This window comes from Rhodococcus sp. NPDC056960 (assembly GCF_042674125.1).
In the GTDB taxonomy this organism is placed as follows: Bacteria; Actinomycetota; Actinomycetes; order Mycobacteriales; family Mycobacteriaceae; genus Rhodococcus_F.
This window is the reverse complement of sequence record NZ_JBHURF010000016.1, coordinates 170,478-223,331: the sequence shown is the minus strand read 5'-3', so window position 1 is coordinate 223,331 and position 52,854 is coordinate 170,478. Positions and strand designations below refer to the sequence as shown.

Sequence of the window (52,854 nt, the reverse complement as noted above, 5' to 3'; positions counted from 1 at the left end):
CTCGGAGTATTCCGGGCCCATCTTCGCTCTCGTCTTGATCCAGTTCGGTTTGCGTTCGATCGGGGTCTCCGCATTTCGGATCTCGAGGCGGAGCAATTTGCGTCCTTCTGGGGCCACAGTCACGCGAACGATGCTACGCCCGGCCCGGCGCGCCCGACGGGCCGGGGAGTGCTCGTCAGCCGTACTGAACAGTAGTGAAGGTGGGGGCGGAGGACGGCGTCTCGGCCGCGGCGGAGTCGAAAGTGACCCGCTCGATGTCGTGTTCGGTCACCGGGAGGGTGCCGTCGAGTGCTGCGACGACCGCCGCCGTGACGGCGGGGGTGACCTCCTCGATCGTCACGTCCCTGCCCAGTTCCCGCGACAGCGACGTGACACCGGCGTCACGGATGCCGCACGGGACGATGGCGTCGAACCCCGTCAGGACGGAATTGCAGTTGAGGGCGAAACCGTGCAGGGCGACACCGCGCTGCACCCGCACCCCGATGGCCGCCACCTTGCGCTCGGGCAGCCAGTGCCCGTTCTCGAGGGACGCGGGCAGCCACACCCCGGAGCGGCCGTCGACCCGGCCACACTCGATGCCGAGGTCGGTGCACACGGCGATCAGCGCCTGCTCCAGCCTGCGGACGTACCGCACGACGTCGACCGGTTCGGCCAGCTTGACGATCGGGTATCCCACCAGTTGTCCCGGGCCGTGCCAGGTGATTTTCCCGCCGCGGTCGACGTCGATGACGGGCGTGCCGTCGGTGGGGCGGTCACCGGGTTCGGTCCGTCGTCCCGCCGTGTACACAGCAGGGTGTTCGAGCAGCAGCAGCGTGTCGGTGCCCACGTTGTCCGCACGTTCGGCCGCCAGCTCGCGCTGTCGGTCCCAGGCGTCGACATACCCGATCCGGCCGAGGTGTTCGACGGAGATCGGTAGGGGGCTGAAACGGGCGGATTGTGTCGCGCTGCTCATGCGGTAGAGGTTACGCCGGGACCGTCGCCCCACCGCCGCGACCTGGGTTCACCGCACGAGGGCGGCGTCGAGGGCCTCACCGATCGTGTTGTGCCGGAACCGGAATCCCGCATTTTCGAGCACCGTGGGGATGGCGCGCTGCCCGGCCAGGATGCCTTCCTGCGCGAACTCGCCCACCAGCGCGGTCAGCGCGAACCCGGGAACGATCCACGGTGCGGGGCGGTGCAGCGTGCGCGCGACCGCATCGTTGAACTGCGCGTTGGTGACCGGCGCCGGGCCGGTGAGGTTCACGGGTCCGGCCACGTCCTCGCGGGTGAGGACGAACTTGATCGCATCGATCTCGTCTTCCAACGAGATCCACGACAGGTACTGGCGGCCGTTGCCGAGCCGCCCTCCCAGCCCGAACGAGTACAGGGTCTTCAGCCGGCCGAGCAGACCGCCGTGCGGGGACAGGACGATGCCGCTCCGCAACAACACGGTGCGGACCTTCGAGTCGCCTGCGGGGGCGGTCGCGGCCTCCCAGTCACGACAGGTGTCCGCGAGGAAACCCTCACCCGCCGGGGAGGACTCGTCGACGACGTGGTTGCCGGTGTCACCGTAGTAGCCGACGGCGCTCGCGTTGACGAACACGGGAACCGCGGCCTCGGCGACGGCCTCCGCCAGTACGTCTGTCGCGGCGATGCGGCTGTCCCGGATCAACTGCTTGTACGCCCCGGTCCAGCGCTTGTCACCGATCCCGACGCCGCACAGATTCACGACGGCGTCGGCGTCCGACAGGATCTCCGTGTCGAGCCGGTCCTTCTGCGGATCCCAGCGCGACTCGTCGGGACCGGCGGACGAGCGACGGACGAGACGCACGACGTCGTGGCCGTCGCCGCGGAGAGACGAGACGAGAGCGGTGCCGATCAGCCCGGAGGATCCGGCGATGACCACTCGCATGTGCAACAGCCTCCTTCACAGCGCAGGGGCACCATCCCGTGTGGAAATGGTGCCCCTGCGAAACTACGTTCGGCTCGAAGTCGGTGACGAATCAGAGACCCAGGTCGGCCTCGAACGCTCCCTGCTCCAGACGCTGCTTGATCGTGGTCAGGAAGCGGCCTGCGTCGGCACCGTCGACGAGACGGTGATCGTAGGTGAGCGGCAGGTAGCACATCGAGCGGACGCCGATGGATTCGCTGCCGGACTCGTCGGTCACGACCACGGGACGCTTGACGATCGCGCCGGTGCCGAGCATCGCGGCCTGCGGCGGCACGAGGATCGGCGTGTCGAACAGGGCGCCCTGGCTGCCGATGTTCGTGATCGTGAACGTGCCCCCGGACAGCTCGTCCGGCTTGAGTCCACCGGAGCGGGCGCGCTTGGCGATGTCCGCGATGGCGCGGGCCAGGCCGGCCAGCGACAGGTCGCCGGCGTTGTGGACGACGGGAGACAGCAGGCCCTGCTCGGTGTCGACCGCGAAGCCCAGGTGCTCGGCGTCGTAGTACGTGATCTGCTTGTTCGCCTCGTCGTAGCTGGCGTTGATGTTCGGGTGCGACTTCAGCGCCTCGACGACGGCCTTCGCGAAGAACGGGAGGAACGTCAGCTTGACGCCCTCGCGCTCGAGGAAGGTGTTCTTGGCCCGCGCCCGCAGGGCCGCGATCCGGGTGACGTCGACCTCGAAGGTCTGGGTGAGCTGCGCAGTGGTCTGCAGCGACTCCCGCGTCTTGGTGGCGGTGATCTGACGAATCCGGTTGGCCTTCTGCGTGGTTCCGCGCAGGTGTGCCAGCTCGGGGCGGACCCCGGCGGATGCTGCTGCGGGGGCAGCGGCGGCGGCCGGTGCGGCAGCGGGCGCGGCAGCAGCCGGTGCCTTCTTCGCGTCGGCGGCGGCCAGGACGTCCTGCTTGCGGATGCGGCCACCGACGCCGGTGCCCGTCACCGCCGACAGGTCGACGTTGTTGTCCGCGGCGAGCTTACGCACGAGCGGGGTGACGTACGGGGTGCTGTCCCCGGAGGTGGCAGCGGGTGCGGGGGCCGCGGCTGCGGGAGCCGGGGCGGATGCGGCCGGAGCCGCTGCGGGAGCCGGGGCGCGCTTGGCGGGCTCGGGCTTCGCCGGCTCCGGAGCCGGTGCGGGCTTCGCGGGCTCGGGGGTGGGCTCGGGCTTCGGCGCCGCGGCCGGCTTGGCGGCGGGTGCGCCGGAACCGATGACGGCGAGCTGACCGCCGATGGAGACGGTGTCGTCTTCCTCGGCGCTGATCTCGAGGAGGGTACCGGCGACCGGCGACGGGATCTCCGTGTCGACCTTGTCGGTGGAGACCTCGACGAGCGGCTCGTCCACGGCGACCTCGTCGCCGACGGCCTTCAGCCAGCGGGTGACGGTGCCCTCGGTGACGGACTCGCCGAGTTCCGGCATCTTCACCGCGGTGCCCTCGGCGGAACCGTTGCCGGACGCGGCGGGCGCAGACTCGGCGGCCGGGGCCTCGGCGGCGGGAGCCGGCTCCGCGGCGGACTCTTCGGCGGCGGGAGCGGGAGCGGAGTCGGAGGCAGGAGCCTCACCGGCGTCGCCGATCACGGCAAGCTCGCCACCGATTTCCACGGTGTCGTCTTCCTGAGCAACGATCTTGCTGAGAACGCCGGCCACGGGAGACGGGATTTCCGTGTCCACCTTGTCCGTGGAGACTTCGAGCAAGGGTTCGTCAACTTCGACCGCGTCTCCTTCCTGCTTGAGCCACCGCGTGACAGTTCCCTCGGTGACACTCTCACCAAGCGCTGGCATCTGGACGGAGAAGGCCATGTCTTTTGACTCCTCGACAGTTGTGTTCGGGTTGTGGAATTTTGTCGACTTGTGGTCGTGAACCATTGTGCTCGAGATGCACGTGTCTTGCGGGTTACTTGCAGGTAATTCCGATTCGTCGTCACCCACTCGCTGTGTCGGCGCTCCACATCTTTCCATTGATCCGATGGGCGTGTCCGCCGAGGGGCACCCGCCGCGACTTCGGGTGCGCCCGGACGTTATGCCTACCGGCCAGTAGTTTTCGTGTGCGGCGGTGACCGGACGTTCGCTGGCAAACTTGGAGGACAGTTGCCGGCGCGGTCCGGCGCACGCACTCGAGGAGGCTCGACGTGGGGTTGTTCGACCGTTTCTCGCGACCTCGGTCCGGCCGATCGCAGGCGTCCCCGGAGGATGCCGCCCATCTCGCGAACTGGACTCGCACGCACCTCGGAGTGGAGGCGTACGTCGAACCGCAGACGACGGTGACCGAAGTCACCGTCGTCCTCGTCGCGGCCGACGGCGAGTGGACCCGGCGCCGGGTGGGCGGAGAGCGCGGCGCCCGCAAACTCGGCGAGGATCTCCGCATTCCCGTGTACGACGTCCGCAAGACCGGTTACCCGCAGCGGATGCGCGACTTCGACGCACGCCGCCGGATCGAGCGGAAGCGCGAGCGCGAGCGGGACCTGTAGGCCCTTCGTGCTCGTGCGCCTTTCTGGTAGCTGGAACAACCAGAAAGGCGCACAGGCGCGGAGCGCCTAGCCGTTGGCGGCGATGTCCTCGATCACCGAGATCATCGTGCGCACGGGCACGCCGGTGCCGCCGCGACCGGTGTATCCCCACGGTCCCGACGAGTTGTAGGCCGGGCCTGCGACGTCGATGTGCGCCCACTGGACGCCGTCGGCGACGAACTCCTTCAGGTACAGGGCCGCGGCAAGCATGCCGCCCCAGCGGTGGTTGGTGACGTTCGCGAGGTCGGCGATCTTCGAGTCGAGGTCCGAGCGAAGTTCGGCGGGCATCGGCATGGCCCACGCGTTCTCGCCGATCTTCTGGGAGATGGCGGCGACCCGGTCGCGGAACTCGTCGGTGCCCATGACGCCGGGCGTGCGGTTGCCGAGCGCCACCATCTGTGCGCCGGTGAGCGTCGCGGTGTCGATGAGGTAGTCGGGGTCGTCCTCGCAGGCGCGGACGATGGCGTCGGCGAGGACGAGGCGTCCCTCGGCGTCGGTGTTGATGACCTCGACCGTGATTCCGCCGTACTGGGTGAGGACGTCGCCGGGACGCTGCGCGGTGGACGACGGCATGTTCTCGGCCATCGGCACGGTGGCGGTGACGTCGACGGGCAGTCCGAGCTTCGCGGCGAGGACGACGGTGGCGACAACGGCTGCGGCGCCGCCCATGTCGGACGTCATGTTCTCCATGCCGGCGGCGGGCTTGATGGAGATGCCGCCGGTGTCGAAGGTGATGCCCTTGCCGACGAGCGCGACCTTGGGTGCGTTGCGCTTCTTCGCGGAGTAGCTCAGGCGCACCAGCCGCGGCAGGCGGGACGAGCCCTTGCCCACTCCGAGGATGCCGCCGTAGCCGTTCTTCTCGAGCGCATTCTCGTCGAGGACCTCGACCTTCAGTCCGGCGTCCGTGCCGAGAGCCTTTGCACGGTCGGCGAATTCGGCGGGGAAGAGGTGGCTCGGGGGAGTGTTGACGAATTCGCGGGCGGTGGCCACGGCCTCGGCGATCGCCGCCGAGCGGGCGAGGGTGTCCTTCGACTCCTTCGCGCGCGGGGACGACACGAGGAGCTCCACCCGGGCGATGGGCTGCGCGTCGGGGCCGGGCGCGGACTTCGCGGACTTGAACTCGGTGAACCGGTACGCGCCGAGGGCGAAACCTTCTGCCGCCGCACCGAGATCGAGCACGGACAGGGTGGTCGCGACGGTGCCGACGCCGCTGAGCGAGCGTGCGGCCGCGCCTGCGGACTTACGGATCTGCTCGGCGTCCAGCTTCTCCGCCGAACCGAGTCCGACGGCCAGCACGCTGTCGACCGGGAGCGCGCCGGGGGCCGGGACGCGGGTGGTTTCCTCGGCTTTTCCCGACGCGCCGACCGCGACCAGCGTGTCGAGCAGATCGGTCAGCACCGCTTCGTCGACGATGCCGTCGCCGAGCGCGATTTCGGGTCCGTCCGAGGTCGACGTCAGCCCGATCACCAGCACGTCCACGCGCTTGCCGACGGTGCCGGCGAGGGCGAGTTGTGGTCCGAGGGGTCGGGCTGTGTGGGTGCTCACGGTGTCTCTCCTGCAGCAGTTCGGGGGCGGGTGGTGTCGGGTGGCCGACGTCCGTCCCGATGGTAGTGCTCCGCCGCCGTCGTCTACCCGGTGCGCCCGACGGTCCGATAGGTTGAGGCGCATGACCGAGGAGCAGTTGTCGCAGGGGCCCGTCCACGCCGTTCACGTCGAACTCGGGGCAACGTTCGCTCCCTTCGGCGGCTGGGAGATGCCCGTGTCGTACGCCGGCACCGTGGTCGAGCACACCGCTGTGCGCGAGTCCGTGGGGGTGTTCGACGTCAGCCACCTCGGCAAGGCGCTCGTGCGGGGCGACGGTGCCGCCGCCTTCGTCAATTCCGCACTCACCAACGACCTCGACAAGATCGGTCCCGGCAAGGCGCAGTACACGCTGTGCTGCACCCCGTCGGGCGGGGTCGTCGACGATCTGATCGCGTATTACGTGAGTCCCGACGAGGTGTTCCTCGTCCCCAACGCCGCCAATACCGCGGACGTGGTCGCGGCACTGGCCGCCGCGGCGCCTGCCGGCGTCACGGTCGAGAACCAGCATCGGGACTTCGGTGTGATCGCGGTGCAGGGGCCGAAGTCGGTGGAGGTGCTCACCGCGCTCGGCCTGCCCACCGACATCGACTACATGGCCTTCGCCGACGCCACCTGGGACGGCGTCCCCGTCCGCGTGTGCCGCAGCGGGTACACCGGCGAGGTCGGTTTCGAACTGCTGCCCCGCTGGGAGGACAGCGAGAAGCTGTTCCGGGCGGCGGTGGACCAGGTTCGCGCGCACGGGGGGCAGGTCGCCGGTCTCGGTGCCCGGGACACCCTCCGCACCGAGATGGGCTACCCCCTGCACGGGCACGAACTGTCGCTGGAGATCTCTCCGCTCGAGGCGCGCTGCGGGTGGGCGATCGGATGGAAGAAGCCGAAGTTCTGGGGCAAGGAGACGCTCACCGACGAGAAGGCGTCCGGTCCGCTGCGCAGGCTGTGGGGCATCAAGGCGCTGGACCGCGGGGTGCTGCGCGCAGGCCAGAGCGTGCTGCGTGACGGCGAGTCGATCGGCGAGACCACGTCGGGCACGTTCTCTCCGACGCTGAAGGTCGGGATCGCGTTGGCGCTGCTCGATTCCGGTGCCGGGGTGTCGGCCGGCGACGAGATCGCGGTGGACGTCCGGGGACGCTCGCTGCGCGCCGTAGTGGTGTCTCCGCCGTTCGTGGAGATCAACACCAAGTAAGCGCCTGTCCCGGACGACCTGTCGGCGGCGGGGCGGCGGAAGGCGTTCGATAAGATCACGGGCATGACAGGTGTCACCGAATTCGTCCGAGTCCCGCATCCCGCCCTCACCTCCGACGAGGTACGGCGAGAGATACTGGCGGCGCCCGGATTCGGTCGGTACTTCACGGACCACATGGTGTCGATCACCTACTCCGCGGAGCTCGGCTGGCACGATGCCAAGGTGGAGCCGTACGGTCCGCTCCAGCTCGACCCGGCGGCGATGGTGCTCCACTACGGGCAGGCCATCTTCGAGGGCTTGAAGGCGTACCGGCAACCCGACGGCGGCATCTCGACGTTCCGCATCGAGGCGAACGCCGAACGACTCGCGACGTCGGCCCGTCGCCTCGCGATGCCCGAGCTGCCGGAGGAGCTGTTCGTCAAGTCGATCACCGAACTGCTCGAGCTCGATCACGAATGGGTTCCCGCCGCCGGTGGGGAGGACGCGCTGTACCTCCGCCCGTTCATGTTCTCCACCGAGGCCGGTCTGGGGGTGCGACCGGCCGACGAGTACCGCTACCTGCTGATCGCGTCGCCGGCCGGCGCGTACTTCCCGCGCGGGGTGAAGCCGGTCAGCGTGTGGCTGTCGACGGAATACGTGCGCGCCGCCCCCGGCGGCACCGGTGCCGCCAAGTTCGCGGGCAATTACGCGGCGTCGCTTCTCGCCCAGGCGCAGGCCGCCGACGAGGGATGCGACCAGGTGGTCTGGCTCGACGCCATCGAGCGGTCGTACGTCGAGGAGATGGGCGGCATGAACCTCTTCTTCGTGTTCGGCTCCGGGTCCGACGCCCGCCTCGTGACCCCGTCGCTGTCCGGTTCGCTGCTGCCGGGAATCACCCGCAACTCGCTGCTGGCCCTCGCGACGGACGCCGGTTTCGCGGTGGAGGAACGGCGGATCAGCACCGACGAATGGCGCACCAAGACCAAGTCGGGTGAGATCACCGAGGTGTTCGCGTGCGGCACGGCGGCGGTCATCACACCCGTCGGCCGGGTCAAGTCGGCCGAGGGTGAATTCACCATCGCGGACGGAGAGCCCGGTGAGGTCACGATGGCCCTGCGCGACACGTTGACCGGGATCCAGCGGGGAACGTTCGCCGACACCCACGGCTGGATGACGAAACTGCGCTGACCGCGGTCGCGGCGGTCGCTCAGAATGCGAGTCCGACTGCCGCGACGGTGACGGTGATCTCGAGTGCGGCGCCGAGCACGTCGCCGTTCAGGCCGGCGAACCGCCGGACGCAGTGGGCCACCAGTAGGGCGGTGAGCGTCAGCGCGACCGCCATGACGACCGGTCCCTGCCACCACGGCGAGGTGCACCACGCGGCCGCCGCGAGGAGCGGAACGGTCCAGGCGATACCCGTCCACAGCGGTTGGGTTCCGGCGACCAGCGCGCCGAATCCTTCCGTCGACGACGCGGGAATTCCGCGCCGGCAGGCGAACACGACCGCCACCCGCCCGGCCGCCACGGCGACCGCCACGCACGCGAATTGTCCTGCAGCGGCGAGGGATCCGAACGCCAGCCCCTGCGCGCCCAGGTAGATCACCAGGGCGCACACCCCGAACGGGCCCGCGCCGCCGCTGTGCATCACGGCCCGCGCCCGCTCCGGCGGCCCGTAGCAGCCGAGCCCGTCGACGGTGTCGGACAGGCCGTCGATGTGCATGCCGCGGGTGGCGAGGGCGTGCGCGCCGACGGTCAGCAGGCCGGCAAGGGCGGGGTCGAGACCGGCGGACACCAGGGCCCACAGCAGTCCCGCGGCCAGGCCGCCCAGCGCGATCCCGGTCAGCGGCGCCGCCCGGATGGCGCGGCCCCCCGCCGCGCGGTCGACGGAATCCGGCCCGCGCAGGGGAAACACCGTCAGCCAGGAGAACGCGAGCAGCACGCCCGACATGGTCAGCCCGCGGTGGGAGCGGTGGGGTCGGTCTCGGTGCCCTCGCTGTCGTCGTCGGCGTCGCGGTTGCTGACTCCCGCCTCCGCGAACGTCGCCATCTCCGCGAGCGTGGCGACGGCGCCCTGCAGGATCGGCAGCGCGGTCACGGCACCCGACCCCTCGCCGAGACGCATGTCCAGTTCGAGGAGCGGTTCGAGTTGCAGGTGTTTCAGCGCAATCGTGTGCGCCGGTTCGGTGGAGCGGTGGCCGGCCAGCCACCAGGCGCGGGCACCGTGGGCGAGTTCCTCCGCGACCATGGCGGCGGCGGTGACGACGACTCCGTCGAGGATCACCGGAGTCTTGCGCGCGGAGGCCTGGGCGAGGAATCCGGCCATCGCCGCGAGGTCCGCACCCGACACCGTCCGCAGCAGTGCCACCGTGTCCCGGACCACCGGCCGGGCCCGGCGCATCGCGTCGCGGATGGCGGCCGTCTTCCGGATCCAGCCGGCGTCGTCGACCCCCGTGCCCCGGCCGACCGCCGCCACCGGTTCGGTATCGGTCAGTGCGGCAATGAGGACGGTGGCCGGTGTGGTGTTGCCGATACCCATGTCGCCGGCGATCAACAGGTCTGCGCCGGAGTCGATTTCGGAATCGGCGATCGACCGGCCCGCCTCGATGGCCCGCAGCGTCTCTTCGTGCGTGAGCGCGTCCTCACGATCGATCGCTCCCGACGAGCGGCGAATCTTGAACGCGGACAACGACGGATCCGTGTCGCCGTCCACCGACAGGTCGACGACCCGCACGCTCGCGCCGGCATGGTTCGCGAGAGCGTTGACGGCCGCGCCACCCCCGACGAAGTTGGCGACCATCTGCGCCGTCACCTCCGGCGGGTAGGCGGAGACACCGGTCCGCGCGATCCCGTGGTCACCGGCGAACACCACCACCCGCGCCTGCGCGAACGGTGCGGGCGGGCACACGCCCTGACAGGACGCCGCCCAGCAGGCGAGTGTCTCGAGCCGGCCGAGAGAGCCGGCGGGTTTGGTGAGCAGCAACTGACGGGCCTCGGCCTGTGCGCGCACCCCCTCGTCGGGCGGGGTGACGGGGTCGAACCGACCCTGGTCGGTGCTCACGGACTCGCTGGTCACGCTTGGCCTCTCGTTCGAGTGGACACTACTGCACCGCACGAGTGTTGTGCGGGAACATCTTTCAAGGTCACGGTCAGCCCGGCCACGACGAGGAGGACGCGATCGCAGACCTGGGCGAGCCGGGCGTTGAGGGCGCCGATCTCGTCGCGGAACAGGCGGCCGGACCGAGTCTCCGGGATGATGCCGAGACCGACCTCGGGGGTGACCAGGACGAGTGCGCCGCGGTAGTCGCGCACGGCCGCGACGAGTTCGTCGGTCCGGTCGGTGATCGTGCCGCGGGGCGATTCCCACGCCGCGGCGCCGTCGAGTTCGACGGTGAGCCAGGTGCCGAGATCGTCGACGAGGGTGGCCGCCGCGTCGGTGGGAGACCGCAGTTGTTCGGCGAGGTCGAGCCGGTGTGCGGTTTCCACGGTGAGCCAGCTGTCGGGACGCCGGTCGCGGTGCTGTGCGACGCGCTGTTCCCAGTCGTGATCGGCGGGGTCGCGGTGACTGGTGGCGACGTAGCGGACCGGGCCGGATCCGGCCAGAGTCTGGGCCAGTTCCTCGGCGTGAGCGGATTTTCCGGAGCGGGCACCACCGAGCACCAGCGTTCGCGAGGTCGCATCGGGGCGACTCGGACGGTCCGGGCGGTCGGCGGTGGGCACGGAGGGAAACGCTACCAACCCGGTGTGGTGGCAGTATTTTGACGAATATCGTCAATTCCGCCACTGTTGGCGGGAAGTGAATGGGCGGAAAATTTCAGCCATGACCGAATTCCTCGTCCTCGTTGCACTTCTCCTCGTGCTGCATGCGGCTGTGGTGTACGCAGGCCGGCACCTGGGTCCACTCCACCCACGGCTGCGGAACGGCTTCCGCGACAACTTCTTCCGGCCGGCCGATCCCATGACGGACCTGTCGCACGACCGGGACGCTGCCCTGGGGCGGCTGCTCGCCGAGACGCACCGCGCCCCCCACAATTGAGCGTCAGATGGCGTCGCCGGGACGCACTCGCGGCTTGGGGGCGCGCAGCTTGCGGATCTGTGACGCCCGCACGAACGCGTACCACCCGAGCTTGAATCCGCCGTCGGGAGTGTCCGGGAAACGCTCGCGAACCTGGTTGTTGATCTTGCGGCCCAGCCAGACGCCTTCGATGGCCATGAACAGCATCATGATGAGCATGGCGAGCGTCACGATGGCCTGCAGCGCCGGGCTGACGAACATCGCCATGATCAGGACCAGGGCCAGGGGCATGAACAGGCCGACCAGGTTGCGCCGGGCATCGACGATGTCCCGGACGTAGGCGCGGACGGGGCCCTTGTCGCGGGGGAGGAGGTACTTGTCCTCGCCGGCGAGCATGCGGGCGCGACGGTCGGCCGCGGTTGTGCGACGCTCGGCCGCCGCAACCTTGCGCTCTTCCTTGGTGCCGCGGTTGGCCTTCTTGCGGGCCCGGGCTTCTTTCGCCGTCAGGGGTGCGGGCGCGACCGGGCCGCGACGCTTCGATTCGGCGTCGCGCCGCTTGGGCGTGGGGCGGCCCTTGCCTGCCTGTTCGACGGACTCCGCCTCCGAGGCCGTGGACGACTCGGCGACCTCGACGTCCCGCTTGTCTGAATTGTCCGAATCACCGCGGCGTAGCAATTTCACCCTTCCAGAGTATGGGAAGACGGCACCGGGAGGAAAACCGACCTCGCATCGAAATGCCGGGTCGCGCCCACCGCCCTACACTTCGCCGATGCGAGTGTTGATCGCACCGGACTCCTTCGGTGACACGCTGACCGCCGTGGAGGCGACCGCGGCCATCGCGGCGGGATGGTCGGCCGTGCGTCCCGACGACCAGCTGATCGAGGCACCGCAGTCGGACGGCGGCCCCGGGTTCGTCGACGTCGTCGCCGCGGCGGGAGGCAACGTCCGGACCGCGGTCGTGGAAGGTCCCCTCAGCGCCGACGTCACGGCCCGCTGGCTCCTCGACGGCACCGACGCCTACCTCGAATCGGCGCAAGCCTGCGGGCTCGGACTTCTCGGCGGGCCGCCGACGCCCCGCACCGCCCGCGAGGCCCGCAGTCGAGGCGTCGGACAACTCGTGGTGGCGGCTCTCGATGCGGGAGCCCGGAGGATCGTCGTCGGTCTCGGCGGGAGCAGCTGCACCGACGGCGGCCGCGGCCTCGTCGAGGCCCTGGCGGAGGGGTTCGAGAGTGCCGACGCCGCCGTCGCCCGCCTGCGCACCGTGGAACTGGTGGCCGCGACCGACGTCGAACATCCGTTGCTGGGCGAACACGGCGCCGCCCACGTGTTCGGGCCGCAGAAGGGCGCCGACCCCGACACCGTCGCGTTTCTCGAGGACCGGAACACCGCGTGGGCGGCCCAACTGCGCCGGGTCACGGGCAGGGACGTCGCCGCCGAACCGGGCGCCGGCGCCGCAGGCGGGATCGGGGCCGCACTGCTCGCGCTCGGCGCGACCCGCGAATCCGGCGCCCACGTGGTGGCGCAGCGCACCCGGCAGGACCGGCAACTCGCCTCCGCCCAGCTCGTCGTCACCGGTGAAGGTCGTCTCGACCAGCAGTCGCTGCGCGGAAAACTCGTGATCGCGCTCGCCGCGGCCGCGCGCAGGCGGTCCATCGCGACGCTCGTCCTGGCCGGGCAGGTCCTCCTCGACACCGCGGACCTCGACCGCGCGGGCATCGACCGCGCCCTGTCCCTCGTGGACCACGCCGGATCCGTCGAACTCGCCATGACGGACGCATACGCACAGCTCCGGGACCTCGCGGCCGCGGCCGCCCGCGGGTGGGACGGTGCGGCCGCCGGGTAGTAACCCGAGATCGCGACGTCGGATACCATGGACGTGGACCGATCTGCGGACGCCGCAGGGAATGGAACCCGGGAATAAGTCGGGCGCGGAGTACCGTTGAAGCGTTCACGGGTTTGTTACGAACTACAGGGAGAGCCCATGACTGTGCAGAACGAGACCGCCGTCCACGGCGTCAAGATGACCGAAGCCGCGTCCGCCAAGGCGAAGGCGCTGCTCGATCAGGAAGGTCGCGACGACCTCGCACTGCGTATCGCCGTGCAACCCGGCGGCTGCGCGGGACTGCGCTACCAGCTGTTCTTCGACGACCGCAACCTGGACGGCGACCTGATCGTGGACTTCGGTGGCGTGTCCCTCGCTGTGGACCGGATGAGCGCACCGTACGTCGAGGGTGCATCGATCGACTTCGTCGACACCATCGAGAAGCAGGGGTTCACCATCGACAACCCCAACGCGACCGGCTCGTGCGCCTGCGGCGACTCCTTCAACTGAGTCCCAGGCCGACGAACAACTGAATCGACAAGTCTGACGCGGCGCCGAGCGGCTGCCGCGTCAGACTTTTTTCGTGCCCGATCTCCCCGTCTCCACGTCCTCGTGCTGCCGCCCGACCAGGGTGGTACTCCGGGTACGGTGAGAAATCCCGACCGAACTCATCGAAAGGCATCCGCCCGTGACAATTGCGGTAACCGGTTCCATCGCCACCGACCACCTGATGCGGTTTCCGGGCCGGTTCGCCGAGCAACTGCTCGCCGATCAGCTCAGCCACATCTCGTTGAGCTTCCTGGTCGACGACCTCGTGGTCCGGCGCGGGGGAGTGGGCGGCAACATCGCCTACGCCATGGGCGTCCTCGGCGGTTCGCCGCTGCTGGTCGGGGCTGTCGGGGCCGACTTCGCGGACTACCGCCAGTGGCTCGAGAGCAACGGCGTCGACTGCACAGCCGTCCGGATCTCCACCACCGCGCACACCGCCCGTTTCGTGTGCACCACCGACGAGGACATGGCGCAGATCGCGTCGTTCTACCCCGGCGCGATGAGTGAGGCCCGCGAGATCGAGCTGTCCGGCCTCTCGCAGGACGCGGCGCCGCTGGAACTCGTCCTGATCGGGGCCAACGATCCGGAGGCGATGATCCGGCACACCGAGGAATGCCGTCGCCAGGACATCCCGTTCGCCGCCGACCCGTCGCAACAGCTCGCCCGACTCAACGGCGAGGAGGCGTCGGCGCTGATCCGCGGCGCCAAGTACCTCTTCACGAACGAGTACGAGTGGGGACTGCTGCAGCAGAAGACCGGACTGTCCGAAGAGGAGATCCGCGCGCAGGTCGGGGTCCGCGTGACGACACTCGGCTCCAAGGGAGTCGAGATCGTCGACTCCGAGGGCAACTGGACCCGCGTCGCCGTCGTCCCCGAGAAGGCCAAGGTCGACCCGACCGGTGTCGGTGACGGATTCCGGGCCGGATTCCTCCTCGCACACAGCGCGGGCCTCAGCTTCGAGCGTTCCGCGCAGCTGGGCTCGCTCGTCGCCGTGCTGGTGCTCGAGACCGTCGGCACCCAGGAGTGGACATTCGACCGTGACGAGGCGGTCAAGCGGCTCGCGGACGCGTACGGCACCGCTGCCGCCGACGAGATCGCCGCCGTCCTGCCGTAGCAGGCGGCTCCGCCGCCCGTGCGTGGTTGACGAGTCTCTGGACTCCTCAACCACGCACGGGCGCGGAGCGCCTAGAGCGAAACCGGGTACGCCGGCTCGGCGATCTCCGGAACGATGCGGTTCTCCACGAAGATGCCGTGCCACACCATGAAGATCAGCACCGTCCACAGGCGGCGGCTGTGGTCGGACACACCGTCCCGATGGTCGTTGAGCATCTTCGCGATCGCGGCCTTGTCGAGCAGGTGATCGGTGCCGGAGGCCGCGATCTGCTCGTGCGCCCAGTCGAACAGTTCGGTGCCGCGCAGCCAGTGTCGCAGCGGCACCGGGAAACCGAGCTTCGCCCGATGCAGCACGTGCCCGGGCACGATGCCCTCCAGCGCCTGACGCAATGCGTACTTGGTGGTGCTCTTCGTGATCTTCTGGTCCAGCGGCACCTGCGACGCCACCTTGAAGACCTCGGGATCGAGGAACGGCACCCGCAGTTCGAGCGAATTGGCCATCGTCATCTTGTCGGCCTTGACGAGGATGTCGCCGCGCAACCACGTGAACAGGTCGAGATGCTGCATCCGGGCCACCGGATCCCATCCCTGCGACTGTGCGTAGATCGGGTCGGTCACGTCGCGGTGCGTCCACTCCGGCCGGAAGTCGCGCAGGACGGCACGCAACTGTGCGTCGTTGAAGCTGCGCGCGTTGCCGTAGTAACGCTCCTCCAGGGTGAGTGAACCGCGATTGAGCAGGCTCTTTCCGCGAGTCCCTTCGGGGATGCGCTCGGACAGCTTCCCGGCTGCCCTCCGCAGGCCCTTCGGCAGATACTCGAACGGTTTCAGCGAAATCGGCTCGCGGTAAATGGTGTAGCCGCCGAACAGTTCGTCGGCGCCCTCCCCCGACAGCACGACCTTCACGTGCTTGCGCGCTTCCTTCGCGACGAACCACAGCGGAACAAGCGCCGGATCGGCGACCGGGTCGTCGAGGTACCACACGATCTCGGGGATGGCGGCCGCGAACTCGGACGGGCTCACCACCTTCACTACGTGGCGCGCGCCGATCGCTTCGGCCGACTCGGCCGCGACGTCGACCTCGGAATAGCCCTCGCGCTCGAAACCGGTGGTGAACGTGATCAGGTTCGGGTTGTGGCGCATCGCGAGCGCCGCGATGGCCGTCGAGTCGATGCCGCCGGACAGGAAGGAACCGACGGTGACGTCGGCGCGCATGTGCTTGGCGACCGAATCCTCGAGCGCCTCCGCGATCTCGCGGTACCGTGCCTGCTCCGTGCCGGCGACGAACGGCCGCACCGGGAACGTGGGAGCGAAATAGCGGGTGATCACGGGTTCTTCACCGGGGCGCACCCGGGCGAAGCAACCGGACTCGAGCCTGCGGATCTGCTTGTGCAGGGTCTCCGGTTCCGGCACGTACTGCAGGACGGTGTAGTGCTCGACGGCGCGCGGATCGAGTTCCGTGCCGATGCCGATCAGGCTCGCCAGTTCCAGCAGGCTCTTCTTCTCGCTGCCGAAGGCGGTGCCGCCGATCCCGGTCGCCAGGAAGAGCGGCTTGATGCCGAAGGGATCGCGGGCGAGGAACAACTCGCGCGTCTGCGTGTCCCAGATCGCGAACGCGAACATGCCTCGCAGACGACGGACCGCGTCCTCACCCCAGTAGTGGAATGCGGCGACGATGGCCTCGCTGTCGCCCTCGGTGGCGAACTGGGCGCCGAACTGTTCCGAGAGTTCGGCGCGCACTTCGAGATAGTTGTAGATCTCACCGTTGAACGTCAGCGCGTACCGCTCCGGATTCTCTTCCGGACCCCACCGCAGAGGCTGATGGGAGTGTTCGATGTCGATGATCGACAGCCGATTGAACCCGAAGACCACATGGTCGTCGTGCCAGGTCCCGTGCTCGTCCGGCCCACGGTGCCGCAGGCAGTGCATCGCCTGGTCGACCTGTGAGACGGCGTTGTCGCTGGTTTCTCCAGAGGTCAGTAGCCCGAGCAGTCCGCACACAGCGTCCGGTACCTCAATTCAGAATCTTGGAAGGCTCCACGAGGTGGAGGGGTCATGGATCTCTGCCGGAAAGTATGCCGCAGATTCGCGGCGCGTCCGGTTCGGGCCGCAAGGGAGTGGCCCGGTCCGGCAAGCGACACCGCCGCGGCGCCACCGCCGGAGACACGTCGCCCGACCCGAGGAGGGAGAGCCGCCGCCTTTGGTCTACGCTGCGTAGTAATTGGGCCTTCCCATCGGGTGTGCCCTAGTGGAATTTGCGGCGATCAGGAAGGCGTGAACGTGGCGCAAGGTCGGATCCTTCGGCGGGCAGGGTTGGCAGTATCTTTGGGCATTGCTGCCTTGCTGCTGTCGGGTTGTTCAATCGACAACGAGGTGCTTCGTTTCGGGTGGCCTTCGGGCGTAACCCCGCAGGCGCACCGCATGCGTGAACTGTGGACCTGGTCGGTCATCGCCGCCCTCGTCATGGGCGTCCTGGTGTGGGGACTCACCTTCTGGGCGGTGATCTTCCACCGCAAGAAGAAGGACTCACCCGAGTTCCCGCGACAGACGGCATACAACGTGCCGCTCGAGCTGGCGTACACGGCAGTTCCGTTCGTCATCATCGCCGTGCTGTTCTACTTCACGGTGATCGTGCAGAACCACGTCCTCGAGAAGGAGGACAACCCCAACGTAGTGGTGGATGTCACTGCGTACCAGTGGAACTGGAAGTTCGGTTACCGCTCGATCGACCTCGGCGAGGGCGGCGGCCTGTACGACGGCGTCGACCAGGAGGCTCAGGCCGCAGTCGCATCCAAGCCGGAGGAAGAGGGTGCTCTCCCCGGTCCGATCCACGGCAAGGTCCCCCAGGACCTGTCGTACCTGCATTACGACAAGATCGAGACCATCGGTTCGAGCAACGAGATCCCGATCCTTGTGCTGCCGACCGGCAAGCGGATCCAGTTCGAACTGGCCTCGGCCGACGTCATCCACGCGTTCTGGGTTCCGGAGTTCCTGTTCAAGCGCGACGTGAACCCGAACCCCAAGGAGAACCACTCCGACAACGTCTTCCAGATCAGTGAGATCGAGAAGGAAGGTGCCTTCGTCGGGCGCTGCGCCGAGATGTGCGGCACGTTCCACGCGATGATGAACTTCGAGGTTCGCGCTGTGAGCCCCGACAAGTTCGCGCAGTACATCGAGTTGCGCAAGCCCGCGAGCGAGGGCGGCCGGGATCTGACGACGGCGGAAGCTCTGCAGGCCATCGGCGAGTCCCCTGTCGCGACGTCGACGTCTCCCTTCACCACCGATCGCGGCTACAAGCAGGCGAGCGGTGTCGAAGGTAACTGAACCTGCTGCTGATACCTCACTGACCAAGGACAAGTGCTGATATGAAGATCGAAGCCAAGCTCTTCGAGATCCTGACGGTATTCTTCATTCTCGTCGCGATCGTCTACGGCGTCTTCACCGCCGTTTCACGGACCGGTATCGAGTGGGCGGGTCTGACCGGCATCTGCCTGTCGGCGGGACTGACGCTGATCATCGGAACGTACTTCCGGTTCGTCGCCCGTCGTCTCGACACCCGCCCCGAGGACTACGAGGACGCGGAGATCGCCGACGGCGCCGGCGACCTGGGCTTCTTCAGCCCCGGCAGCTACTGGCCGATCCTGCTCGCCGCAGCCGCTGCGTTCGTGGCCGTCTCGATGGCGTTCTTCCAGCCGTGGATGCTCGTGATCGCCGTCATCGCCGTCCTCGCGGCCGCTGCCGGCCTCGTCTTCGAGTACTACGTCGGGCCTGAGAAGCACTAGTTCCACACAGTCTGACGGCGGAGGCGCCGAATCCCTCAGGGGTTCGGCGCCTCCGCTTTGTCATGGGCGCAAGCCGATGGAACCTGGTGGGGCGGGGTCGCGGGTCCCGTGCGCCCGTTCGTCGGATGACGGTCGGAGTGCCGTCGCCGACCAATGGGTCGACGCAACATCCCTGATGTGAAGGGGTGTCGCGGATGCTGTTCAAGGGTCGGCCGCCGATCGGTCGGGACGTGCGGGACCGGTTCTGGGAGTGTCTGCGGGCGGTACCTGTCGCTGTTCGAGCGGGAGCAGATCGACGAGTTCCGCCGGGGTGGGTGGACGGTCAGGGCGATCGCCCTGGCACTCTGTCGCAGCCCGTCCACGATCAGCCGGGAATTGCGGCGGGCGTTGTCCTACCGCGGGCAGTATCGGGCCTTCCGGGCGCAGCGTGACGCCGAAGCCCGTGCCCGACGCCCAAGACCGCCACGCTCGCCGCTCACGATCGTTGACCGCCGCGATCGCGGGCAGCGGTGTACGGGCCGCGGTCAGGCCGCCGCCGAAGCGTTCTACTCGTCTCGTCGACGCTGCCTGTGAGCGCCGTAGCCGGGCGCGGGGTGATGCCGGTGATCTGAGCCGGTGCGGGAGATCTGCTGTCCGCACACGGGGCACCGGCCTCGGCACGGTCGCGTGTGCCGCGCGCGACCGTGGGGGAGGGGAGCAGGGTGCCCGCGAACGAACAGAGCCCCGAACCGGAAGTGGTTCGGGGCTCTGCTCGTGGTGAAGAGGTGAGGCTAGTGCGCCTCGCCGTTGCCGGACGATCCGTTGCCGGAGGCCGACGAACCGTTGCCGTGGGCGCGGTCCTGGTACTCCCGCAGCATCGTGAGCTGCTCGTGCTCGCCGTGGTGCAGGGCGTGCTCGAGGGCCAGGCTCTCCTCGACCGGGTCGGCCGTGACGAGGCTGCCGGAGCCGGGCTTGCCGGCGGAGCCGAGCTTGTTCATCTTCTTCGGGACGGTCGCACCCTGGTACTCGAGCGGGATCGGGTGACCGTGGCCGTCGACCGGGCCGAGCGGCTGGTGGATCTCGATGTACTGACCGTTCGGCATCCGCTTGATGATGCCCGTCTCGATGCCGTGCTCGAGGACCTCACGGTCGCTGCGCTGGAGACCCAGGCAGAATCGGTAGGCCACGAAGAACGCGATCGGAGGCAGGAGCACCATGCCGATCCGGCCGATCCAGGTCATCGCGTTCAGGGAGATGCTGAGGTGGTACGCGATGATGTCGTTGATGCACGAGATCGTGAGGACGGCGTAGAACGCGAGGGCCATCGCACCGATCGCGGTCCGCACCGGCACGTCACGCGGACGCTGCAGCAGGTTGTGGTGAGCATCGTCCTTGGTCAGACGCTTCTCGATCCACGGGTAGGCGATCAGGACGGTGAACACGAGACCCATGATCAGTGCAACAGCGAACACCGACGGAATGGTGTAGCGGTTGAACAGGTACACGTCCCAGGCCGGCCACAGACGGGCCAGGCCGTCCGTCCACATCATGTAGATGTCGGGCTGAGAACCTGCCGACACCTGCGAGGGGTTGTAGGGGCCGATGGTCCAGACCGGGTTGATCTGCAGGACGCCACCCATCACGGCGAGAACACCGAACGTGATGGCGAAGAACGCACCCGACTTGACGGCGAAGACCGGGAGGATTCGCACGCCCACCACGTTGTTCTCGGTGCGGCCGGGGCCGGGGAACTGCGTGTGCTTCTGGTACCAGACGAGCGCGAGGTGACCGGCGATCAGGGCGAGGATGATGCCCGGGAACAGCAGGACGTGCGCAACATACAGGCGGGGGATGATCAGGTCGCCGGGGAAGTCGCCGCCGAAGATCAGCCAGTGCATCCAGGTGCCGGCGATCGGGATGCTCAGGGTGATGCCGGAGAACGCGGCGCGCAGGCCGGTGCCGGACAGCAGGTCGTCGGGGATGGTGTAGCCGAAGAATCCCTCGAACATCGCGAGGATCAGCAGCAGGCAGCCGATGACCCAGTTGGCCTCACGCGGACGCCGGAAGGCGCCGGTGAAGAAGATTCGCAGCAGGTGCACGACGATCGAGGCGGCGAACATCAGAGCAGCCCAGTGGTGGATCTGACGGACGAACAGGCCGCCACGGACCTCGAACGAAATGTTCAGGGTGGTCTCGTACGCGCGGGACATGGTGACGCCGCGCAGGGGCTCGTACGCACCGTTGTAGACGACGTGCGCCATCGACGGGTCGAAGAAAAAGGTCAGGTAGACACCGGAGATCAGCAGAATGACGAAGCTGTACAGCGCGATCTCGCCGAGCAGGAACGACCAGTGGGTGGGGAAGACCTTGTTGATCTGCCGCCGCATTCCCGCTGCGAGGTGGTAGCGCGAGTCCATCGCCTCTGCCTGGCCTGCGGCCATCGCGCTCAGTTTGGACGGTGTGTTGTCGGTCACGGTCGACGCTCCCAAAATGCCGGGCCGAGAGCTTCGATGTAGTCACCCGTTGTGACTAGGAAACCCTCTTCGTTCACTGTAATAGGCAACTGCGGAAGTGCACGAGCGGCCGGACCGAAAATCGGCTTTCCGTAGGTCAGCGCGTCGAACTGCGACTGGTGGCACGGGCAGAGGATTCGGTTGGTCTGCTGTTCGTACAGGGACGTGGGGCAGCCGAGGTGCGTGCAGATCTTCGAGAAGGCGAAGTAGTCGCCGTAGTTGAAGCTCTCCTGGCCCTGACGCTTGGTGACCCGTGCCGCGTCCTCCGTGCGGAGCCGGATGAGCATGGTCGCGTTACGGATGCCGCGCAGCGCCTCGAGCAGCGCGTCGTGGTCGCCGCGATCGGACTCGCGGAAGGGGAACACGGTCTCCATGGCGCCGGCGTCCAGATCTTCCGGGCGAACGAGGACGACGTCCTCGGGGCGACCGGTGTCGCGGCGCAGGTAGATGGTCTCGCCCTCGTAGCGGGGAGTCCATCCGGACACCCACAGCGGGGAGTCGTCGCGCTTGGCCCACGGGTTCTTGATCAGGCCGCCGAGGGGCATGACGGCCATGATGCCGAGCGCCCCACCACCGAAGAGGAGGGTGCGGGTGAGGAGCTTGCGGCGCCCCAGCGTCGACGTCTCGAACGAGTCGCCGAGTTCCGCGACGATCGTCTTGCGATCGACCTCGGACGATCCACCGTCGTGGCGGTCCTGGATGGACACCTCTTCGGGGATGAACTTCTTGGTGAACTGCACCGCGCCGACACCGAGGCCCAGGATGGCCAGACCCATGGTGAGGCCGATCAGCGGCGTGTACAGGCTGTAGGCGGAGTAGTGCTCTTCACCGGACCCGGCGTACTCCCAGGGCCAGAACAGGTAGATCGCGATGAACGCGATCGCGGAGACACCCGACAGGGCGAACCAGAACGCGACCGACCGCTCGGCGCGCTTCTCGGCCTTCGTTCCCGGAACCGCCCAGCGGTTGCGGCGGAACGCGACGTCGACGTGGTCGAGGTTGGTTCCGAGCTCGACCAGTTCGTCGCGGCTCAGGTTCTCGAGTTCTGCGTCCGTGTACTTCTTTGGCGTAGCGCCGCCCGGCTGGCCAGCGTCGCTCATGACCTTGCTCCGATCCACAGTGCTGCACCGACGACAGCGATGATTCCGATGACCCACATGGCCAACCCTTCGGAGGCGGGACCGATGCCGCCGAGTCCGTAGCCACCGGGCTGCTTCGTCTCGCCCGACGACTTGATGTAGGCGATGACGTCCTTCTTCTCCTCGAGGGTCAGCTGACGGTCCGAGAACTTGGGCATGTTCTGCGGGCCGGTGACCATCGCGGCGTAGATCTGCTGCTCGCTCGCCGGGTCGAGGACCGGGGCGTACTTGCCGGACGACAGCGCGCCGCCGCGACCGGTGAAGTTGTGGCAGGACGCGCAGTTGAGGCGGAACAGCTCGCTGCCGCGTCCGATGTCGCCGCCGCGCAGCGAAGACTGGGCGATTTCGCCGTTCTCGTCACGAATGACCGTGGGGCCGCCGCCGTTGGCCTGGACGTACGCGCCGATGGCGTCCGTCTGCTCGGCGTCGAACTTGACGGGCTTGCGCTCGACCTGGGCCTCGTTGCGCGAAGCCGGCATACGTCCCGACGACACCTGGAAGTACACAGCGGCCTCGCCGACACCGATCAGGCTGGGACCGCGGTCCTGCACACCCTGCAGGTTCGCGCCGTGGCAGGTGATGCACGACGTGTCGTACAACTGCTTGCCTTCGCGGATCAGCGCCGCCTGATCATCGGTGGCGGTGGCCACCTGCGGGGTTGGCGTCAACGCGGACGCGAGGAAACCGGCGCTGACCAGTCCCATCATCAGGACCAGGGCGCCCGTGACGCGCCTGCGGAGCTTCCGCTGGCGGCGTGCCTTGGCGGCGGACGCTGTGGTATCGGATGCGGGAGGGGGGGATGAACTCATCTGTATCCCTTTGGTATGTCGGGACGGACTGGACGTCAGGGGGCTGCCTGTGGCGTTCAGCTGATCAACGGATGAAATAGATCGTGGCAAACAGGCCGATCCACACGATGTCGACGAAGTGCCAGTAGTACGAGACGACGATGGCGGCGGTGGCCTGGGCGGGCGTGAACTTGCTGACCTTGGTACGGGCGATCAGGAAGACGAACGCGATGAGGCCGCCGATCACGTGCATGCCGTGGAAACCGGTGGTCATGTAGAACACCGAGCCGTACACGCTGCTCGAGATGCTCGTGCCTTCCTCGACCAGGTGGATGTACTCGTATCCCTGCCCGAGGACGAAGAAGGTGCCCATCGCCAAGGTCAGGAGGTACCACCGGCGGAGACCGAAGACGTCGCCGCGCTCGGCCGCGAACACACCCATCTGGCAGGTGAACGACGAGGCGATCAGCACCAGCGTCACCGGTACGGCGAGGAACAGATTCAGCTCGGTCGGCTCCGGCGGCCAGTTCCCATTCGCCTGTGCTCGCGCCACGAAGTACATGGCGAAGAGCCCTGCGAAGAACATGAGCTCACTTGACAACCACACGATGGTGCCAACGCTGACCATGTTTGGTCGGTTCAGCGAGTGCACGCGTTGGGTGATTGCTGATCCTGAAGTCCCTACTGCGCTCGTCACAGACAGAAGTATGACGCTTCGTCGTAAGAGACGACTACCCGGGTCCACCCTCGGCGCGTCCGGACGCCGCGCTTGTCCGATTCTCCCTGCTGACGGCCCTGGTGGCGGGCCGTGACAGGGTGGAGTCATGCGCTCTCGTGACAACAGTACGGGGTGGCTGCGGCGGCTGTTCGGCAGTCGGCAACCGGCCCCTCTCGATCAGGATCGCCCCGACCTCGTGGTCGTCGCCTCGAGCTTCGACGACGTGGAGGCGTGCTCGGCCGCACTCGACCGCGCCGCCGCCGAGGAACCGCGGTGGGAGGCAGAGGCGGAAGCGGTGCTGCGGCACCATCTGCGGCTGCCCGCGCCCGCGGTGGCCGACGCCGTGTCGATCGCCGCCCAGGACGGCTATCGGCCCCAGAATTCGGACGAGGCCGCCACCTCCGCCGGGGACGGTGCGCCGGTGACCTTGGTGCTGCAGCGCGTCCAGGTTCTCGACGCCCTGCACTGTTCCCAGGAACGGTCGAGAATGGCCGGGCTGGCGCAGCGGCTCGGTGGCTCGGTGGACGGCTGGGATGCGATGCAACCGGCGCGCGAGTCCGATCCGGCCGGTGACTAGGCTGCCAGGATCGGATCCGCCACTAGTACAAGGGGACACGACGATGCAGAGCCCGACTGCTCAGGGGACGAACGACGGTGTGCTGCCGGCACGCACGTGGCCGTCGGTCCTCGGCGCGCTCACCGACGGACGTGACCTCGCGGTAGACGATGCGAAATGGGCGATGGACGAGATCATGTCCGACAACGCCACGTCCGCGCAGATCGCCGCGTTCGGCGTCGCCCTGAAGATGAAGGGTGAGACACCGGACGAATTGCGCGGCCTGGCTGAGTCGATGCTCGGGCACGCACGCAAGGTCCCCGTCGACGACGACGTCGTCGACATCGTCGGCACCGGGGGTGACCGATCCAACACGGTGAACATCTCCACGATGGCGTCACTGGTGGTCGCGGCGTCCGGCATTCGCGTCGTCAAGCACGGAAACCGGGCCGCGTCGTCCAAGAGCGGCGGCGCGGACGTGCTCGAGGCGCTCGGGGTGAAGATCAATCTCGGGCCCGACGAGGTGGCCCGATGCGTCCGGGAGGTTGGCATCGGCTTCTGCTTCGCGCCGGTGTTCCATCCCGCCCTGCGGTTCGCGGGTGCGCCCCGCAAGGAGATCGGCATCCCGACCGTTTTCAACGTGCTCGGACCGCTCACCAACCCGGCCCGCCCCCGGGCCGGCCTCATCGGCTGTGCGTTTCCGGGCCTGATCTCGGTGGTGGCCGGTGTGCTCGCGCAGCGCGGCAACTCGGCCCTGGTGGTGCGCGGCGACGACGGCCTCGACGAGTTGACGACATCGACCACGTCGACCGTGCACGTCGTCGCGGACGGGGCGGTGACCACCCGTCAACTCGACCCCCGCGACATCGGGATCGCGCGGGTGCCGCTCGACGCACTCCGCGGCGGCGACGCCGACGTGAACGCGGCGGTGGCGCAGCGACTCCTCGCCGGTGAGACCGGGCCGGTCCGCGACGCGGTGCTGCTCAACGCGGCGGCGGCGATCACGGCGTTCCGCGGGCTCGGCGGCCGCACGCTCGAAGAGGGGCTGTCGGACGGGCTCTCGACGGCGGCGCAGTCCATCGACAGTGGAGCGGCCGCGACGCTGCTCGCGCGGTGGGCCGAACTCACGTCGGGTCTGGCCACCAGCAAGTAGCCGGCGGACCTATTCGCCGATCGAGAAGCCCGCTTCCACATCGGCGCTGGAGTAGGACTGGAAGGCGATGTGCGTCGCCGTCCGCGAGACGCCGTCCACCTTGTTGATTCCCTCGGTGACGACCTCCGCGATCTTCGCGTGGTCGCGCACCCGCACGATCGCGATCAGGTCGACGTCGCCCGCGCAGGAATAGACCTTGTCGACGCCCTCGATGTCGGCGACGGCCTGAGCGGTCTCCGGGATGCGGTGGGCTTCGGCGTGGATCAGGACGATGGCGTTGATCATGATCGCCAGCCTAGGCGGTGATCGACGGAATCCGGCGCGGGAGGTCGGGTCTCGTCGTCCCGTGTCGATGAGCTGCCTGCCCGTGCAAGCGCACACCACGCGGACCACGATCCGGCGCCCCGCGCGGGTTCGCACCACCCGGACGAGGCGCTGACGATCCGGGTGTCCTCCTGCTCGAGCCAGCGTGCGAGCAGCCCGGCCTCCTCGGGCGACGCGCCCCGGAGGGGAGTCGCGTCGGGGACCACGGTTTCGGCGGTCAGGACCAGCGCGTCGACCACCGGCATCGGATGGATCCCGCGCCGCGCACAGCCCGCGGACGCGAGGCGTCCGGAACGGATCACCGCGAACTCCCAGCCGCCGGTCGCGGCCGGGCGAGCCGCCACGAGCTGATCGAGGGCGGTGAGGGCCGCCAGACGCTGCATTCTCCGCAGAGCGAGGACTACCTCCGCGGTGCGGTCGCGCAGTCGCGCGGCGTTCTCGAACAGTTCGGCGGCGGCGAGTTCCTCCACCCGTGCACGCATGCCGTGCAGTGGCGCGTCGCCGTCTCCGCGCAGGAACCGGCGGAAGAGTTCCGGTCCGGGACGGTACGCATCCTCCGTGTCGCGGGCGTGGACGGACGCGGGACAGCGTCCCAGCTCACGGGGTGGGCACTGCGCACCGTGCTCCCTGCCCTTCGGTATGCGACTCGTGCAGGTCCGGAGAATGCAGTACTCGGCGAGGACGTCGGCGACGTCGACGGCTGTCGAGCGGGACCGGAACGGGCCGAGCGAGTCGGCGGTCGGGGTCCGCACCACCGACAATCGGGGGAAGGCCTCGGCGGTGAGCGTGATCCACCAGCCGCGTTTCGGGTACTTGGACCTTCGGTTGTACGGCGGAGTGTGGGCGGCCAGAAGCCGCAGTTCGCGCACGCCCGCCTCGAGAGCGTGCGCGCATTCGACGTGGTCTATGCGGGTGGTCAGAGCCACCATCTCCTTCATCCGGCCGCGGGTCTCGGAACCGGTGAAGTAGTTGCGCACCCGCCGGCGCAGGTCGGTCGCGGTGCCGACGTAGAGGACCTCGTCGGACGGTCCACGGAACAGATAGACGCCGGGAGCGTGCGGGAGGTGGCTGGCCAGTGTCCGCTTCGCCCTCTGGTGCGAGGAGACGTCGGGGAGGTAGTCGACCAGCTCGGTGAGGCTGTGCACGCCTTGATTGCCGACGCGGTCGATGAGGGCGTGCAGGACGTCGACGGTGGCGCGGGCGTCGTCGAGGGCGCGGTGCGTCGGGGTGGTCCCGACATCGAACAGCCGGGCCAGCGACGACAGCTTGACCGACGGCGCCTCGTCGCGGGTGAGGACCCGCCGGGCCAGTTTGACGGTGCACAGCACCGTGAACTTGGGCCAGGGAGTGTCGGTGGCCGACGCGGCGGCCTTGAGGAATCCGGTGTCGAAGGGAGCGTTGTGCGCGACGAGCACGGATCCGCGCGCGAATTCGAGGAACGCGGGCAGCACCCGCTCGATCCGCGGGGCGTCGATGACCATGGCGGTGGTGATGCCCGTGATCTCCACGATGTGCGGCGGGATGGACCGGCCCGGGTCGACGAGCGTGGCCATCTCGCCGATCACCTCGCCGCCGCGGATCTTGACGGCACCGATCTCGGTGATGGCGTCCTCGCCCGGCCGGGCGCCGGTGGTCTCGAGGTCGACCACCACGAACGTGGTGTCCCGCAGTGGGGTGTCGAGCTCGTCGAATCTCAGCTGTTCGGGTACACCGGGGACACTCACGGCTCAGAGCGTATGGACGGGCACCGACACAACCGCCCGGACCGCCCGGAGAGACGAGGATCACACCTCACTGCGCAGGCGTCGATCGGGGGCCGCGCGACGAGTGGCGACGCGGCCCCGGGGAGTGCCGTGCCGGTCGCGCCGGGACGGTCGGCAGCGGTCGTGGCCGCCGCGCCGGGTCTCGTCGGTGGACCCCGGTTGAACAGCGGGAATGCGGAACTGGAAAGGCGTCGGGCAGTCGTGCGCCGCGCGAAATGCCCACTCCCGCTATCGAAAAGAGTTGGGAAACATACCGCTTGTTATCTAGCCGTTACCGAATGCGGGTATCGCGCGCCCGCAAACCGGGAAACGGCCCAAACGGACACTTTCCGCGTGTTCCGGTCGACATCGGGGTATTCCATTTCGTAACCTTCCTGAGACCTAGCGGAGTCTCGCCGCCCCACACCGGGGCGGCATCGCTAGTCACCGCCTAATCGGCCACTCGCGAGAGCGGTCGTACCGGGAACCCAAGTTTCTACTGGGGTGAATCCCGCCGGGACGTCCTCACGGACCGGTGGGTAGGGCTGATCTTCCCAGCCCGAACCCGTCAGCTAACTCGGTCGGCGGATGAACGGAAGAAACGGAGTACCCCTTTCGTGGCGTCACAAGTTTCCAAGCGGAATGTGCGACGGGCAGTCGTCGCCGGCGCGCTCGCCATCGGAGCGCTCACCGCTACCGCGGCCCCCGCGGCCGCAGACCCCGTCACCATCCCCGGTGTCGGAACGTTCGAGATCCCCGGTGTGGTCATCCCGCAGATCCCGGGCATCCCGAACCTGCCCGCCCCCGCGGTGCCGGGCAGCACCGCAGGTGAGAAGGCCGTGCAGGCCGCACAGACCAAGCTCGGCTCGCCGTACGTCTACGGCGCCGCAGGTCCCAACTCGTTCGACTGCTCCGGCCTGGTGCAGTGGGCGTTCAAGCAGGCCGGACTGAACCTGCCGCGCACCAGCTACGCGCAGGCGGCGGCCGGTACTCCCGTGTCGCAGTCCGATCTCCGCCCCGGTGACGTGATCTCCTTCTACGGCGGCTCGCACTCGGGCATCTACGCCGGCAACGGCAACGTGATCCACGCATCGACCGAGGGCCAGCCCGTCAAGTTGGCGCCCATCGCGTCGATGCCGTTCGACGGCGCACGCCGCTACTGATCCACTCGCGAAACGATGCATCCGCCGAGTCGAGGGCGGGGATGCACGGGGTAACTTCGTAGGATCCCGCACGACCACCGAGGGTGGGTTCGAATTCCGATTCGAACCCACCCTCGATGTCGTTGTGCCCCAGGTAGACACCCGTTGTCGACCCACCGGTGGCCCTCGCCACGCGAACCGTGACATGGGTGGACACAAACGTATGCCATTCCGTAACCTATCCGAGACCTTGCGAAGTCTTGTCGCGCCATCCGGGCGGCATCGCGGGTCACCACCACTTCGGCATTCCGCACACTTTCGCGCCGCACGACGGACGACCGGGTCGGCTGGTGGAGATCGACGATCGGAGAACTGCATTTCCGTGGCCTCACACAAGATGAAGCGCTCCCTGGGCAGCGTGCTGACAGCCGGAGCGCTGTCGGTGGCACTCGTGTCGCTGCCGTCGATCCAGGCGGGCGCAGACCCGGTCACCACCAACCCCACGGACGCACTGACCAAGCTCGGTGATCTGTCCCGGCAGTCCGAGCAGACGTCCGAGGCACTCCACAACGCGCAGATCGATCTCGAGACCAAGCAGGCGGCGCAGCGCGACGCCGACGCGAAGCTCGCCGCGGACCAGGGCGTCCTCGACGCGGCAAACGCGCGCGTCGCCGTGTTCCAGCCGGTGGTGAACAAACTCGCCACCGCCAATTACCAGGGCGCCCGGACCAATCGCCTGTTCGCCGTGATGGTGAGCGATTCACCGCAGCAGCTCCTGGACCAGATGTCCGCACTCGACGTCATCTCCAACGACACCCGCAACCAGGTCGCGCAATTCCAGTCGGCCACAGCGGACGCCACGAAGGCGGCCTCGGAATCGAAGCAGTCCGCGGATGCCGCGCGGTCCGCGACGGAACAGGCCAAGGCGGTCAGCGACGATCTGCAACGCAAGCAGAGCGACCTGCAGGCGCAGATCGCCGACGTTATCAAGGCGTTCGGAGATCTCAGCGGCGCGGAGCGCGACCAATTGGTGGGGACCCCGTTCCCGCCCGGCTTCGATCCGAACACGATCCTCGCGCACCTCACGCCCGGCTCGGGCACCAGCGCACTGCAGGCGGCCATGACCCGCATCGGCGACCCGTACGTGTGGGGCGCCACCGGTCCCGACGAATTCGACTGCTCCGGACTCGTCGTCTGGGCCTACAAGCAGATCGGCAAGACGCTGCCGAGGTCGAGTCAGGCGCAGGCCGGCGGCGGTACCCCGGTGTCCCGCGACGACCTCCAGCCCGGCGACGTCGTCCTCTTCTACAACGACGCATCGCACGTCGGTCTGTACGCCGGAAACGGCAACATCCTGCACGCCTCGACGTTCGGCGTCCCGGTGAGGATCGAATCGATGGCGAAGTTCCCGTTCTACGGCGCGCGCCGCTACTGACGGCGACCGTCCGACAGCGGCGCGGCGGGGAGCTCATACACTCACCGGCGTGCCCGCATCAGACCCGTCGTCCGCAACGGATCCGACCCCACGCCGCCCGGCGCGCCCGTGGGAGCGGGCGGCGCTGGCCGGACTCGGCCTCGCCGTGGTCGTCGTCCTCGCGCTCACCGGGTTCTCGCACACCGACCGCGGCGCCGACGGGACCGCGGGCGCCGCACCGGCCGACGAAGCGTCGCGGACCGCGCAGGTGCAGGCACTCCTCGACACCTGGGCGTCGGCGGTGCGCACTAACGACGAGGCCGCTCTGCCGGGTCTGATGGACAAGGCCGCGGCGCCGGGTTTCCTGGCGGCGGAGACGCGGCGCGCTGCACACGTCGCCGGGGTGGAATTCTCGGATTGGGGTTACGAGATCGCGGGTGGTTCCGAGACGGTGGTTCCCGCCGGTCTCGTGGACGCGCTCGGCGCCGACGAGGTGTGGGCGCCTGTCGTGCAACTCCGCTACGCGATCGCGGGTGCCGACGAGAGTCCCACCCGCAAACCGGTGGCGCTCGTCGTCGCGCGGCGCGGCGACCGCTGGGCGCTCGTCAGTGACAGCGCCACCGCGGACGACGAGCGCCGGACATGGCGCGGACCGTGGGATTTCGGGCCCGTCGTGTCCCGTCGCGTCGACACCGGCGACGGGAAGACATCGGTGGTCCTCGGACATCCGGAGAATGCCACGATGGTCGATCGGCTGGCCGCCGAACTCCCGGCCGCCGTCGTCAACGCCACTCAGCTGTGGGGCTCCCGGTGGGCGGGCCGCGCGCTCGTCTGGGTCGCCGGATCCCAGGACGAGTTCACGGCGCTCGTCGGGCCGAATCACGACGGCCGCGACATCGCCGCCGTCGCGATCTCGGACGCCGTCGACCCGGACGCCGCCACGGTCTCCGGACAACGGATCGTGTTCAGCCCGGCGTCGGCGGAACGGTTGACCGACGTCACCCGGCGGGCGATCCTGCGGCACGAACTGACTCACGTGGCGGCGCGTGCCGAGACGGTGGACCGTTCACCGATGTGGGTTCTGGAGGGTTACGCCGAGTACGCGGCATACCGGGGGACGGGCGAGCCCGTTCGGCAGATCGCACCCGCGCTGACCGCGCAGGTGGGGGCCGAGGGCGCGCCGACCGAGTTTCCCGACGACACCGACTTCTCCGGATACGGCGCACGCGGCTCCGTCGCCTACGAGACGGCCTGGTCGATCAACGCGTTCGTCGCCGAGGAGTACGGCGAATCGAGGCTGACGGAGCTGTACCGGACGCTGGCGGTCGGGGAGGCCGACCCGGAGACCGTGGACGGGCGCCTGTCCGACGTCCTGGGCGTCGACGCGGAACAGTTCCGGGACCGCTGGACCGACTGGGTGCGCGCCCGGCTGGGGTGACCCTGCGTCCGCAACCGCACCGCGAACCGCCTACGGTGATCACATGCGCCGAACCCTGTTGGTGACGAACGATTTTCCACCGCGACCCGGCGGAATTCAGTCGTACCTCCACACCTTCGCCAAGCACCTGCCCGCCGACGATCTCGTCGTCTACGCTCCGCGCTGGCGTGGCGACTCGCACATCAAGTTCGATGCGCGGCAACCGTTTCAGGTCGTCCGGCACCCCACCACGCTGATGGTGCCCACACCGTTCGTCGCGCGCCGCGCGGCCAAGCTGCTCGCCGAACACGACTGCACCGGCGTCTGGTTCGGCGCAGCAGCCCCGCTCGCGCTGCTCAGCCCCACGCTGCGGCGTGCCGGGGCGGAACGGGTGATCGCCAGCACCCACGGCCACGAGGTCGGCTGGTCGATGCTGCCCGCTGCCCGCCAGGCACTCGGTCGCATCGGCGCCCGGACCGACGTCGTCACGTACGTGAGCCGCTACACCCGTGGCCGATTCGCCTCCGCATTCGGCGCGGGTGCCGCGCTCGAACACCTGCCGCCCGGAGTGGACACCGACCGGTTCACCCCGGACAGCGGGGCGCGGACGGAACTGCGGGCCCGCTACCGGCTGGGAGAGCGGCCGACGGTCCTGTGCCTGTCGCGTCTCGTGCCGCGCAAGGGGCAGGACATCCTGATCCGGGCGCTCCCGGGTATTCGCGAACACATCGACGGCGCGGTGCTGGTGATCGTCGGCGGCGGACCCTACGAGGACCGCTTGCGGTCGCTCGCGCGGTCGGTGGGGGTCGAGGAGCACGTCGTGTTCACGGGAACGGTGCCGTCGGCCGAATTGGCGGCCCATCACACGATCGCCGACGTGTTCGCGATGCCCTGCCGCACGCGGGGCGCCGGACTCGACGTGGAGGGCCTCGGCATCGTCTTCCTCGAGGCGTCGGCGACCGGTGTCCCCGTCATCGCCGGGCAGTCCGGGGGCGCTCCGGAAACGGTGCGGCAGAACGAGACCGGGATGGTGGTCGACGGCACCTCGGTGGCGGAGGTGGCGCGGTCGGTGATCTCGGTGCTGTCGGATCGTGATCGCGCGGCCGCGATGGGCGCCGCAGGCAGGGACTGGGTCAAGGCGGAGTGGCGGTGGGACGTGCTCGCCGCCAAACTCCAGCATCTGCTCGGCCCGTGAGTACGTGTCAACCGCCCGCGGTTGACACGTACTCACGAGCCCGAAGGGCACTTATTTTGCGTAGATGGCCGCGATGTCGTCTGCGAAGGTGTCGTGCACCACGTTGCGCTTGAGCTTCATCGTCGGCGTGAGCTCGCCGGTCTCCTCGGTGAAGTCGACGGGCAGGACCCGGAACTTCTTGATGGCCTCGGCGTGCGACACGAGCTTGTTCGCCTCCGCGACGGCCTCGTCGATCTCGGCCGTGAGGTCGGCGTCCGCGAGCAGATCCGCGACCTTCGTGCCCGCGGGCTTGCCGTTGCGTTCGTTCCACGCGGGCAGGGCGTCGGCGTCGATGGTGATGAGCGCGCCGATGAACGGCTGCTGGTCGCCGACGACGATGGCCTGGCTGATCAGTGGGTGCGCGCGCAGGTGATCCTCGAGCTGGGCGGGGGAGACGTTCTTGCCGCCCGCTGTGACGATGATCTCTTTCTTGCGGCCGGTGATGGTGATGTACCCGTCGGCGTCGACCGATCCGAGGTCACCGGTGTGGAACCAGCCGTTGTCGATCGCGTCGGCGGTGGCGTTCTCGTTGCGCCAGTAGCCGCTGAAGACCACCGGTCCCGACAGCAGGATCTCGCCGTCGTCGGCGATGCGAACGGAGTTCCCCGCCAGGGGCTTGCCGACCGACCCGACCTTCTGTGCGCCGATCGTGTTGACCGCGAACGCCGCGGACGTCTCGGTGAGGCCGTAGCCCTCGTAGATGGTGATGCCGATGCCGCGGAAGAAGTGGCCGAGGCGCGCGCCGAGCGGGGCGCCGCCGGAGATCGCCAGCTGGCACTTGCCTCCGAGGGCCGTCCGCAGCTTGGAGAACACGAGCTTGTCGAACAGTGCGTGCTTGGCCTTGAGTACGATCCCGGGCCCGCCCTGGTCCTGAGCCTCGCTCCACGCGACGGCAGTCTCGGCGGCGGCGTCGAAGATCTTGCCCTTGCCCTCGCCGTGCGCCTTCGCGCGGGCGCTGTTGTAGACCTTCTCGAACACGCGTGGCACCGACAGGATGAAGTCGGGGCGGAATTCGCCGAATGTGGGAACGAGGTTCGGGATGTCGCTGGTGTGGCCGAGCGCGGCGCCGGCGTCGAACGACGCGATGCTGACGGCGCGGGCGAGGACGTGCGCCATCGGCAGGAACATGAGGGTGCTGACGCCCGGTGTCTTCAGCAGGGTGCCGAGGCTGGAATCGAGGATGCCCTTGGACTCGGCGATGAGGTTGGAGTGGGTGAGCTGGCAGCCTTTGGGCCTGCCGGTGGTGCCGGAGGTGTAGATGAGCGTAGCCGGATCGCTCGACTTCAGCGCGGAGACGCGGGCCTCGACATCGGAGTCGGAAACACCCGCGCCCAGTTCGGTCAGTTCCTCGACCACGCCGCGGCCGCCGTCCGAGGCCTCGATCTGGTAGACGCCCCGCAGCGCGGTCGCGTCGGCGGCCACGGCCTTCACGGTGGCCGCATGGGTCGCGTTCTCGACGACGAGATCGATCGCGCCGGAGTCCTCGAGGATCCAGCGGACCTGCTCGGCGGAGGACGTCTCGTAGATCGGGACGGTGACGCCGCCGGCCGCCCAGATGGCGAAGTCGACGAGCGGCCACTCGTACCGCGTGGCCGACATCAGTGCCACCCGGTCACCCTGCCGGACGCCGAGGGCGATGAGTCCCTTGGCGACGGCGGTGACCTGAGCCGCGAAGTCGGCGGCCGTGACGTCGGTCCACCGGCCGCCGATCTTGCGCTTGTACACGACCAGCGTCGGGTCGGCCGCGGCGTGGGCGAACACCGAGTCGACCGCGGACGCGTCCTCCGCGATCGTGAACGACTGGGGCGCGCTGAACTCGGGCACGAAAACCTCCGACACTGAAGATACTGGCGAGTAGGATTGTCTGGCCCAACTTTAGACCTTCGCCTGGGGTGTCCGCGTCCTGGCCGAAGTAGCGTGGTTGTGGCCACGTCCGACGGGGCGCCGCGGAACCCCGCGACCGGCGGGTGTGCCGGTATGTGAAGCTAGTCGCCGTGAGCAGCATCCAGGTCGCAGACCAGACGTTCATCGCGGCCCCGCCGCAGCAGGTCGCGGCGGCGATCGCGTCCCCGTCCCGCTGGCGCCGGTGGTGGCCCGACCTCACCCTCGCCGTCCGCGAGGACCGGGCCGAGAAGGGGATCCGCTGGACCGTGGCCGGTCCCCTCACCGGAACGATGGAAGTGTGGCTCGAACCGGTGCTGGACGGGGCCATCGTCCACTACTTCCTCCACGCCGAACCCGCCCGCGGCGAGGGCAGCCCGGATCTGGCCGCGCTGAACCGCCGCAGGCGCGTCGAGGGCAAGGTGATGTCCTTCGAGGTGAAGAAGGAACTCGAGGCGGGGCGCGCCGCCGGAGAACCCCCGTCCTGATGCCGTTCGGGTCGTCGGTGAGGTCCGGCATTGTGTCCGGGCGCCGGAATCGTGTGTGATAGTCGGGCACAACCCAGACATACGTAATCGGTAACGGTGTGGCCCCGCGATCGACGAGCGGGTCGGCCAGGCGAAAGGAAGCGTTCACTCCATGCCCGAGAGGACCAAGAGGTCGATCAGTATCGAGGCGCCGCCCGCCCGGGTGATGGATGTGATCGCCGACTTCGACGCCTACCCCGCGTGGGTGGCGGCCGCGAAATCCGTCGAGATCATCGAACCCGGTGAGAACGGCCGGGCCGACCGGGTTCGTTTCGTGCTCGACGCGGGCATGGTCAAGGACACCTACGTACTCCGGTACGACTGGGCGCCCGACGGCAAATCCGTCAGCTGGGAACTCGAGTCCGGTGAGATCCAGAAGTCGCAGTTCGGTTCGTACGTGCTCGAGGACGACCCGGACGGCGGCACCATCGTGACGTACGAGCTCACCGTGGATCTGACCATTCCGATGATCGGCCTGTTCAAGCGCAAGGCGGAGAAGGCGATCACCGATACCGCGCTGAAGGAACTCAAGAAGCGGGTGGAAGGCTGAGTAGCGAGGGTGGTGCCGGACCTGCGCGGGTCCAGTTCTTCGTAGGGAAGGGGGGCGTCGGAAAGACGACGCTCGCGGCTGCGACGGCACAGGCGGCAGCGGAGGCGGGACACCGGACTCTCCTCGTCTCGCTCGACCAGGCACATTCTCTCGCCGACGTGCTCGGGATCGGCTCCGCCCGCGACGTGGTGTCGGTCACCGGCGACCTCGACGTGCTCGAACTCGACACCCTCGCCCTGCTCGAAGACAGATTCCGGAGCCTGGCAGCGGTTCTCGCGGCCGCGGGCACGCACGACCACGGTGCCCAGCTGTCCGCACTCGAACCGGAGGAACTGACCGGGTTGCCCGGCGTGCAGGACGTACTGGGGCTGCGTGAGATCGTCCGGTTCGCCGCCGAGGGTCGGTACGACGCGGTGGTGGTCGACTGCCCGCCCACCGCGGACAGTCTTCGGACGCTCGCGGCGCCGGCGATGACTCTCGAGTACGTCGAACGGGTGTGGCCGCAGCATCGCCGGATCGCGGCGCTCCTCGGTTCCGATCCCCGCCTCGTCATGCTGGTGACGCTGATCGAACAGGTGGTGTCCGCTGTCGGCGAGGTGCGGGACATGCTCGCGGACCGCGCGAAAACCACTGTGCGACTGGTGACGACGCCGGAGCGGGTGGTGCTGACGGAGACGCGGCGGACCGTGGCGGCGGCCGCGCTGTCGGGCCTGCGCATCGACGCGATCCTCGTGAACAACCTACTGCCACAATTCGATTCGCCGACAGGACACGACGACCCCGGTGTGGCATGGTTGATCCGGCGGCGAGCCCTGCAGCAGCGGGTGCTCGCCGAGCTGACCGCCTCCGCGGGCGCCACGGTGATCCTCACGGTGACCCGGTCGGTGACGGAGCCGGTAGGGTTGGCCGATCTCGGCGGTATCGCGCGGGAGTTGTATGCCGACGACACGGACGCGGTGGCGGTGTTGGGGAAGAACCCACCTGCGGTGCGGGTGGGGCTGGAATCGGGGGCCGGTGTGAATTCTGTGTACACGATGCGGATGTATCTTCCGCTCGTGAACCCGTCGACTCTCACGTTGGGCCGGGTGGACGACGACCTGGTAGTGGGCGCCGAAGGGGTGCGCCGGCGGGTGCGCCTCGCCTCGGTCCTGCGCCGGTGCGTCGTCGCGGGCGCGGAACTCGACGGCAGCGATCTCGTCGTGCGCTTCACACCCGACCCAGAGGTGTGGCCGGTATGAACGACGACCACGCGCAGCTGATCGCGGAGCTGCGGGCGCTGGCCGACACCGCCCTGGACCGTCTGGAGCCGATACTGCAGCGCGCCGCGGCACCGCACGCCCAGGCGGAGGCGGCAGGTGCGCCCCCCGGGACCGGGCAGTGGTCGGGATGCACGTGGTGCCCCGTGTGCGCGCTCGCCGCGCTGATCCGCGGCGAGCAGCACGATCTCGTGACCCTCGTCGCCGGCCAGGCGTCCGTTCTGATCGCGGTTCTGCGGCAGATCCTCGACGAGCACCGCGTGCACGACACCCCGGGCCCCGGCGGTCCCGAGTCGCCGGAACCCGGCCCGGGCGGTGGGGGCGGCACGTCCGGACCCGACGGCGGTTCGGCGTTCGAGCCGATCACGGTCACGTTCAAGCACTGAGCGCCCCGACGCGGGCCGGATCGCCCGACTCGTGCACGGCAGCGATCCGGCATGGGCACAATCATCTTCATGGGTACAGGCGCGGGCAGCGAACGCAACGGCAGTTCGGCGCTGACCATCGGCATCGACGTGGGGGGAACCAGCATCCGTGCGTCCGTCGTCGATTCGGCCGGTGACGTGCTCGATTCTCTGCAGTCGCCGACCCCGGCGTCGGCGCAGGCCCTCGAGAACGGACTGGACCGCGCGGTCCGCGAGCTGTCTGCCCGGCACGACGTCGCCGCGGTGGGGCTCGCCGTCGCCGGGTTCATCACCCCCGACCGGACGACGGTGCGATTCGCGCCGCACCTGCCGTGGGTGGGTGCGCCGGTCGGCAGGGACCTCGGGCAGCGTCTCGGACTGCCCGTCATCCTCGAACACGACGTGAACGCGGCGGCCTGGGCCGAACACCGGTTCGGTGCGGCGGCGGGCGGGCGGAACGTGGTGATGCTCGCGATCGGCACGGGCATCGGCGCGGCGCTGCTCGCGGACGGCCGGCTGTACCGCGGCAGCCACGGCGTCGCCCCCGAGCTGGGGCACATCCAGGTGGTCCCGGGCGGTCGTCCCTGCGCGTGCGGCAAGCACGGCTGCTGGGAGCGGTACTGCAGCGGGACGGCCCTCGTCGACACCGCGATCGAACGTCTGGCCGCGGATCCGGCCACGTCGACCGTCCTCGCACGGGAGGTCGCCGTCGATCCCGGTGTCCTCACCGGCAGGCGGATCGCGGGCGCCGCCCAGGACGGTGATCCGCTGGCGCTCGAGACCATGCGGGATTTCGCCCACTGGCTGGGGGTGGGCCTGGCGCTGATCGGTGACGTGTACGACCCGGATCTCGTCGTGATCGCGGGCGGAGTCGCGACGTCCTCGCCGTTGTTCATCGACGACGCCCGCGAGAACTACGCCGCCCTGACGACGGGGGCAGGGCACCGCCCGCTGGCCCGAATCCGGCCGACCCAGCTGGGGGAGGCGGCGGGCATGATCGGAGCGGCGGAACTCGCGAGAGCCGTCCTACCCGATCGGGTAGGTTGACGCGCGGCCGATCGCTGTAAACCCGCAGATGTGATGCTGTGCGGGCTCTCAGGCCGTGTGTAGCGGCCCTCACCCACCCGAAGTAGAGTCGACCCGAACGAAGCTTGGGTTGTGAACGGGAGGGACGCCATGTGGTACTGGCTCTTCAAGTACGTGTTTTTGGGGCCGGTTCTCTGGGGGCTGGGTAGGCCGACCGTGGAGGGTACGGAGAACATTCCGGCCGAGGGCGGAGCCATCTTGGCGAGTAACCATCAGGCGGTGCTGGATTCCTTCTTCCTGCCGTTGCGGGTTCCGCGGAGAATCACCTTCCTCGCCAAGAGTGAGTATTTCACCGGGACTGGACTCAAGGGCGCTTTTCAGCGCTGGTTCTTCTCGGTGGTCGGGCAGGTGCCGATCGACCGGACCGGCGCCGACGCCGCACAGGACGCACTGAACGCCGGATTGCGTGTCCTCTCGCAGGGCAAGCTGCTCGGCATCTACCCGGAGGGCACCCGGTCGCCCGACGGACGCCTGTACAAGGGCAAGACCGGCCTCGCGCGGATGGCCCTCGAATCCGGTGTGAAGGTCATCCCGGTGGCGATGATCGGAACGGAGAAGGTCAACCCGATCGGCTCCCGGGTGTGGCGTCCCGCGAAGGTCACCATCCGGGTCGGCGAGCCGATCGACTTCTCGCGCTTCGAGGGGATGGGCGGCAACCGTTTCGTCGAGCGGGCCGTCACCGACGAGGTGATGTACAAGCTGATGAAGCTGTCGGGGCAGGAATACGTCGACATCTACGCGGCCACGCTGAAGAAGAAGGCACCTACCGCCGACGCCCCGGCACCGACTGCGGTGGCCGACGTCACACCGGCGACCGATGTCACACGACTGCCGGACACCCGGGCGAGCTGACGCAGCGGAACTCTCAGCCGACGGGGACGGTGAGATCGTCGGAGGTTTCCGACCGATCGCCGTCCTCGTCGGTCTGTGCGGGGCGGGTGCGGAACGCGACGATCGCGACCAGCACCACGGACAGTCCCCACCACACGTACGACGACGCGAGGAACTGGTCCCACAGGCTCCAGTGGGTGCCGCTCCAGCGCCCCACTCCGAGTTTCCAGTGTGCGGCGAGTTTGACGATCACGACGCCGGCCACGGCGGTGACCGCCAGCAGGGCGCTCCGGCGCCGGTAGGCGAGGATCCCGAGCACGAGGACGACCGGCACCGCCCACACCCAGTGGTGCGACCAGGACACGGGTGAGACGAGCAGTCCGAGAACGGCATTGAGGCCCAGCGCGAGCGCGGTCTCGCCGGCGCGCAGTGCCCGCACCATCGCGAGCACCACGAGCGCGAGCACCAGGACGCTCAGCAGCAACCAGATCGGCGTCCGCGCCGCATCGCTCACACCGAGCCGGGCCAGCACTCCGGTGATGCTCTGGTTCGCGGGATAGGCGGGCGTGCCGATCCGATCGGAGTCGAAGAGGGTCTGCGTCCAGTAGGTGACGGAGTCCTTCCACGTCGCGAGTGCGCCCACCGCGCTGAACGCGGCGAAGCCGGCCGCGGTCACGACGGCGGAGCGGAAGTCCTTGCGCACCAGGAAGAACAGAATGAACACTGCCGGCGTCAGCTTGACCGCCGCCGCCAGGCCGATCAGCACACCACGGGGCCACGGCGTCTTCTTCGGAAGGCAGTCCGCCGTGACCAGCAGCATGAGCAGGATGTTGATCTGCCCGTAGTCCAGGGTCGACGAGACGGGTTCGAGGGCAAGCGCCACCGCGAGCGCACCGAGTACCGTCCACACCAGCGTGGTGCGGGGGGAGATGCCCAGCGAGTCGAGAGTGACCACCAGCACACCGAACAGGGCGATCAGCGACAACGCCGTCACGACGGTCCCGGCCGTCGCCAGCGACACCGTCGACAGCGGGCTGAAGACGACGGCGGCGAGCGGCGGATACGTGAACGGCAGGAAGTTGCCCATCTGAGTGGCCGGCATCGACCCGTACAGGGTCGGACCGTGCAGGAACACCGCACCGCCGAGGCGATAGACGTCGAGATCGAGCCGGTAGTAGCTGCCGAACGGCCGCAGACCCGGCAGTCCGAGCAGGTTGTACGCGAATCCGACGGCGAGACCGGCCAGCACGAGGAGGCGGATCGCCCATCCTCCGGCACGCAGATGCAGGGGCGTCCGCGGGGCGTCGAGCGGGTCCGCGTCGGGGACGGCGGACTGTCGACCGTCGGAGGGTGCGCTCACCAAGGCCTCCTTCACGAGGTAGGGGTGGATCCGGTTGACGCCAACGGGTGAGGCATAGTTTGCGGGCGTGCGTTACTTCTACGACTGCGAGTTCATCGAGGATGGTCGCACGATCGACCTGGTGTCGATCGGGGTGGTCGCGGAGGACGGACGTGAATTCTACGCGGTGTCCACCGAGTTCGATCCCGAGCGCGCGGGCAAGTGGGTGCGCAGGAACGTGCTGCCGAAGCTGCCGCAGCCGTCGTCGCCACTCTGGAAGAGCCGGGCGCGGATCCGTGACGACCTCTACTCGTTCCTGATTCCCCGGCCCGGCATCGTCCCCGAGTTGTGGGCCTGGGTGGCCGCCTACGATCACGTCGCCCTGTGCCAGCTGTGGGGAGACATGACCGAGCTCCCGCAGTCGCTGCCCCGGTACACGCGGGAACTGCGCCAGTACTGGGAGGAGCACGGTAGCCCGGCGCTGCCACCTGCACCGGGCGACGCTCACGACGCCCTCGCGGACGCCCGGCACAACCTGGCGAAGTTCGAGGCAGTTCGGGCGGCGCGGTCACTCCGGTGACCTGACTCGCCAACGCTCGTGTCGAGCGAATATCCTGTATGGGTGAACTGGACTGTCGACGTGCCGATCGACCGCTTGCCCGAACTCCCGCCGCTGCCCAACGAGATGCGTGAGCAACTCGACGCGGCGCTGGCCAAGCCCGCTGCGCAGCAGCCGCAGTGGCCCGAGGGTCAGGCCGCCGCCATGCGGACCGTCCTCGAGAGCGTGCCGCCGATCACGGTGGCCAGCGAGGTCGTGGCCCTGCAGGCGAAGCTGGCCCAGGTTGCCCGGGGCGAGGCGTTCCTGCTCCAGGGCGGCGACTGCGCCGAGACGTTCGCCGACAACACCGAGCCCCACATCAAGGGCAACATCCGCACGCTGCTGCAGATGGCCGTCGTCCTGACGTACGGTGCGAGCCTGCCCGTCGTCAAGGTCGCCCGCATCGCCGGTCAGTACGCCAAGCCGCGGTCGTCGAACGTCGACGCCCTCGGGTTGCAGTCGTACCGCGGCGACATGATCAACTCCCTCGTCGCCGACGAGGCCGTGCGCGCCCACGATCCGTCGCGGCTCGTCCGGGCGTACGCCAATGCCAGCGCCGCGATGAACCTGGTCCGGGCGCTCACCGGTGCCGGCATGGCTGATCTGCACAAGGTGCACGACTGGAACCGCGAGTTCGTGTCGTCGTCGCCGGCCGGTGCCCGCTACGAGGCGCTCGCCGCGGAGATCGACCGTGGCCTGCAGTTCATGAACGCCTGCGGTGTCACCGACCCGAGTTTGCAGCAGGCCCAGATCTTCGCCAGCCACGAGGCGCTCGTCCTCGACTACGAACGCGCGATGCTGCGCCTCGACAACGACGACGATCACCCCAAGCTGTACGACCTGTCCGCGCACTTCCTGTGGATCGGCGACCGCACCCGTCAACTCGACGGCGCGCACATCGCGTTCGCCGAACTCGTGTCGAACCCGATCGGACTGAAGATCGGACCCAGCACCACACCGGAGATGGCCGTCGAGTACGTCGAACGCCTCGACCCCACCAACAAGCCGGGCCGCCTCACCCTGATCTCGCGCATGGGCAACAACAAGGTGCGCGACATGCTGCCGCCCATCATCGAGAAGGTGCAGGCCACCGGACACCAGGTGATCTGGCAGTGCGACCCGATGCACGGAAACACCCACGAGGCGTCCACCGGCTACAAGACCCGTCACTTCGACCGCATCGTCGACGAGGTGCAGGGCTTCTTCGAGGTTCACAACGGACTGGGCACCTACCCGGGTGGCATCCACGTGGAACTCACCGGTGAGAACGTCACCGAATGCCTCGGCGGCGCACAGGACATCTCCGACCTCGACCTGTCCGGTCGGTACGAGACGGCCTGCGACCCGCGCCTGAACACCCAGCAGTCGCTGGAACTGGCTTTCCTCGTCGCGGAGATGCTTCGCGGCTGAGCGAGCACACCGTCGGCGGACTCACTGCCCTGCACCTGCGGGGTCAGGGCAGTGAGACGAGGGTGACCGTGCTCCCGGGCCTCACGAGGTCGCCGCTCCCCGGGTTCTGGCTGATCACGAACGAGCGGTCCGTGTCGGTCACCTGACGTACCTTCACGTCGAGTCCGAGCCGGCTCAATTCGTCGCGCGCCGATCCGACCGTCCGGCCGAGCATGGACGGCATCCGCACCGCATTCGACACGCTGAGCGTCACGCTGGTCCCCGCCGTGACGCGGGTGCCCGACTTCGGATCGGTGGCGATGGCGTCGCCGGCCGCCACGGTGCGGTCGAAGTCGCTGGTGACGTCCTGCACCACGATGCCGACCGCCTCCAGGGACGCTCGCGCCTCGGCCTCCGACATTCCCTTCACGTCGGGAACGTCCACCGGCGGTGCGCCTTTGCTGACGATCAGCTTGACGGTGGAGCCCGTTGCGAGTTCGGTGCCCGGCGCCGGATCGAGCGCGGCCACCGCACCGATCGGGACCTTCGCGCTGAACGCCTGACCTCCGTCGACCGGGGTGAACGTGCGGTTGCGCAGCTCCTGCTCGATCCCCGCGCGTTCGCCGCCCGCGGGAAGAGGCGGGACGGTCGGTCTGCCCAGGGACACGAGCAGCGCCACCGTGCCGTCGCGGGCAATCCGCGACCCGCCGGTGGGATCGGTCCCCAGCACCGTGTCGAGCGCCGCCGTGTCGGAGTACTGCCCGCGGATCTCCGTCGACAGTCCGGCCGCGTCGAGTGCCGTCACGGCGGCACCACGGTCGAGGCCGTCGGTGGTCGGGACCGCGGTGTACCGGCCCGAGCCCATCCACCAGCCGCCGACGCCCACCGCCACGGCGAGCATCAGGATCACGAGCAGCCACACGATCGTGGTCCGGCGCGACCGCTGCCGTTCGGCGGCGAAATCGGGGAAGTGGTAGCCGTCGTCGGGCTCGTCCTCCACGGCGAACTGCGGTTCGTCGATCGGCGGGCGCGGAGTCTGGGTGGTGACGACCCGCGTGTGCTGGACACCGGGCTGCGGTGGCAGCGGGCTGGGCGGCGACAGCGGCGCGGCGGGCGGGAGGTGCACCGTGGGCGGTGCGAGATGGCCCGGCGGTGGGCCCAGCGGAGGCGCGCTCGCGGCGGCCGCGGCGCTCAGATGCTGCGCCGAGCGCCTCGGGGCCGGAACCCGGTACGCGGGCAGGTCGAGCGCCGCCGCGATGCTGCGCAACGCCGTGCCCATCTGCTCGGCGTTGGCGAAGCGGTGCGACGGTTCCCGGTGGGTGGCCTCGGCGACGAGTTCGTCGAACTCGGGCGGGACACCGGCGATGAACGATCCCGGCCGCGGAACGTCCTGGTTGATCCGCTGATAGGCGACGGACAACGACGTGTCCCCGGTGAACGGCGTCCGTCCGGTGAGAAGTTCGAACAACAGCACGCCGGTGGAGTAGACATCGCTGCGGGTGTCGGCGATCCCGGACGTCACCTGCTCCGGCGACAGATACGCCGCCGTGCCCAGAATCACACTGTTCGAGGTGGCGTTCGACGCGGCGGCCGCCCGCACCAGACCGAAATCGGCGATCTTCACCTCGCCGCCGTCGGAGATCAGGATGTTCTCGGGCTTGACGTCGCGGTGCACGAGACCCGCCCGGTGGGCGACGGCGAGAGCGTCGAGAACCGGGCCCACGACCGCGGCCACCGCGTGCGGGGGCATCGGCCCGCGTTCCCGCAGGAGTTCGCGCAGCGTCCCACCGTCGACGAGTTCCATGACCAGGAACGCATGATCGCCGTCGTGCCCCTGGTCGTAGACGGCGACGAGCGAGGGATGCTTGAGTCGCGCCACCGACCGGGCCTCGAACTCGAACCGCGAGACGAACGCCGGATCGGCCGCGAACTGCGGATCCATCACCTTGATGGCCACCGGACGGTCGAGACGCGTGTCGAGCCCCCGGTAGACGGTGGACATGCCGCCACGCGCGATCGTGGCATCCACCCGATAGCGCCGGTCGAGCAGCTCGCCGATCAAACGTTGACCTCCATCGTGCACAGTGTCCGTTTCCCCGTGGGTGCGCGCAGCCGGCCACGCGCCCCTCAATCGTAGCCAGCGACACCGACCGGTAGCGCCACGCAGGAGGCGACCAGATAACGTTAGGGGAGTGAGTGCCATCCCTTACTGTGACGATGTCCTGGACCCTTCCGTCTCGCTCCTCCAGTTGGTGGACGTCGCGAAGAATCTCGGTGTGGCGGTCACCCGTGTGCAGCAGCTTCTGCGGGATCAGCAGCTGATCGCCGTGCGCCGGGACGGCGTCCTCGGTGTTCCCGAACTCTTCTTCGACGACGCCGGCGAGACCGTCAAATGGCTGCCCGGCCTCATCGCCGTGCTGCACGACGGCGGGTTCAGCGACGAGGAAATCCTGCTGTGGCTGTTCCGTGAGGACGACAGCCTGCCGGGCACCCCCGTGCAGGCACTGCACGGCCACCTCGCCCGCGAGGTGATCCGCCGGGCTCAGGCGATGGGATTCTGACCACCCGTCACCGCGACCGACCTCCGGCAGGCACCGCGAGCCGGGCGAATTGGGGTAGCGCCGTCGCCCACCGATTTCTCCGGGCCACGGTGGCGCGCCGGTCGAGAACCCGGTAGCCCCCGCGTTCGATCTCGTCGAGGATGCGCGAATACAGCACGAACGCGGTCCGGATACCGGGTTGCACCCGCCGGTCCAGCATCGCGATGCCCGGCTCCGCGTCCCGGTACACCGATCGGGTGATCGCGATCAGGTGCGCCAGGGCCCGCACGATGCGCCGGTCCGTGGTCCCGCTGCGGCGGCAGTGCACGAGAAGGTCGGTGTCGACGCCGAACGCCGCCAGTTCGTCGGCGGGCAGGTAGACGCGGCCCCGATCGAGATCCTCGCCGACGTCGCGGAGGAAATTGGTCAACTGGAACGCCTCACCGAGCGCCGCGGCGTGCGGCGCCGCGTCCTCGACCCGTCCGGTGGTTCCGAGGACGGGGAGCATCTGCAACCCGATCACGACCGCCGACCCGTACATGTACGTCCGGAGTTCGGTCATGCTGCGGTATTCGGCACGATGCGCCGCGGTCCCGGGAACGTCCATCCGCATCGAGTCCAGGAACGCGAAGAAGTAGTCGCGGGAGATGTCGAACTCCGCCACCGTGTCGAGGAATGCGGGGAGCACGCGCAGCATCTCCGGTGTGCAGGACTCCGGCGCCGGCGCGGTCCGATCGGTGAACCCGTGCCGCAGGACGTCTTCGATCCGATCGAGTTCGGCGGCGCAGTTCCCGGCCGTCCGGCCCGGATCGACGTCCACGATGTCGTCGACCGTGCGGGCGAAACCGTACAGGGCGTGCACCGCGTGCCGGCGGCGTTCGGGAAGAAGTCGCGTCGCGAGGTGGTATGTCCGCCCGTGCTCCGCCGTCACTGCGCCGCAATACCGATAACTGTCCGCGGGTTCGGTCATCGAGGGGTCACTCGATGCCGGGCGACGACGCAGCACCTGCGAGGTCGGAGGTGCGCACGCCCTCGGGAGGCCGGGGTGTGCGCAGACGCAGCGGGTCGACGGTGCGCAGCGACACGGCCGCGACGACCGCGGCGAACGTCGCGAGCGCCACGTGCGCCACCGTGTACAGACCGATCGACCCGTCGGGCTGGAAGACCAGCATCAACCAGGTCGACAACCCGACGAGGACCATCAGGGTCCGCGTCGACAGCGCGAAGCCGGCGGCGATGGCGATGGGCCACGAGTAGTACCAGGGCAGCGCCGCGGGCGAGAGGATCACGATCGCGACCAGGACGATGAGGATGCCGAGTATCGCGTCACGCTCGGTTTTCCGGTACCGCCACCAGACCGTCAGCACGATCGCGACCAGCGCCACCGCGCAGATCGGACGGGTGATTGCCAGCACCTCACCCAGTCGCAGGTCCGCGAACCACGACGTTCCGACTGTCACGATGTGGGCGAGGATCGTGGGTAGTGACAGCCAGTTGATGATTTTGTTCGAACCGGACAGCGCGGTCATCCAGCCCAGCCCGACCCCGGCGACGGCGGAGGCGGCCGCGAACACGGCCACGAACACCGCGAATCCGGCCCCGGCGGTCTTCGCGAACGACGCCAGGGGTGACGCGGGCGGGCGCCCTTCCGCCTCGGCCCTCTCCTTCTCGTGAACCATCCAGATCCACACCATGAACGGGAGGGCGGCGCCGGCCGTCGCCTTGATCGCGACCGCCACCGCGACGAGGGCGATGCCGGCGAGGTGGCGGCGTTCCAGGACGAGGGCGATGCCGGCGATCATCAGGCCGACCATCAGCAGTTCGTTGTGGACACCGCCGATGAGATGGACGAGGACCAGGGGATTGAGCACGGCGAGCCACAGCGCGATCGCCGGATTTCCGCCGAGGTGGCGGGCGAGGTGTGGAACCCCCCACACCATCAGCGCGAGCCCGGGCAGCATCGTCACGCGCAGCAGCATCGTCCCGGCGATCACGTTGTCGCCTGTCAGTGCCGTGATGCCCTGACCGAGGAGCAGGAACAGCGGCCCGTACGGCGCCGTGGTGGTGGTCCACACATTGCTGACGTTGTCGAGGAGGACCCCCGGGTTGACCACCGGACCCACGGCGTACGGGTCGAACCCGTCCCGCAGGAGCGCGCCCTGCGCGAGGTAGGAGTAGGCGTCCCGGCTGAACATGGGCACCGCGAGCAGCAGCGGCGCCGTCCACACCGGGACGATCATCCGCAGCTGCCGCAGGCTCACGTTTCCGCCGAGGGTGGCACGGCCCAACCGCACCCATGCCGCGATCATCGCGACGACACCCACCCAGACGATGACGGTCGACAGAATCTGGCCGTGACCGAATCGCAGCCACGACAGGTGCATCGCCTCGAGAAGCGGGTCCTCGCGGCGGACGCTGCCGGCACCGAAACCACCGAACGTGATCATCACGGCGCCTGCGAAACCGAGGATCGCGGCGTGCCCTTCCGGGCTGCGGAGGAAGTCGGCCGTGGTCTGTGGCCACGATCGCTGCGGCGTGGTCGTCGCAGCGGCGACGGTCGCCTGCGGGGCAGAGGACGTCATGAGTGCAGATTCCTCCCCCGAGGTGAGTTCGGTTGCGTTCGGAGCGCTCGTCGTCGCGCGCTTCGCATGGTCGAGGACCCAGTTTAATTGCTGTCGGCGCCAGTTTTCGCCACGCCTCGCCCTATCCTCCCGCACTTCGTGCTTTCCGGACCAATTTCGCACTTCGTGCGGGGGCGGCCCCGGTGATGCGCGCCGCCGCGAGCTTTCCCGAGAGCAGGACGGTGGGGACTCCGACGCCCGGAACGGTGCCCGAACCGGCGAGAACCACGTTGTCCAGGCCGTCGACCAGGTTCGGACGCCGGAACGGTCCGGTCTGCCGGAACACGTGCGCCGCCGCGAACGGACTGCCGGCGGCCATGCCCTTGCCGAGCCAGGTGAGCGGGGTGTCGACGTGGTCGACCGTGAAATGCTCCGCGATGCCGGTGTAGCCGCGCGTCTCGAGTTCGCGCAGTAGTTCGTCCACGTAGGGGCGGGTCAGCGAGGACCAGTCGAGCGGCGCGCTGTGCAGGTTCGGGCACGGCGCCAGCACCGACACCGGCTCCGAGGCGGTGCCCGCGCGGTCGACGACGAGCCCCGGATCGGAGACTGCGGGCCGCGTGATCAGCAGCGACGGGTCCGTCATGAGCCGACCGTGTCCCGCGCGCGCCGTGATCTCCGCGAACGTGCGCGCCCACGCGTCACCGAAGTCGATGGTGTGGTGCCGCCGGGCGGCCCAGCGGGACGTCACCGCCGTGGGGACCGTCCCGTGCAACACGACGGCGGACGGCGACACCCGCACCCGTCGGGGGGTCCGGCGGGTCACCGGGCGGAGGAGTTCGTCGACGACGGCGGTGTCCGGGGTGAGGACCAGCGCGTCGCAGTCGATGCGCTCACCTGCCGCGGTCACGACGGCGGTGACGCGGTCACCCGACTTCTCGACGGCCGCGACCTCGGTGCCCAGCCGGATCTCGCCACCGGCGGTGGTGAGGGCGTCGGCGAGGGCGAGCGCGATCGAGCGCATCCCACCCCGCGGGAAGTACACGCCGAGCGACGTGTCCATGTGGGCGATCGCGCCGTACACGGCGAGGGCGTCGGCAGGCGCGACCCCGGCGTACAGGGCCTGGAACGTGAAGATCCGGCGCAGCCGCGGATCGGTGATCGTGCGGTCGACCCGGGCGCCGAGCTTGCCGAACCCGCCGAGCAGGGTGAGCTTCAGCAAATCCTTCGCCGCCGCACGGGACGCGACGAGATCGAGCGGTGAGTCGAAGTTGGCGTCCATGAAGCGGTGGTACTCGGCGTCGAAGATCCGGCCCAGCCAGCGCCGCAGCCGCAGGTACCGCGCCGACTCGTCCGCCCCGCACACCCGGCCGATCTCGTCGACCATCCGGTCCGGGTCGGAGTGCACGTCCAGCGAGGATCCGTCCGCGAACCGCGCGTGATACGCCGGGGTCAGCCGTTCGAGGACCAGGGCGGGGCGGGTGGACTCGAAGTCCGCGCCCACCGCGGCGAGCGCCTCACCGACCAGTGCGGGCATCGTGAGCACGGTGGCGCCGTTGTCGATGTCGTAGCCCGGGCCCCGGTACGTGCCCACCCGGCCGCCCGGTGACGATTCCCGCTCGAGGACGGTGACGCGCCGCCCCGACCCGGTGAGGTGCAACGCGGCCGACAGCCCGGCGAGACCGGCCCCGACGACCACGACATGATCGGTCCGGCCGGGAACCGTCCGGAGCGCGCGAGCCATCGTCGACCTCAGTAGTCGCGGCGCGTCGCGGCGACGGCCATCTCGGTGAGTTGCTGCTTCGCCTCGTCGGTGGCGGTACTCGCCGTCAGCGTCGCCAGCGCATTTCCGACGAGTTCCTCGATCTGCTTCTCCACGTCCGCGACCGCGCCGAGCGACGTGATCGTGGTCCGGAGGGTGTCCACGTCCGCGTCGGAGAGGTCGGTGCCGACCCCGTTGCGGAGTAGCTCGGCGGCCGCGGGGTCGTCGGCGTCGGCACGTTGCAGGGACATCGCGAACAGGACGGTGCGCTTACCGGCCCGCAGGTCGTCGCCCGAGGGCTTCCCCGTCACGGCCGGATCGCCGAAGACGCCGAGCAGGTCGTCGCGGAGTTGGAAGGCGATACCGATATCGGTGCCGAATCGGCGGTAGGCCGCGACGAGGGCGTCGTCGGCGCCCGCGAGTGCGGCGCCGAGATGCAGTGGCCGTTCGATGGTGTACGCCGCGGTCTTGTACCGGTTCACCTTCATGGCCGCGTCGATCGATTCGTCGGCCCGGGCCTCGTTGCTGATGTCGAGGAACTGTCCGCCGAGCACCTCGGTCCGCATCGCGGACCAGACGGGGGAGATCCGGGCCGAGGCCTCCGGGGTGATGCCCGAGTCGCGGATCATGTCGTCGGCCCAGGCCAGGGCGAGATCGCCGAGGAGGATCGCGACGCCCTCGCCGAAGTGAGCGGAATCACCGCTCCACCCGCCGGCGCGGTGCCGGTCCTCGAACTCGACGTGGACGGTGGGGAACCCCCGGCGCGTGGTGGAGGCGTCGATGATGTCGTCGTGGACCAGTGCGCAAGCCTGCACCAGTTCGAGCGCCGAGCAGGCTCGGAGAACCGGTTCGGCGTCCGGACCCCGGGGGTCGCCGCCCGCCCCGAGCCAGCCGGTCCAGGCGAAGGCCGGGCGCACCCTCTTGCCGCCGCGCAGGACGAAGTCCTCGAGGGTGGTGACGGCGTCACGGTAGCCGCCGCCCACGGCATCGACCAGGTACCGCCGGCCGGCGAAGAAGTCGCGAAGCGCATTTTCGACGTCGGCCGCGAGTGCGGCCGGGCGCGTTCCAACGGACAGGGTGGCCTCCAGGATCGAATTCTCGCGTGCGCGCCGAGAGCGGCGACAGGCGTCGACACCACCATAGTGGGCATCCACCGGGGAGGCCCGATGCCCGGATCCGGCCGCGCACGGAGACGCAGTGGGTGCATTGCCCCGGGCAATACCTATGCTGGACGGGTGACATTCGATTCCGTCCGGGGGCGGGCCAGCGATGGCTGGGTCACCCGCACCCCGTCCATCGTCGACCGGATCCGGTCGTCCGGCGACGGTCGGGTCCCGTTCTCCGTCGAGTTCTCGCCGCCTCGCGACGAGGCCGCCGAGGCTCGTCTGTGGCGTGCGGTCCGCGAGTTCGAACGCATGGGTCCGGCCTTCGTGTCGATGACCTACGGCGCCGGCGGGTCGACCCGCGACCGCACGGTTCGCGTCACCGGCCAGCTCGCCGAGGAGACCACGCTGCTCCCGGTCGCGCACCTCACGGCCGTGTCGCACAGCGTCGACGAACTGCGGTCGATGGTCGGGGCGTACGCCGACCGCGGCATCAGCAACATCCTGGTCCTGCGCGGCGACCCGCCCGGCGACCCGCTCGGCGAATGGCAGAAGCATCCGGACGGCGTCGAGTACGCGGAGGAGCTGGTCCGCCTCGTGCGTGACCTCGGCGACTTCCACGTGGGTGTGGCGTCGTTCCCGGAAGGTCACTACCGCGCACCCGACCTCGCGCACGACACCCGGTACCTGGTGTCGAAGCTGCGGGCCGGCGCCGAGTACTCCATCACGCAGATGTTCTTCGACGTCGACGACTACCTGCGCCTGCGCGACCGGGTGTCGGCGTACGACCCCGAGCAGGGCGCCAAGCCGATCATCCCCGAGATCATGCCGATCACGTCGCTGGGATCGGTTCGCCGGATGCTCGAACTGTCGGGGTCGAGGCTCCCGGCGCACCTCGAGAAGCGGCTCGCCACGGCAGCCGGGGACGGTCCGGAGGAGAACCGCGCCGCCGTGCGGGAGATCGGCATCGACCTCGCCACCGAGATGAGTGAACGGCTCATCGCGGAGGGTGCCCCGGGTCTGCACTTCATCACCCTGAACTTCGCCCGCGCCACCAGCGAGGTGCTGGCCCGGCTCGGCGACAAGGTCGGCTCCGGTGTCGCGGCTCCGCACCCGGTCACGCCGACCCCGGTCAGCTGAGAGTCCGGCCCTTCCACCGGGTGCGCCCGCGACGGTGACGGCGGTGCGACGACACCGTCAGTGCCGTGACCGCGGCAACGGACACCGGGTGCGCGCACGCGCCGGCCACGTCGGCGACGGTGAGGCGGTCGCCACGCTCGAGAGCGCGCGCGCACAGCCGGGAGGCCGTCGCCGCCAGATATCCCACCGCCCCCCACCGGCGCACCCGTCCCCGGCCCGCCGCAAGGGCGACCGCGGGCACGACGTACGCCACACCTGCCACACCGAGTACCGCGGCCGCGCCGATGCGGGAGCCGAACGCGGTCCACAGCCAGCGGTCGTAACCGGCGCGTAGAGCGCGCGCGTCGTCGTACATCCGGCACGATGCGGCTGCACCGGCGACGAACAGTTCCGACGGCAGACCCCGCCGGCGAATCGCGCGCGCGAGGTCCAGGTCCTCGGTCAGGCTGTCCGCGACCGTGCGGTGACCCCCGACCCCGCGGTATGCGGCGGTGTCGAAGATCATGAACTGCCCGCAGGCCACGACCGTCGACGGCCGTCTCGACCGGTTGGCCACGCGAACGGGCAGGGTCGCCGCCCACGACCACGCGAGCAGCGGTTGTACCAGCGCCCCCGTGGCCGATCCGGCCTGCTGGAACGGCCACGGACAGACCAGGGCCGCGCCCGACGCCCGCAGCGCGGCGCACCCGGCGGCCAGGGCGTCCGGGCGCAACCGCACGTCGGCGTCGAGGAACACGAGAATTCCGGGCCCGCCGCGGCCCTGTGTGACGGCGTGCTCGCTCACCCGGTGGCAGGCCGCGGGTTTGCCCACCCAGCCGGGCGGCGGGTCCAGGGTGCCCCGCACCACGGAGAACCGGGGGTCCGCCGCGCACGCGGCTTCCGCGACGGCGGCCGTCCCGTCCGTGGAGGCGTCGTCGTAGACGAGCACCCGGAGATCGGGGACACCGGTCGAGCGCCGCAGGTCGCCGATCAGGTTCGGCAACCGGTCCCGCTCGTTGCGGGCCGGAATGCAGACGGTGACGGGTTCGCTGATCGGGCCGGCCGCGGCGGGGAGTCGGGGGGCGCGGCACAGGTTGGTGGCCGCCGCGGCGAACCCGAGAACGGAGATCAGGGAACCGGCCCCGACGATGCGGGGGATCGACGCGGAGGTCACACCTCCGAATGGTCCTTCGTGCGACCGCTGCCGGCCACCGGGTCCCTGTTGCGGGCCAGCCAGGCCAGCGCCCCGACGATCACGGCGACACCCAGCGTGACACCGGCCATGATGCCCGCCCATCCCGCGAAACTGCGCGTGCTGGGATCGGAGTAGCGCACCTCGGCCCGGA

General features: G+C 69.1%; 50 protein-coding genes, 1 pseudogene and 1 riboswitch (1 of these 52 cut by a window edge). Of the genes and pseudogenes, 26 read left to right on the top strand and 25 right to left on the bottom strand.

Features of this window, described 5'->3' with window-relative positions; genetic code table 11:
* From ACFTWF_RS25930 to sucB, 4 genes and pseudogenes are all read right to left on the bottom strand, one after another.
* A pseudogene (locus ACFTWF_RS25930) lies at positions 1-132 on the bottom strand (lipoyl synthase); the annotation flags it as partial.
* 43 nt (positions 133-175) lie between these two features.
* Entirely contained in the window at positions 176-952 is a 777-nt protein-coding gene (lipB, locus tag ACFTWF_RS25925; protein WP_378464012.1) for a lipoyl(octanoyl) transferase LipB, read from the bottom strand.
* 48 nt (positions 953-1,000) lie between these two features.
* A complete protein-coding gene (locus ACFTWF_RS25920) occupies positions 1,001-1,891 on the bottom strand; it encodes a TIGR01777 family oxidoreductase (protein ID WP_378464011.1) in 891 nt (296 codons plus the stop codon).
* Between the two features lie 91 nt (positions 1,892-1,982).
* Positions 1,983-3,719, bottom strand: a complete 1,737-nt coding sequence (gene sucB, locus ACFTWF_RS25915; protein ID WP_378464010.1) for a 2-oxoglutarate dehydrogenase, E2 component, dihydrolipoamide succinyltransferase — start codon at positions 3,717-3,719, stop codon at positions 1,983-1,985.
* Between the two features lie 329 nt (positions 3,720-4,048).
* On the opposite strand from sucB, the gene ACFTWF_RS25910 reads away from it, so the two are divergent.
* Entirely contained in the window at positions 4,049-4,387 is a 339-nt protein-coding gene (locus ACFTWF_RS25910) for an oxidoreductase (protein WP_378464009.1), read from the top strand.
* A 66-nt stretch (positions 4,388-4,453) separates the two neighbouring features.
* On the opposite strand, the gene ACFTWF_RS25905 is transcribed toward ACFTWF_RS25910, so the two are convergent.
* Positions 4,454-5,971, bottom strand: coding sequence for a leucyl aminopeptidase (locus ACFTWF_RS25905; protein ID WP_378464008.1), 1,518 nt, complete (start codon positions 5,969-5,971; stop codon positions 4,454-4,456).
* A gap of 121 nt (positions 5,972-6,092) precedes the next feature.
* Here ACFTWF_RS25905 and gcvT point away from each other — a divergent pair, with 121 nt between their 5' ends.
* Together gcvT and ACFTWF_RS25895 are read left to right on the top strand one after the other, a co-directional pair.
* On the top strand, positions 6,093-7,193 hold the full coding sequence (gcvT, locus tag ACFTWF_RS25900) for a glycine cleavage system aminomethyltransferase GcvT (RefSeq protein ID WP_378464007.1): 1,101 nt from the start codon (positions 6,093-6,095) through the stop codon (positions 7,191-7,193).
* Between the two features lie 63 nt (positions 7,194-7,256).
* Entirely contained in the window at positions 7,257-8,360 is a 1,104-nt protein-coding gene (locus tag ACFTWF_RS25895; RefSeq protein ID WP_378464006.1) for a branched-chain amino acid aminotransferase, read from the top strand.
* A gap of 19 nt (positions 8,361-8,379) precedes the next feature.
* On the opposite strand, the gene ACFTWF_RS25890 is transcribed toward ACFTWF_RS25895, so the two are convergent.
* From ACFTWF_RS25890 to cobU, 3 genes are read right to left on the bottom strand one after another with little or no spacing between them, the layout of a single operon-like run.
* Positions 8,380-9,120: an adenosylcobinamide-GDP ribazoletransferase gene (locus tag ACFTWF_RS25890; RefSeq protein ID WP_378464005.1), complete on the bottom strand. Its 741-nt coding sequence runs from the start codon at positions 9,118-9,120 to the stop codon at positions 8,380-8,382.
* 2 nt (positions 9,121-9,122) lie between these two features.
* The gene (gene cobT / locus ACFTWF_RS25885; RefSeq protein ID WP_378464004.1) at positions 9,123-10,244 is read right to left on the bottom strand and encodes a nicotinate-nucleotide--dimethylbenzimidazole phosphoribosyltransferase; all 1,122 of its coding nucleotides are present in this window, start codon (positions 10,242-10,244) and stop codon (positions 9,123-9,125) included.
* The gene (gene cobU, locus ACFTWF_RS25880; RefSeq protein WP_378464003.1) at positions 10,241-10,888 is read right to left on the bottom strand and encodes a bifunctional adenosylcobinamide kinase/adenosylcobinamide-phosphate guanylyltransferase; all 648 of its coding nucleotides are present in this window, start codon (positions 10,886-10,888) and stop codon (positions 10,241-10,243) included. Before cobU ends, cobT begins: the two co-directional genes overlap by 4 nt.
* 100 nt (positions 10,889-10,988) lie before the next feature.
* On the opposite strand from cobU, the gene ACFTWF_RS25875 reads away from it, so the two are divergent.
* Positions 10,989-11,204: a hypothetical protein gene (locus tag ACFTWF_RS25875; protein WP_378464002.1), complete on the top strand. Its 216-nt coding sequence runs from the start codon at positions 10,989-10,991 to the stop codon at positions 11,202-11,204.
* Between the two features lie 3 nt (positions 11,205-11,207).
* On the opposite strand, the gene ACFTWF_RS25870 is transcribed toward ACFTWF_RS25875, so the two are convergent.
* A complete protein-coding gene (locus tag ACFTWF_RS25870) occupies positions 11,208-11,864 on the bottom strand; it encodes a DUF3043 domain-containing protein (RefSeq protein WP_185724471.1) in 657 nt (218 codons plus the stop codon).
* An 88-nt stretch (positions 11,865-11,952) separates the two neighbouring features.
* On the opposite strand from ACFTWF_RS25870, the gene ACFTWF_RS25865 reads away from it, so the two are divergent.
* The 3 genes from ACFTWF_RS25865 to ACFTWF_RS25855 all read left to right on the top strand — a co-directional run bounded on the left by ACFTWF_RS25865 (position 11,953) and on the right by ACFTWF_RS25855 (position 14,668).
* Positions 11,953-13,026: a glycerate kinase gene (locus ACFTWF_RS25865; protein WP_378464001.1), complete on the top strand. Its 1,074-nt coding sequence runs from the start codon at positions 11,953-11,955 to the stop codon at positions 13,024-13,026.
* 138 nt (positions 13,027-13,164) lie between these two features.
* Positions 13,165-13,515 carry an iron-sulfur cluster assembly accessory protein gene (locus tag ACFTWF_RS25860; protein WP_185724470.1) on the top strand — a complete coding sequence of 117 codons (351 nt, stop codon included), beginning with the start codon at positions 13,165-13,167 and terminating at the stop codon, positions 13,513-13,515.
* 178 nt (positions 13,516-13,693) lie between these two features.
* Positions 13,694-14,668 (top strand): carbohydrate kinase family protein, encoded by a 975-nt coding sequence (locus ACFTWF_RS25855; RefSeq protein WP_378464000.1) that lies wholly within the window; start codon positions 13,694-13,696, stop codon positions 14,666-14,668.
* A 71-nt stretch (positions 14,669-14,739) separates the two neighbouring features.
* On the opposite strand, the gene asnB is transcribed toward ACFTWF_RS25855, so the two are convergent.
* Positions 14,740-16,665: an asparagine synthase (glutamine-hydrolyzing) gene (gene asnB / locus ACFTWF_RS25850; protein ID WP_378463999.1), complete on the bottom strand. Its 1,926-nt coding sequence runs from the start codon at positions 16,663-16,665 to the stop codon at positions 14,740-14,742.
* Positions 16,666-16,938: 273 nt separating this feature from the next.
* Between asnB and ACFTWF_RS25845 the strand changes: the two genes are divergently transcribed.
* From ACFTWF_RS25845 to ACFTWF_RS25835, 3 genes are all read left to right on the top strand, one after another.
* Positions 16,939-17,988, top strand: coding sequence for a cytochrome c oxidase subunit II (locus ACFTWF_RS25845; RefSeq protein ID WP_378463998.1), 1,050 nt, complete (start codon positions 16,939-16,941; stop codon positions 17,986-17,988).
* Between the two features lie 41 nt (positions 17,989-18,029).
* On the top strand, positions 18,030-18,446 hold the full coding sequence (locus ACFTWF_RS25840; RefSeq protein WP_378463997.1) for a cytochrome c oxidase subunit 4: 417 nt from the start codon (positions 18,030-18,032) through the stop codon (positions 18,444-18,446).
* A 153-nt stretch (positions 18,447-18,599) separates the two neighbouring features.
* Positions 18,600-19,019 carry a helix-turn-helix domain-containing protein gene (locus ACFTWF_RS25835; RefSeq protein WP_378463996.1) on the top strand — a complete coding sequence of 140 codons (420 nt, stop codon included), beginning with the start codon at positions 18,600-18,602 and terminating at the stop codon, positions 19,017-19,019.
* A gap of 197 nt (positions 19,020-19,216) precedes the next feature.
* On the opposite strand, the gene ACFTWF_RS25830 is transcribed toward ACFTWF_RS25835, so the two are convergent.
* From ACFTWF_RS25830 to ACFTWF_RS25815, 4 genes are all read right to left on the bottom strand, one after another.
* Entirely contained in the window at positions 19,217-20,866 is a 1,650-nt protein-coding gene (locus tag ACFTWF_RS25830) for a cytochrome bc complex cytochrome b subunit (protein ID WP_378464018.1), read from the bottom strand.
* A gap of 29 nt (positions 20,867-20,895) precedes the next feature.
* The gene (locus ACFTWF_RS25825; RefSeq protein WP_378463995.1) at positions 20,896-22,038 is read right to left on the bottom strand and encodes a ubiquinol-cytochrome c reductase iron-sulfur subunit; all 1,143 of its coding nucleotides are present in this window, start codon (positions 22,036-22,038) and stop codon (positions 20,896-20,898) included.
* Entirely contained in the window at positions 22,035-22,886 is an 852-nt protein-coding gene (locus tag ACFTWF_RS25820) for a c-type cytochrome (protein ID WP_378463994.1), read from the bottom strand. Before ACFTWF_RS25820 ends, ACFTWF_RS25825 begins: the two co-directional genes overlap by 4 nt.
* 64 nt (positions 22,887-22,950) lie before the next feature.
* Complete coding sequence (locus ACFTWF_RS25815) at positions 22,951-23,562, bottom strand: heme-copper oxidase subunit III (protein ID WP_025432889.1); 612 nt, start codon at positions 23,560-23,562, stop codon at positions 22,951-22,953.
* Positions 23,563-23,689: 127 nt separating this feature from the next.
* On the opposite strand from ACFTWF_RS25815, the gene ACFTWF_RS25810 reads away from it, so the two are divergent.
* Positions 23,690-24,160: a ribonuclease E inhibitor RraB gene (locus tag ACFTWF_RS25810; RefSeq protein WP_378463993.1), complete on the top strand. Its 471-nt coding sequence runs from the start codon at positions 23,690-23,692 to the stop codon at positions 24,158-24,160.
* A gap of 43 nt (positions 24,161-24,203) precedes the next feature.
* On the top strand, positions 24,204-25,292 hold the full coding sequence (gene trpD / locus ACFTWF_RS25805; protein ID WP_378463992.1) for an anthranilate phosphoribosyltransferase: 1,089 nt from the start codon (positions 24,204-24,206) through the stop codon (positions 25,290-25,292).
* Positions 25,293-25,301: 9 nt separating this feature from the next.
* Here the strand turns inward: trpD and ACFTWF_RS25800 are convergent, their stop codons facing one another.
* Together ACFTWF_RS25800 and ACFTWF_RS25795 are read right to left on the bottom strand one after the other, a co-directional pair.
* Positions 25,302-25,577: an Lrp/AsnC family transcriptional regulator gene (locus ACFTWF_RS25800; RefSeq protein WP_005247708.1), complete on the bottom strand. Its 276-nt coding sequence runs from the start codon at positions 25,575-25,577 to the stop codon at positions 25,302-25,304.
* Positions 25,574-27,340, bottom strand: a complete 1,767-nt coding sequence (locus ACFTWF_RS25795) for a DEDD exonuclease domain-containing protein (RefSeq protein ID WP_378463991.1) — start codon at positions 27,338-27,340, stop codon at positions 25,574-25,576. The genes ACFTWF_RS25800 and ACFTWF_RS25795 overlap by 4 nt, the downstream gene beginning before the upstream one ends.
* Before the next feature lie 456 nt (positions 27,341-27,796).
* Positions 27,797-27,961: riboswitch (cyclic di-AMP (ydaO/yuaA leader) on the top strand.
* 14 nt (positions 27,962-27,975) lie between these two features.
* Here ACFTWF_RS25795 and ACFTWF_RS25790 point away from each other — a divergent pair.
* From ACFTWF_RS25790 to ACFTWF_RS25775, 4 genes are all read left to right on the top strand, one after another.
* Positions 27,976-28,521 (top strand): NlpC/P60 family protein, encoded by a 546-nt coding sequence (locus tag ACFTWF_RS25790; protein ID WP_378463990.1) that lies wholly within the window; start codon positions 27,976-27,978, stop codon positions 28,519-28,521.
* A gap of 361 nt (positions 28,522-28,882) precedes the next feature.
* On the top strand, positions 28,883-29,935 hold the full coding sequence (locus tag ACFTWF_RS25785) for a C40 family peptidase (RefSeq protein WP_378463989.1): 1,053 nt from the start codon (positions 28,883-28,885) through the stop codon (positions 29,933-29,935).
* Between the two features lie 49 nt (positions 29,936-29,984).
* On the top strand, positions 29,985-31,352 hold the full coding sequence (locus ACFTWF_RS25780; RefSeq protein ID WP_378463988.1) for a peptidase MA family metallohydrolase: 1,368 nt from the start codon (positions 29,985-29,987) through the stop codon (positions 31,350-31,352).
* Positions 31,353-31,395: 43 nt separating this feature from the next.
* Positions 31,396-32,526: a glycosyltransferase family 4 protein gene (locus ACFTWF_RS25775; RefSeq protein ID WP_378463987.1), complete on the top strand. Its 1,131-nt coding sequence runs from the start codon at positions 31,396-31,398 to the stop codon at positions 32,524-32,526.
* A gap of 51 nt (positions 32,527-32,577) precedes the next feature.
* Here the strand turns inward: ACFTWF_RS25775 and ACFTWF_RS25770 are convergent, their stop codons facing one another.
* Complete coding sequence (locus tag ACFTWF_RS25770) at positions 32,578-34,389, bottom strand: AMP-dependent synthetase/ligase (RefSeq protein ID WP_378463986.1); 1,812 nt, start codon at positions 34,387-34,389, stop codon at positions 32,578-32,580.
* Between the two features lie 170 nt (positions 34,390-34,559).
* On the opposite strand from ACFTWF_RS25770, the gene ACFTWF_RS25765 reads away from it, so the two are divergent.
* The 6 genes from ACFTWF_RS25765 to ACFTWF_RS25740 all read left to right on the top strand — a co-directional run bounded on the left by ACFTWF_RS25765 (position 34,560) and on the right by ACFTWF_RS25740 (position 39,121).
* On the top strand, positions 34,560-34,934 hold the full coding sequence (locus ACFTWF_RS25765; protein WP_378463985.1) for a polyketide cyclase / dehydrase and lipid transport: 375 nt from the start codon (positions 34,560-34,562) through the stop codon (positions 34,932-34,934).
* A 151-nt stretch (positions 34,935-35,085) separates the two neighbouring features.
* Positions 35,086-35,523 carry an SRPBCC family protein gene (locus ACFTWF_RS25760; RefSeq protein ID WP_378463984.1) on the top strand — a complete coding sequence of 146 codons (438 nt, stop codon included), beginning with the start codon at positions 35,086-35,088 and terminating at the stop codon, positions 35,521-35,523.
* Positions 35,520-36,761 (top strand): ArsA family ATPase, encoded by a 1,242-nt coding sequence (locus tag ACFTWF_RS25755; RefSeq protein WP_378464017.1) that lies wholly within the window; start codon positions 35,520-35,522, stop codon positions 36,759-36,761. The genes ACFTWF_RS25760 and ACFTWF_RS25755 overlap by 4 nt, the downstream gene beginning before the upstream one ends.
* Positions 36,758-37,165, top strand: a complete 408-nt coding sequence (locus tag ACFTWF_RS25750; protein WP_378463983.1) for a hypothetical protein — start codon at positions 36,758-36,760, stop codon at positions 37,163-37,165. Before ACFTWF_RS25755 ends, ACFTWF_RS25750 begins: the two co-directional genes overlap by 4 nt.
* 51 nt (positions 37,166-37,216) lie before the next feature.
* The gene (locus ACFTWF_RS25745; protein WP_378463982.1) at positions 37,217-38,230 is read left to right on the top strand and encodes an ROK family protein; all 1,014 of its coding nucleotides are present in this window, start codon (positions 37,217-37,219) and stop codon (positions 38,228-38,230) included.
* A gap of 129 nt (positions 38,231-38,359) precedes the next feature.
* Positions 38,360-39,121, top strand: a complete 762-nt coding sequence (locus ACFTWF_RS25740; protein ID WP_378464016.1) for a lysophospholipid acyltransferase family protein — start codon at positions 38,360-38,362, stop codon at positions 39,119-39,121.
* 13 nt (positions 39,122-39,134) lie between these two features.
* On the opposite strand, the gene ACFTWF_RS25735 is transcribed toward ACFTWF_RS25740, so the two are convergent.
* The gene (locus tag ACFTWF_RS25735) at positions 39,135-40,460 is read right to left on the bottom strand and encodes a glycosyltransferase 87 family protein (protein ID WP_378463981.1); all 1,326 of its coding nucleotides are present in this window, start codon (positions 40,458-40,460) and stop codon (positions 39,135-39,137) included.
* A 67-nt stretch (positions 40,461-40,527) separates the two neighbouring features.
* On the opposite strand from ACFTWF_RS25735, the gene ACFTWF_RS25730 reads away from it, so the two are divergent.
* Both ACFTWF_RS25730 and ACFTWF_RS25725 read left to right on the top strand, forming a co-directional pair.
* Complete coding sequence (locus tag ACFTWF_RS25730) at positions 40,528-41,019, top strand: polyadenylate-specific 3'-exoribonuclease AS (protein ID WP_378463980.1); 492 nt, start codon at positions 40,528-40,530, stop codon at positions 41,017-41,019.
* Positions 41,020-41,061: 42 nt separating this feature from the next.
* Positions 41,062-42,447: a class II 3-deoxy-7-phosphoheptulonate synthase gene (locus ACFTWF_RS25725; RefSeq protein ID WP_378463979.1), complete on the top strand. Its 1,386-nt coding sequence runs from the start codon at positions 41,062-41,064 to the stop codon at positions 42,445-42,447.
* Between the two features lie 43 nt (positions 42,448-42,490).
* Here ACFTWF_RS25725 and pknB read toward each other — a convergent pair whose 3' ends face one another.
* Complete coding sequence (pknB, locus tag ACFTWF_RS25720; protein ID WP_378463978.1) at positions 42,491-44,509, bottom strand: Stk1 family PASTA domain-containing Ser/Thr kinase; 2,019 nt, start codon at positions 44,507-44,509, stop codon at positions 42,491-42,493.
* A gap of 109 nt (positions 44,510-44,618) precedes the next feature.
* Here pknB and ACFTWF_RS25715 point away from each other — a divergent pair, with 109 nt between their 5' ends.
* Positions 44,619-44,987: an Rv2175c family DNA-binding protein gene (locus tag ACFTWF_RS25715; RefSeq protein WP_378463977.1), complete on the top strand. Its 369-nt coding sequence runs from the start codon at positions 44,619-44,621 to the stop codon at positions 44,985-44,987.
* Positions 44,988-44,994: 7 nt separating this feature from the next.
* On the opposite strand, the gene ACFTWF_RS25710 is transcribed toward ACFTWF_RS25715, so the two are convergent.
* The 4 genes from ACFTWF_RS25710 to ACFTWF_RS25695 form a co-directional block, all read right to left on the bottom strand.
* Positions 44,995-45,936, bottom strand: a complete 942-nt coding sequence (locus ACFTWF_RS25710; RefSeq protein WP_378463976.1) for a phytoene/squalene synthase family protein — start codon at positions 45,934-45,936, stop codon at positions 44,995-44,997.
* 7 nt (positions 45,937-45,943) lie between these two features.
* Positions 45,944-47,548 (bottom strand): alpha-(1->6)-mannopyranosyltransferase A, encoded by a 1,605-nt coding sequence (locus ACFTWF_RS25705; RefSeq protein ID WP_378463975.1) that lies wholly within the window; start codon positions 47,546-47,548, stop codon positions 45,944-45,946.
* Positions 47,549-47,669: 121 nt separating this feature from the next.
* The gene (gene crtI / locus ACFTWF_RS25700; RefSeq protein ID WP_378463974.1) at positions 47,670-49,268 is read right to left on the bottom strand and encodes a phytoene desaturase family protein; all 1,599 of its coding nucleotides are present in this window, start codon (positions 49,266-49,268) and stop codon (positions 47,670-47,672) included.
* 8 nt (positions 49,269-49,276) lie between these two features.
* Positions 49,277-50,374 carry a polyprenyl synthetase family protein gene (locus tag ACFTWF_RS25695; protein WP_378464015.1) on the bottom strand — a complete coding sequence of 366 codons (1,098 nt, stop codon included), beginning with the start codon at positions 50,372-50,374 and terminating at the stop codon, positions 49,277-49,279.
* A gap of 147 nt (positions 50,375-50,521) precedes the next feature.
* Between ACFTWF_RS25695 and ACFTWF_RS25690 the strand changes: the two genes are divergently transcribed.
* Positions 50,522-51,529 (top strand): methylenetetrahydrofolate reductase, encoded by a 1,008-nt coding sequence (locus ACFTWF_RS25690; RefSeq protein WP_378463973.1) that lies wholly within the window; start codon positions 50,522-50,524, stop codon positions 51,527-51,529.
* Here the strand turns inward: ACFTWF_RS25690 and ACFTWF_RS25685 are convergent.
* Both ACFTWF_RS25685 and ACFTWF_RS25680 read right to left on the bottom strand, forming a co-directional pair.
* Positions 51,522-52,682, bottom strand: a complete 1,161-nt coding sequence (locus ACFTWF_RS25685) for a glycosyltransferase (protein WP_378463972.1) — start codon at positions 52,680-52,682, stop codon at positions 51,522-51,524. The two genes, ACFTWF_RS25690 and ACFTWF_RS25685, sit on opposite strands and share 8 nt — an antisense overlap.
* Positions 52,679-52,854: the final stretch of an LppM family (lipo)protein gene (locus ACFTWF_RS25680; RefSeq protein ID WP_378463971.1), read on the bottom strand. The gene runs 538 nt beyond the window's last position; 176 of the gene's 714 nt are visible here — the last part of the coding sequence; its start codon lies off the right edge, out of view; the stop codon is at positions 52,679-52,681. The genes ACFTWF_RS25685 and ACFTWF_RS25680 overlap by 4 nt, the downstream gene beginning before the upstream one ends.

Excerpts from the sequence above, each read along its gene's own strand:
- lipB (WP_378464012.1), bottom strand. The coding sequence starts at position 952 with ATGAGCAGCGCGACACAATCCGCCCGTTTCAGCCCCCTACCGATCTCC.
- ACFTWF_RS25920 (WP_378464011.1), bottom strand. The coding sequence starts at position 1,891 with ATGCGAGTGGTCATCGCCGGATCCTCCGGGCTGATCGGCACCGCTCTC.
- sucB (WP_378464010.1), bottom strand. The coding sequence starts at position 3,719 with ATGGCCTTCTCCGTCCAGATGCCAGCGCTTGGTGAGAGTGTCACCGAG.
- gcvT (WP_378464007.1), top strand. The coding sequence starts at position 6,093 with ATGACCGAGGAGCAGTTGTCGCAGGGGCCCGTCCACGCCGTTCACGTC.
- ACFTWF_RS25895 (WP_378464006.1), top strand. The coding sequence starts at position 7,257 with ATGACAGGTGTCACCGAATTCGTCCGAGTCCCGCATCCCGCCCTCACC.
- ACFTWF_RS25890 (WP_378464005.1), bottom strand. The coding sequence starts at position 9,120 with ATGTCGGGCGTGCTGCTCGCGTTCTCCTGGCTGACGGTGTTTCCCCTG.
- ACFTWF_RS25875 (WP_378464002.1), top strand. The coding sequence starts at position 10,989 with ATGACCGAATTCCTCGTCCTCGTTGCACTTCTCCTCGTGCTGCATGCG.
- ACFTWF_RS25865 (WP_378464001.1), top strand. The coding sequence starts at position 11,953 with ATGCGAGTGTTGATCGCACCGGACTCCTTCGGTGACACGCTGACCGCC.
- ACFTWF_RS25860 (WP_185724470.1), top strand. The coding sequence starts at position 13,165 with ATGACTGTGCAGAACGAGACCGCCGTCCACGGCGTCAAGATGACCGAA.
- ACFTWF_RS25840 (WP_378463997.1), top strand. The coding sequence starts at position 18,030 with ATGAAGATCGAAGCCAAGCTCTTCGAGATCCTGACGGTATTCTTCATT.
- ACFTWF_RS25835 (WP_378463996.1), top strand. The coding sequence starts at position 18,600 with ATGGGTCGACGCAACATCCCTGATGTGAAGGGGTGTCGCGGATGCTGT.
- ACFTWF_RS25830 (WP_378464018.1), bottom strand. The coding sequence starts at position 20,866 with ATGGCCGCAGGCCAGGCAGAGGCGATGGACTCGCGCTACCACCTCGCA.
- ACFTWF_RS25825 (WP_378463995.1), bottom strand. The coding sequence starts at position 22,038 with ATGAGCGACGCTGGCCAGCCGGGCGGCGCTACGCCAAAGAAGTACACG.
- ACFTWF_RS25820 (WP_378463994.1), bottom strand. The coding sequence starts at position 22,886 with ATGAGTTCATCCCCCCCTCCCGCATCCGATACCACAGCGTCCGCCGCC.
- ACFTWF_RS25810 (WP_378463993.1), top strand. The coding sequence starts at position 23,690 with ATGCGCTCTCGTGACAACAGTACGGGGTGGCTGCGGCGGCTGTTCGGC.
- trpD (WP_378463992.1), top strand. The coding sequence starts at position 24,204 with ATGCAGAGCCCGACTGCTCAGGGGACGAACGACGGTGTGCTGCCGGCA.
- ACFTWF_RS25800 (WP_005247708.1), bottom strand. The coding sequence starts at position 25,577 with ATGATCAACGCCATCGTCCTGATCCACGCCGAAGCCCACCGCATCCCG.
- ACFTWF_RS25775 (WP_378463987.1), top strand. The coding sequence starts at position 31,396 with ATGCGCCGAACCCTGTTGGTGACGAACGATTTTCCACCGCGACCCGGC.
- ACFTWF_RS25760 (WP_378463984.1), top strand. The coding sequence starts at position 35,086 with ATGCCCGAGAGGACCAAGAGGTCGATCAGTATCGAGGCGCCGCCCGCC.
- ACFTWF_RS25750 (WP_378463983.1), top strand. The coding sequence starts at position 36,758 with ATGAACGACGACCACGCGCAGCTGATCGCGGAGCTGCGGGCGCTGGCC.
- ACFTWF_RS25745 (WP_378463982.1), top strand. The coding sequence starts at position 37,217 with ATGGGCACAATCATCTTCATGGGTACAGGCGCGGGCAGCGAACGCAAC.
- ACFTWF_RS25740 (WP_378464016.1), top strand. The coding sequence starts at position 38,360 with ATGTGGTACTGGCTCTTCAAGTACGTGTTTTTGGGGCCGGTTCTCTGG.
- ACFTWF_RS25710 (WP_378463976.1), bottom strand. The coding sequence starts at position 45,936 with ATGACCGAACCCGCGGACAGTTATCGGTATTGCGGCGCAGTGACGGCG.
- ACFTWF_RS25705 (WP_378463975.1), bottom strand. The coding sequence starts at position 47,548 with ATGACGTCCTCTGCCCCGCAGGCGACCGTCGCCGCTGCGACGACCACG.
- crtI (WP_378463974.1), bottom strand. The coding sequence starts at position 49,268 with ATGGCTCGCGCGCTCCGGACGGTTCCCGGCCGGACCGATCATGTCGTG.